The sequence below is a fragment of the Chryseobacterium sp. SIMBA_029 genome, from assembly GCF_046535275.1.
GTDB lineage: Bacteria > Bacteroidota > Bacteroidia > Flavobacteriales > Weeksellaceae > Chryseobacterium.
The window spans coordinates 1-57,671 of sequence record NZ_JAWRXA010000011.1 but is presented as its reverse complement, the minus strand read 5'-3'; the positions used below and the strand labels follow the sequence as shown (position 1 = coordinate 57,671).

Sequence of the window (57,671 nt, the reverse complement as noted above, 5' to 3'; positions counted from 1 at the left end):
TTTTGCAAAATTTCAGTTAATGTAGTTTTACCACTGCCGCTTTCTCCAAGAAGACAGGTAACGGTTCCTTTCTGCAGAGAGAAAGAAATCCCATTAAGAAGCTTGCTTCTTCCATTAAATCTGAAATCAATATTGGTGATGTCAATTGAATCAATAGCTAATATTTCCACTCCTTCTGTTTTCTCTGGCTCCAGCGAAGAATATTCGAACATTCTGTCGAAAGCGACTTTGGCTTCCTGTATGGGGATGGTTACCAGAGCCAAATTGGTAATCGAGGAAAGTAGAGAACCAGAAATTCCAAGAATGGCCATTAATTCACCAATTTTAATTTCATTATTTAAAACAGCATAAGATGAAAAACCTAGAATAAATAAAAGAAAGACCACTAACGCCAGTCCGGAATACAATGAAATGGTAAGATTAAGTTTTCCAAGTTCAAAAATTTTTGTTTGAAAGAAACTGAAAATATTTTCATTCTTTTTAATAAATAAATCTTGCTTAGAAAAACCTTTGATAACCTCTATTCCTCTGATACTGTCTATATAATTGGCTTCATTGCTGCTGTAAGACTGCATGACATTCCGTTGGGCTTCTATAATTTTTCTGTTGAAACTGAAAATAATATAAAAGATGGCAGGTGAGGTGGCAATGCATACCACTGCAAGTTTCCAGGAATAAAAGAAGAGGAAACCCAAAGAAATAAGAACACCCAAAATATCTACTGCGGTGTTGGTAATTAAATGCTTGATGACGGTTTGAATTCTTTGTGTGTCATTAAGCCTCGCCACAAAGTCTCCGGTTTTTCGGCTGTCGAAAAACATTTTCGGAAGATGAAGAAGTGAAGAATAAAACTTTTTGTTAATTCGTTCATTAAAGGATTTTGTCTGCTTAATAATGTAGAATTCCCGCAGTGCCTGGATAATCACTTTTGCAAAAAGTAAAAATCCAAGAAAGGAAATGCTGACTACAAGAAGAGATATTTTTTTCTTCGGTAAAATATCGTCTATTAACTTTTGCGAAAAAATAGACATCGACATTCCCAGTAAAGTAAAAACAAGCCCAAGAATAATAACCGTATAAATAGCTTCCTGATCTTCTATAACGAGATTCCTGAGCCATTGCTTTTTATCAGAATCTACCTCCGTTTTTTTCTGAAACTGGGCATTAGGCTTTAGGGTGAGACAGGTTTTCGACTGCCAGACTTCCTGAAGCTGATCTTTCGTCCAGTACTCTAGACCTTTGGCAGGATCTCCGATAAGAAATTGATCATTTCCAGAAAAATGATAAGAATAACATATAACATAATGTTCAAATTTTTGATCTATAATTGTGTGTAAAATAACGGGTTTGTTGTGTTCTTCTATATCAGCTTCACATCCATCTTAGAGTATTTGTTATAAATTTTGTAAAGTTCTTTTACCTCTGCTTGGTAGAAATAACAATCAGGGTTGAAGTAAACAAATACTTATTTTTCCCATTCGAATTTTTTTTCTATTCCTAATCTATTAGTGCTATATTGAATTTTAACTCCTTGAGGAAGATTATCCATTGTTTCTTTATTGTTTTTTAATAATAATTGATCTTTTAAATCAATAAATTTTTTCATTTCTATTTTTGAATATTGTTTAAATGAAGGTGTAAAATTTACAGAATACTTATAATCAATTTCTACCTTTTCAGCTTTCCAAATATCAAATGATTTATTGTCAACCCTTACATCTAGAATTAGCCCAGGCAACCCGAAAAATTTGAAAGGCCCGGCAGAATAAGGCAACTCTTTTGTAAAATAGGCGGTAATATTGGACCCCCTAAAAGTAGTAGTTGCTTTTATACAAGTATAACCTGCTACTTTCTTTGTGCTTTTGCTATCAATATTCCATGTAGGTTTGGTAATTTTATCATGTATAAAATAATTATCGTTTGGATTATTTCCATTAACAGCTGCCGTAAAGAAAAAATCCCTTTCATTAGGTTCTCTATCATTTAATGTTGAAATAAAATAGAATGCCCTGGTAGTCTTTCCCGGTTTGAATGCTGTAATTCCGTCAGAGTCATTTGAACTTTTAAAATGAATTATAGAATCCTGTTTTGATAACACTTTATTATTATCTATATATAAATCTTCGTAAAGCGTTGCAATATCAGATCGTACATACATATATTTCACATGGATTTTTTGGGAAAAGCATAAATTAGAGATTATAAGTATGCTTGATATTAAAATGTTTTTCATAATCTTGAAAATATAAATGGGAAATTAATTTAATTTCCCATAATAATTATTTAAATTTATAAAGGTGCAAGTACAAATCCTTTTACTTGCAGTCTATGTTTTACTAAACTTTGCCACATTTGACAATTTTCTAAGGAGGTTTGATCTGATGTAAACATATCCTGCCCAGTAACATTTCCATCTGCATCAAAATAGGTAACAGTTACTCCACAAAGCTGAAACATAGCATTGTTTTTTTTAGATTGTTCTATATCTCTCAAATCATACGTTTTAGACTGTTCTAATTCTATAACTTTATAAGATGCAGAATTATTGATTTGATTTTTTACGGTTTTAAATACTGTAGATTTAGCACTGACAATCCCAGCAACTCCTAAAGTTACTAATAAAATCACTTTTTTCATAATTGTTTTTAATTTTTAGAATTAATATTTTACGTGCCATATATTCCCTGGCTTGGGAAGGTGCTGATCAGCATTTCCTATTTATACTTTTGTACTGTACACATACAAAAAAATAAACATTTGTGTTTTTACCTGAAGCAAACATACGACAAGAAATTATTGTCAAAAAGTAAATGAATTCTAGATTTGTAAATCTATAGCTCTGAATTTATAAATTTAATGGATTTAAAGTGTTGTAAATGAGTTTGTTTGTGTTTTTATTTGAAGAGGTATAGCTCCTTCCCTTTTTGATACAGCCTTTTTACTTTAATAAGCATACCTTAATTGTCAAGATAAAATTGCAGTGAAATAAGATGATTTTATAGATATCTTACGCAGGCGTAGAATGTAGTTGCACCCACTTCAGTAAGAGCAAAATTGGATGTCACTAGACCTGCAACTGCTATCATCGAAGAAAAATAACAGCTTGCGCCAACTCCTCCTCCCTGAATTTTCTCTAAATCATTAAAATTTATTTTTTTTATTTAATAACATTACACAAAACATACCTAAAAATACAATTAGTGCTGCAGAGTATTTACTTTGAGTTTCATCTAAAAAGGGATAGAAATAGTTTGCGATTATCACTAATGAAACAATAGCCATTAAAATAAGAGTAATGTTTTTTAGTACTTTCTTTTTCATTTCATTTTGTTTTTTTATGTAGTAAATAATTTTTTGCTATACGGTTCCTGATATGGGAAATGTATTGATCAACATTTTTGCACTGTAAATATGAAAATAAACATTTATATTTTTACCTGAAGCAAACATACCTCAAGAAATTACCTCACTTTTGAAACGATTCTTTACTTCAATAAATTCTCTTATTTTAGTTTATGCCAGCTTGCTACCCGGAATATCCCCAAGCTTATTAAAACTTATTTTTTTGATTTTTGTTAAATAAAAAGATTAATGTCATTGATAAGAAAAGTGCAGATGTTGTAAAGAGCTTTCTATGGGTATCAGTTAAAAATGAATTGAAATTGTTAATTATTAGGATTATTGATGCAGTAGCTAGTAAACTAATAACAATAATTCTCAAAACCTTCTTACGCATATTTATATGATTTAAATTCTTATGAAAAACATTCCATTCCAATGGCAGTTATCACCCCAAGCTCCAGTAGACCTCATTTTTGAAATCTAAATTTATAAATTAAATTTAACACATTGTAAATAATTGATTTGTGTTTTTTTAAGTTCTGTTTTCTTGCTCGATTTCTTTAATGTAAATAGACAAAGTAATTCCTGTTTTTTTCTTAAAAGCTAAAGAAAAAGCCTGTTCATTATTGTATCCCAGCTCATTTGCAATGACTGATAATTTGTAAGAACGGAACTTTCTATCCTTTACCAGTCTGTTCAGTGCATAATTGATGCGTAAATCATTAAGATAGCTTGCAAAATTCTTTCCTTTCTGAGTGTTGATCACCTCTGATAGATAAGTGGTATTCGTTTTTATGCTTTTTGCAAGGCTGGCCGATGTAATTCCTTTCCTTAAAAAGAGTTCTTTTGATTCGAAGACTTCCAATTCTTGTAAAATGAACTGTGTTACCTCTTCAGGAGTAGTTTTATATGTTTTATCTTCTATATCAACCTGTTCAGTATTTTGAATCTGAATGGGATCCAAGTTTGCGGTTGAAAGTTCAGAATTTCTTTCCTCTATAGAATGTATTAAATCCTGAGCAATTTTCCGGTGTTTTTTCTCGGTTTTTTTAGATTTATAATATAAAAATGAAACCAGTAAAAGAATTATTGATAGAGAGCCAATGGAAATACTGAGAATTGTTTTTCTGTTTTCTAAATCATTGATAATATGCTCCTTTTCCTGTAAAAGATTGGGAGTGTCATATTTTCTGGGCAATTCTGCTGACAAATACTTGAATTGTTCATCCAACTTTTGATCGACTTTCAAAAATCTTTCAATATAATAGAGTTGCTTTTCTTTGTTATTTTTCTCTTTATAATAGTCTATAAGATAAGTATAGACTTCCCGAAGTTCTGGAAAAGTATTATTTGTTTTTTGTACAATTGAATCTATCTCAATAAAGCTTTGTGCTGCATGATCTTTTTCGTGTAGTCCTATATAAGCTTTACCTAGAACAAATAAAGTGTAATAGATATTCAAATTCGTAATATCTGCTGAAAAATATTTTTTGCAAATTAGTAGATCGTTTACTGCTTTTTTGTAATCTTCCAGCTTTACATTATAAAAGCCTGATAAAGATAAGTATTTATAATAATTATATTTATCCTTGTTCTCTAATGAATACTGAAAACCTTCATTAATGAGTATTTTTGCAGAGTCAAGTTTATTGATTTCAATATAGGCATCAGTCAAATTCTGATGTATTTGGTTACGTTCGGTGCCATATAATGAACTTGGATGGTTCAAATAATATCTAAAGGTTTTTGCTGCTTCTTTATGTTTTCCTATATAGTTTTGCAAATAAGCAATATTAACTTCGATAAAGGCAATTTGTCTTTCATTTTTATTTTCTTTAGCATACTTCAACCCTACAAGATAGTTTTCAAAGGCATTTTTTAAGTTGTCAAATTTAAAATAAGTATTTCCTCGCAGTAAATAAATTTTTGCAGGATATATTTTTTTATCTAAATCTTTTGAAATGGCTTGTATACTGTCAACGTACTTTAATGCATTAGGAAAATTTGCATTAAATTGCATAAGTACATATCCCTCTGCAATTTGACTTTGGTTTTTTTCTGCTTTGGCTTTTTGAAGGAAATACAGAGCTATTAAGTTAGACTCACGAGTTGCATCTCTATAATAATATTCGTCAAATTTAGTTTTAAGATCTAGGTAGCTGTATTCTTTTAAAGGATTGGGTTTTAATGTTTTTTGTGAATAAAAAATATTAAATCCAAGTATGTAGAAAAGAAGGAAAAATCTTACTTTCATCATTTTGTCTAGAATAAGATGCAAAAATATTATTTCTTTTTTTGAAAAATGTCTAAAATTGATAACGCTGCAATAATTAGAAATGCCCCAACTTTATACCATTTATCAATATTCAAATCAGTAAATAGTTCTAATGTAAGAACAGTAATTACTATTAATATTAAAATTAGTCTTATAAGTTTCATTAAAGATTGTCTAAAATTATCTCATACCGTTAATCGCACACCCAACTCCAATAACGCCTGCAACTACAGCCGAACCTTGTCCTACAGGATTCCATAAATTACTCATATACCTATTTGATATACAGTAGCGGCAACAGCAAAGCCTATGCAAAATCCATCCCCAGCATTGGCTCCGGAAATATTTTCAATTTGTGTTAATGTTGACTTTTTCATATTATTATTATTATTATTTAATCATCACATTTTATAACTGTGTAAACGCGTGCTGCATATCCTGTAACAAGACCTCCCCATCCCATGAAAATAGCACCTCCAATAGCTGCTCCAGCAACAAAAGCTAATCTATTTTCATTTGAGCAATCAAAGGAGCCGTTAATAATTTCCATTTGCGAAACATTTAATGTTTTCATTTGTTTAATTTTAAATTTAGTAAATAAGTTGTTTGTGTGTTTTTTAATTATGGTTGTCTTTCTCGATTTCTTTAATATAGATAGATAAAGTAATTCCTGTTTTTTTCTTAAAAGCTAAGGAAAAAGCCTGTTCATTATTGTATCCCAGCTCATCTGCAATGACCGATAATTTGTAAGAACGGAACTTTCTATCCTTTACCAGTCTGTTCAGTGCATAATTGATGCGTAAATCATTAAGATAGCTTACAAAATTCTTTCCTTTCTGAGTGTTGATCACCTCTGATAGATAAGTGGTATTCGTTTTTATGCTTTTTGCAAGGCTGGCTGATGTAATTCCTTTCCTTAAAAAGAGTTCTTTTGATTCGAAGACTTCCAATTCTTGTAAAATGAACTGGGTTACCTCTTCAGGAGTAGTTTTAGATGTTTTATCTTCGGTATCAGTCTGTTCAGGATTTTGAAGTTGAATGGCATCTAATTTTGTTGGAGTTTCAACATTTCCTTCCTCAATAGAATGAATTAAATCCTGAGCAATTTTCCGGTGCTTACGCTCTGTTTTTTTCGCTCTGTAAAAAAAGAAGGAAAGCAGTAAAACAGTTGTAAATAGAAAGCCTATAGAAACATATAAAACTATTTTTTTATTTTCTAAGGTATTGATGATATGTTCTTTTTCTTCTAATAGCTTTGGAGTGTCATATTTTTTCGGTAATTCAGTTGACAAATATTGAAACTGCTCATCGAGTTTTTTGTCAACTTTTAGAAATCTGTTAATATAATAAAGTTGTTTTTCTGTGTTATTTTTTTGTTTATAATAATCTATGAGATAAGTATATGCTTCCCGAAGTTCAGGAAAAGTAATATTGAATTTTTGTACATTAGAATCCAGTTTAATATAAGTTTCTTTAACTTTTTCTTCATTTCTATCTCCACGATAAGCTTTGCCTAAATTATAGAGAGCATAATTAGCATTGTTATTTTCATTGGTATGGATAAAATAAGCATAGGAATTTGATAGCTTTATAATCGCACTTTTATATTCCTTCATTTTAAGGTCATAAGTTCCGGCCAAATAAGAATATAGGTTAGGATCATATGCATTTTTACCTATAAAAGCAGACTTTTGTCCTTCTTTAATTAAAATATTGGCAGAATCTAATTTATTAATCTCTAAATAACAGCTTGTAAGAGCTATACGCATTTGATTGTGTTGATAGTCATCTGTTATGTTATTTTCGTTATACAGATAATATCTGAATATTTTTGAGGCTTCTGTATTTTTACCCATATAACTATTAATATAAGCAATATTCATATTGGCATAGGCAGTTTGCCTTTCATCATGTTGTTCCTTTGCATATTTTAGTCCCAAAATATAATTATCAAGCGCATCTTTTAAATTATCATATTTTTGATATAAAGTTCCTCTTACTAAATAGGTTCTGGCAGGATATAGATGTCCTTTTACATTTTTTGTAATAATAGCTACACTATCAATATACTTTAAGGCTGTTGGGAGATCTTCATAAAAATGCATCAGATTATAACCTTCCGCAATTTCGAGTGTGTTTTTTTCTTTTTTAGCTTTTTGTAAATAATACTTGGCTGTCTGTTTCGCCTGTTGAACTTTATTATGGTCATAATAGTCATAAAAATTAATTTTTAGTTCACTATATCTAAGAGGCTCTAAATTCTCAGCAAATTTATTTTGTGTATAGAATAAGTTACTAACTATTATGAGTAAAAGCAGGTGTAAATATTTCATCATTTTCTAACTAGATTACAAAAGTATTTATTTTTTTAGTAAATTTTAATTATAATAAAAAGAAATCAAATTGTGGTTTAATTTTCTGATATTTAGTACTTTATGTATTGTTTATGTTTCTGGATTTATAAATCTATACATATAGTTTTTTCAATCTAGAATTATTATAGTTGTTAGAACAAATCAAATGGATCAAATTTGAAATAATAATATTTATAACATGACAATTAATATTACGGCCAATAAATAATTAGTAATGATAAAATATAATTTTTTATAATGTGTTTCCTATTTATTATTATGATTTTTCCAATTTTATTTTTAAATGCTCAAAAAAACAATCCCGCTCCATCTATTCCCATAACAGATCAATATTTTGGAACTAAGATTACAGATGAATACAGAAATTTAGAAGATTTAGAGAGTTCTTCAACAAAAAACTGGATGAAATCTCAAACAGATTATACCAATTCTATTTTAAATCAGATTCCCAAAAGACATTATTATTTGGAGAAAAGATTAGAATTTGATAAAATGCAGGGATATTCTGTATCTGACTTGAAAATTACAAATAATGATAAATATTTTTACTTGAAAAAAAGTGGAAATGAAAAAGTAAGTAAGCTTTATTATCGGGAAGGATTTTTAGGAGAAGAGCAATTGCTTTATGATCCTTCTAAATTTAAAAATTCAGATATAAACCATGAATTTGTAATTAATTATATTAGCCCTAGTTTAATAGGTGACAAAGTAGCAATTGCCATGGCTGAAAAAGGAAAAGAATTAGCTGAGGTTATTATACTAGATGTAAAAAGTAAATATATTTATCCTGAAATTATTACCAATACATCGCCCGCGAATATAGGAGGAATAAAATGGTTTGGCGATAATTCACGATTCTTCTATACATACTTTCCTGTCAATGATCCGAAATCTCCGAATTTTTATAAAAACACACAAACTATTTTATATACAATTGGAACAAATCCTAAAGAATTAAACGATGTTTTTTCTGCTAAAAACAATCCTGAACTAAAGATTGATGAAAAAAAATCTCCTATTATCTTAGATGCAGATGATAAATATTTCGTTGGAATGTTACTTGATAATGATTATTACAGGCAAACATATATAATTTCTAAACAGGATTTATTAGAAGGTAAAAAAACATGGAAATCTTTTTATAGTAAAGAAGAAAAAGTAAGGTCTTTACAACTTATGAGTAAGGATGTGTTTTTTTTATCCCAATATAATTCTCAAAATTACACACTTTGTAAAACCAATTTGATAAAACCAGATTTTAGAAACCCGGAGATTCTCATTCCGGAAAAGAAGAACGAAGTAATTGGGCAATATAGGATAACCAAGGATGGTATCTATTACACGACAACTAAAAACGGAGTAGAAGCCCATTTGTATTTATATAAAGATGGTAAAGATATTCATATTAAGCTTCCTTATCCATCAGGAAATATAGATTTACAGACGAAAGGGAATAATTTTTCTGACATTTGGATAAGTTGCTCTGGATGGGCAAATGAAGAACAGCGTTTTAAATATAATCTAAAAACAAATTCTTTTTCTCCTGAAAACATTACTTCTGTTACAGAATATCCTGATTTTAAAGATATTGAAGTAAAAGAAGTCACTGTTAAAGCAAGAGATGGTGAAGAAATACCATTATCAATTATATATAATAAAAATAATAAAAGAAATAGTAAAACTCCTTTATTGATAGATGCTTATGGAGCATATGGAATCTCTAGAACTCCTTTTTTTGCGAGAATTTATTTGTTATGGGTAAAAGAAGGGGGAATTTTTGCAATTGCTCATGTGAGGGGAGGTGGAGAAAAAGGAAAGAAATGGCGTTTGGGGGGATATAAAGAAACTAAACCCAATTCCTGGAGAGATTTAATTGATTGTACAGAATATTTAATTAATGAAAAATACACCTCAAAAGATCATGTTGCGATCTGGGGGACAAGCGCAGGAGGTATTACCGTAGGAAGAGCTATAACAGAAAGACCGGACTTATTTAAAGCTGCAATTCTAGAAGTACCAACAACAAATACATTGCGAGATGTACTTACTATTGGTAGTAATACAGATGAATATGGGACATTAAAAGATCCCAAAGAATTCAAGGCTTTATTGGAAATGGATGCTTATCAACATATTAGAAAAGGAGTAAAATATCCTGCCACGTTTATTACTGCCGGAATAAATGACCCAAGAGTAATTGCGTGGGAACCTGTAAAATTTGCAGCTAAATTGCAGTCGAATAATGCATCTGAAAATCCTGTATTGCTTCAGGTAGATTATGAAGGAGGCCATGGAAATAATACGACTGCTTTTCATGGGCATTCAAATTTATCAGATATTTTCGCATTTGCATTCTGGCAACTAGGGCATCCTGATTATCAGCCAACAAAAAGCAAGAAGAAATAAATTATTCGATTTTTATCAATTTATGAAGAGTTTGCAGATTGTGCTTCTACATCCGGATGATCATTTTTATATTCAATAACAAATAAAAGGCTGTGAAAACTCACAGCCTTTTATTTGTATAATTGAGACTATTATTTCTTTATAAATTTCTGTGCAGTTACTTCATCTTTCGTAAATAATTTGACGATATAATTTCCTTTTGTCAGTTCGGAAACTGATAGAGCATTGTCTTTTACTGCGGAAGTCTTTATAATCCTTCCGGTTGCATCATATATTTCAGCTCTTGTCACTGCGTCTTTTGATTTGATATACAATACTTCCTGTGCAGGATTTGGATAAATACTTAACTCATTTTTATTCGTTTTGGTTTCTGATGTAGCCAATACCCCTCTTACTGCTGTGGTGTAAGTATTCGTGATGATTGGAGCATTATAATCAAAATAGATATTAGCCGTATTGCTGAAACTATCACCAGTGGTTAAGATAGATTTTGTTTTGATTTTGAAAGAAATATATCCGTCATTATGAGCATCATCAAATGGCAGCTGGATATTCTCAAAAATAAATTCTACCACATTATTGTTAGTCACCCTTGTTACAAAATTATGGCTGGCATCCAGCGGTCTTAAGGTAGATATATCAAATTTTGCAGCATCAATTACATCTTTTACTACTATATTTTGAGCGTTGGCGCTTCCTGTGTTCTCAAACCGGATAAGATAATGAACATAATCTCCGATCTGAGTCTGGCTGATGGTTGTTCCTTCCAGACATGTTTTATCATTAGGGTCAAAAGAATTAACCAATGTTTGATTCAAAACAAATGTATTGTCCGCAGGTGTTTCATCAGCTGCACCGGTAATCTGTGCAGTGTACTGCAAAATATCGCCTCCTTGTAAAGGGGGAACCTGTGTTGGGGTATTCAATGTAAAGGTTACGGTGATTTCTTTCGTTTCAAAAGGAAGGAGACTGATAAAATTCCAAGCTAAAGCTCCTGTAGCCTGTGAAGATGGAGCGGTGGTGGCATTAAGATAATCCATCACATTATCATCAAAATTCAGTACAATTGTTCCAGACTGTGTAGTCGTTCCTTTGTTTGTATAGATAATTTTGTATTTTGCATTGAAGCCCGGTGCGGCCTGATTAACGGGAATCGTTACAATTTCCAGATCATTATGCGTACCATTTGCTGTAAGACAAAAATTTTGGGTCATTGGACTTGCCTGTGCTGGGAAATTGGCTGTGAATCCTGCAGGTGAAATATTGAAATAAGTTGGGTTTTCAAGAATCGGAGTGATGATATGCGAACCAGTCTGCACAGGAATTGAGTATAATCCTGAAGCGTCAGCAATGATACTTCCTGTAGTTCCGGCCCCAACGATAGTGAATTTCTGAAACGCCTTACTGATATCATTAACATCACATCCGTTGTTATTGCTGTCATATTTTGTATTTCCCTGAACCGTATAAAAAGTCCCGCCAGGTGTGAATGAACAATAAGAATTAACGGTTACATTGTTGTAACCGTAACCGGTATTACTGCTGATGATCTGGCTCATTTCAGCATCATCGCAGCATATATAATGAATATTCGGGTTGTTTGCGTAGTTGAGACTTTGAACTTTATTGTTTTTCAAGAATAAAGTCTGCAGATTATTATTCTGAAAGTTAGGATAAACAAGCAATGGATTATTTGATATATCTACTGAAGTCAATAGGTTATCACTAATCATCAGGGTTTTCAATAAAGGAACTGCTGAAAAATTAATATTGGTTATTTGGTTATTAATAATTCTCAAATAATTTAATATCGGGCTCTGACTGATATCCAAAGTAGGCAGGTTGTTATAACTGGCCTCAATATATTCAAGTTTCGGCGTATTTTGAAGATTGATTGAAGTAAGCTGATTGGCCGAACATGAAAGTCTTTCAAGATGGGTACGGTTGCTTACATTTAAGCTGGTTAATGAATTTCCTATAATACTGAATCTGTAAAGATCTGGCAGTGAACTTACATCGATACTAGTCATCTCATTGTAATCACAAAACAGATACTTTATAGTGGTACTTCCGGAGTAATTAATAGTCTGTATTTTTCCGCTGCTACAATTTAAATTATTCATTTTTGGAAGATTGGAAATATCAAGATGAACAATATTGGCATTTCTTACACTGATATTTTCAAGGATCGGGCATCCCGTGAAATTAGCAGAAGACATGGTTACATTATTGTCGAAACTTACCAGAGCCAGTTTGGGCATTCCGCTGACATCTACGGAAGTAAGCAGCGGACAATCTGATACCGTAAGATATTTTAGATTGGGAAATGATTTCACTCCTTCAATAGACTGAATGTAATAGGTAGAAATACCGGGATTATAAATAGAGATGTCACTAATGTTAGCTGCCTCCGAAACCTGTATTTCCCCATCATTATTGGTGTCAATGGTAGTCCAGGCGCCGCTGAGGTTTTGGGCAACCTCGTTGGTAGGGCTAGCGGAAAGTAATTTAGCTTTAAAATGCGCGTCAGGAATGGTTATAGTCTGCGCATTTAATGCTAGATGTGCTAAGAATAGCACAAAAAAGTAAATGTTTTTCATGGTTTAGTGATATTTAGTTTTGCTAAATGTACAAAAAATAATTATTATTAAAAATATTTAATTTTAAGCTTGTATTTTGGGATTTAAGCATTGTATTGTTGTGATATGTTTAATTAATTTTTGATTTTGTATTGAATGTTGAAATTAATATTTGAAGATTCAAACAAAAAAAGACTGTGAAAATTCACAGCCCTTCATATATAATGATTAGATTTATTCCTGCCTTATTGCTTTTCCACCAGATCCAGAAACTGCTGCTCATCCAGGATTTCAATCGTTCCGATATCCTGTGCTTTTTTCAGTTTGCTTCCTGCTTTTTCACCTACCACAAGGAAATTAAGATTTTTAGAAACCGCAGAAATATTCTTTCCGCCATGTTTTTCCACCATTTCTTCCGCTGATTCTCGGGTAAACAGCGATAATTTTCCGGTGAAAAGGAACGTTTTTCCTTCCAGAACATTGGATAAAACTTCATTCGTGCTTTCTCCTTTTTCCAGCTGAACTCCGTAGGATTTCAGACGTTCAATCATTAAAATGTTTTCAGAATTTTTAAAGAATTCAACAATACTGAACGCAATTTTAGCCCCGATATCTTCCACCTGGCAGAGTTCTTCCACAGTGGCCTCTTTCAGCTCATCAATCGTTGCGAAATTTTTAACCAGTTTCTTCGCAACCGTTTCTCCTACATGCTTGATCCCGATTCCATACAGTACTTTTTCAAACGGAATTTCCTTGGATTTTTCAATTCCTGAAATAATATTCTGCACAGACTTTTCCGCCATTCTTTCCAGCGGAAGGATCTGTTCTTTGGTCAGCGTATAGAAATCTGCAGGGTTTTCAATCAGTTTTTCACGGTACAGCTGTTCGATTGTTTCGCTTCCCAGATTATCAATATTTAAAGCCTTTCTTGAAACATAATGAATCATTCTTCCTACGACCTGAGGCGGACAGTGCAATTCATTCGGGCAGAAATGGATGGCCTGATCTATAATTTTCACCAGCTCTGTTCCACATTCCGGGCAGTTTTTAATGTATTCAATTTCTTTACTGTCAGAAGTTCGTTTTTCCTTATTGACGTCAACTATTTTGGGAATAATTTCACCTCCTTTTTCCACAAACACAAAATCATGTTCATGTAAACCCAGTTTTTTGATGATATCTTCATTATGCAGGGAAGCCCTTTTTACAATCGTTCCGGCTAACAGAACAGGTTTCAGATTGGCGACAGGAGTGATGGCTCCCGTTCTTCCTACCTGGTAAGAAACACTTTTCAGCTCAGTTTCCACTTTTTCAGCTTTAAACTTATAAGCCATGGCCCAACGCGGTGATTTTGCCGTATATCCAAGCTGTCTTTGCTGTTGTAAAGAATTTACTTTCAGAACGATTCCGTCAATCTCGAAAGGGAGATTATGACGCTCCACATCCCAAAAACTGATGAATTCCTTTACCTCATCGAGTGTGCGGCAAAGTTTCGCCTGCTGAGAAGTCTTGAAACCCCATCCCTGAGCTTTCTGAAGGAGTTCCCAATGCGTTTCTGCCGGAACCTCATCTGAAATGTACTGATACAACACAGATGACAGGGAACGTTTTCTTACCTCCGCACTGTCCTGCATTTTTAAACTTCCGCTGGCTGTGTTTCTTGGATTCATGAACGGATCCAAACCTTCCTCCTCACGAAGTTTATTGAGTTTGTCGAAATTTTTTCTGGTCAGATAAATCTCACCACGCATGAAAAAATGAGACGGAAAATCTCCTTTTAGAGTTAAAGGAATATCTGAAATGGTGCGCACATTAGGCGTAATTTCATCACCCTGAAAACCATCCCCGCGAGTAACAGCCTGTACCAGTTTTCCGTTTTCATACAAGATAGAAATAGAAGCACCGTCATATTTCAGCTCAGCAACAAATTCTACAGGATCATCAATCGTTTTGATGATTCTTTTTTCCCAGTCTTCAAGATCCTCAAAGTCATAAGAATTATCCAGAGAATACATTCTGAACTTATGCTGAATGGTAGGGAAATTTTTGGTAACAGCACCTCCGACACGCAGCGTAGGAGAGTTGTCGTCATGAAATTCAGGATACTGTGCTTCAAGTTCCTGCAGCTCTTTCAGCAGCGTATCAAACTCGAAGTCTGAAATGCTGGGTTCGTCCAGGATATAATAATTGTAATTATGCTGATGGAGCTCTTCACGAAGCTTTTCTATCTTTTGTTGAATGTTTTCCGACATTGCTTTTCTATCTTTTTAGCAAAAATAGTTAAAGTAATTCCATTTAAAAAATAAGAGAATTAAATATTTCCGGAACATTAAAAACACGTAATACCCTTTAATGAATTGATTCAACAGTAGATAAAATTGATATTGATAATACGTTAACATAACGTTTGCATTTAATTCAATAATTGTTAAAATTCTCTTAAATAACAAATGCTCAATGTCTGGATACCTTTGCCAAGCTAATTTGAAGAAAATGAAAAAAGTAAAGATTGTATTGGGATTATTGTTTTTAGGACTTGGGACGATGGCTTATGCACAGACCACTCAGGCTTCCATTGTCGGAAAAGTGACCGGTTTGGGAAGCACAGCCCAGGAAAAAGTGAAAGTAACGATTGTGAATGAGTCTACAGGTTTCAAAACCGAGACTGAAACCAACTCAAAAGGAGAATATATTTTCAAGGAAATTCCTCTTGGCGGGCCTTACACGGTGATGGTAAATGATGAGAAAAAAGAAGGATACAATGTTAACTTTGGAGATCAGGTAACCGTAAACGTGAGCTTGGGAAATGAAGCAAAACTTATTGACGAAGTAGTGGTAACCGGAAATCTGAAAAATAAGATCGGAAACCTGGGAGCAGCAACCGCTATTTCTGCCAAAAACATCAGTATGCTTCCCGTGAACGGAAGAAATTTTGCCAACCTTACAGAATTGTCTCCTCTAAGTGGAAAAGGAGGTAATTTATCCGGGCAGTTAGGTTCTTCTACCAACTTTACGATTGACGGAATGACCGCGAAAAACCCAACATCAGCGGGTTCTACAACCAGCCGAAGCGGGGCTCCCTTTTCTATTTCCATTGAAGCAGTACGTGAATTTAAAATCACAACCAACCAATATGATGTAACGTTGGGAAGAAGTGGTGGAGGTACCGTAAGTGCGGTGACAAAGTCCGGAACGAATAAATTCTCAGGAAGCGCCTGGGAATATTTAAGAACCAACTGGCTTTCCAGTCCGTATGATATCAGAGGGAACAAAAGACAGAACGATTTCTCTACTTCACAGTTTGGATTTTCATTAGGAGGTCCGATCATTAAAAATAAATTACACTTCTTTGTAGCCTGGGACCACCAGCTGGATTCAAGACCGTTGATCATTGCAGATATCAAATCGACGGATGATGAGAAAAGATTCAATACAACTACCCAGACGCTTAATCAGTTTTTAGATATTGCAAGATCAAAATATGGAGTAGGAAATACTCCGCAGTTCGGAAGTTTTGATAAAGTAAGAAATTCAGATGCAGGATTCCTTCGTTTGGACTGGCAGATCAACGAAAAAAACTTATTGACGTTAAGAAATAATTTCACGTATGATCTGAATAAAAACGGATTGGGAGATAATACCGCGATCAATTTCTTCGAATCTTACGGGAATGATAAAAACCTGGATAACAGCTTACTCTTAACATTAAGAACCAATGTAAGGTCAAACATCACGAATGAATTAAAAGCACAATATTTATATACTTTCCAGGACAGTTACCAAAACAGTGAATTGGGTAAAACGGTTCCAAGAGCAGTAGTTGAAGGCGTTGTATCCAGTGTTGGCGCTACCAATATCCAGATCGGAGGCCATCGTTTTGGTCAGGAAGGTTTCCGAAATAATGTGTTCCAGGTGGTGGATAACTTATACTACAACACAGACAAAATTAAATATACGTTTGGGGCAGACCTGATGTATACCAGATCAAAATCGATCTACGGAAGTGAAGTGAACGGAAGATTCCAGTTTCAGGGGATGACGAATTTTGCCAATCTTACCCCTTACCGTTTTTACAGAGAAGTACCTTTGATGGATGATCCCTCTGTAAAATCCAGCATCTGGAATGCAGGAGTATATGGACAGCTTCAAGCTAAAATAGCAAAAGGTCTTGACTTTATGGCCGGATTAAGACTTGATTACGGAGGATACCCGAAAGCTGAATTCAATCAAAAGCTTTTTGACGAAATGGGGATCAGAACCGATAATCAGATCAAATCTTTTGTGATTCAGCCGAGATTTCAGTTTGACTGGAATATCAATGAAGGAAATAAAGATTTCTTAAAATTTGGTGCGGGAGTATTCTCTTCCGATATCAACAATTATATGGTGATTAATAACCTTGTTTTTGACGGGAAACATTTGGCAACAGTAGATGTGAACCCCGGTAAAATTGGACTGACTCCTGATTTCCCTGGGTACAGAAATGATTACGGAACGGTTCCTACCCTTTCACAATATCAGATTCCGACCATCAATTACACAGGAAAAGATGCAAAGATTCCAATCGTTTATAAAGCGAATATCTCGTATACTCACTTCTTTAATGAAAGATTCAGAGCCGGAATCGCAGGATATATGGCATTGGGAAGAAATAATTACTTCTACTATGACAGAAACATGGTGGCCAACCCGTATTTCACGTTGGCTAATGAAGGAGGAAGAGGGGTGTATATACCCGCATCTACGATCATCAATAATGATGCTAATAAAAGTGTGAATATCGATTGGAAAGAAGGCAGAATTAATAAAAACTTTGGAAGAGTACTGGAATTGGTGAGTGATGGTAAAGTGAATCAATATTCATTTGTAGTAGACACGAGTTACAGATACTGGAAAGATGGGGAAATCACAGCAAGTTATACGTGGTCTGATATCAAAGACAATACTTCATACAACGGAAACGTAGCAAACTCTGCAACCCTTTCTACTCCGGTTCAGAGTGATCCGAGAGATTTAAGAATGAGCTATTCTGACAGCCAGTTCAGAAATAAAGTAGTGCTTTACGGAAATTCACCTACGATTGCCGGATTTACTGTAGGACTTCGATATTCAGGGATTGGAGGAACACGTTTCTCTTTAACAACAGGAGGGAACATCAATGGAGATTTTGTGGATTCCAACGATTTAGCCTATATCTTCCCGAATCTTACACAGGCGCTGCTTAGCGATCCGGATGTAGGTAAAGCTTTAAAAGATTATATCACGGATTATAACAATAAAATTGCAGAACGTAACGGCGGCAAAAACGGATTCTACGGAGTTTGGGATGTACGTGTCGCGAAAAAAATCAAGTTTGATAAAATAGGAGCATTTGAACTTTCTGTAGATATCTTCAACGTGGCCAACCTTCTTAACAAAGAATGGGGGGTTAACAAATCATACGGTAACGTAGCGTTGTACAGAGTCACAAAATTCAATCAGGATACCAAACAGTTTGAATATGTGAAAAATGCCAATGGTTTAGCCCCTTTATCAGGAAATCCTTATCAGATTCAGATCGGAGCAAAGTATAGCTTTTAACAATTAAATAGTACCTTTATCAAACGGTCGCAAGACTTTTATATTTTAATTATCTAAATTATTATGAAAAATTTTATCTTAGGGTTAGCAGTTTTAAGTACAGTACTCATGAAGGCACAAACTCAGATTATCGCACACAGAGGCTATTGGCAAACACAGCCTCCTACAACGGAAAATTCGATTAAGTCATTGGAAAATGCCCAGAAATTAAAGATTTATGGATCAGAATTCGATGTAAGGATGACTAAAGATGGTGTTTTAGTAATCAATCACGATGAACACCACGGAGACATGGAAATCTCTGAAACCAATTTTAAAGACCTGGAAAAATTAAAACTATCAAACGGCGAGAACTTTCCTACACTAAAAGACTATTTAAAACAAGGCAAAAAAGATCCTTCTTTAAAACTTATTGTAGAGGTTAAGCCGATTAAATCTCAGGAGAAAGAAAGCGAGATCGTTCAGAAAACCATCAAAATGATCAAAGACATGAAGCTGGAATCTCAAAGTGAATTCATTTCATTCAGCTTACATATCTGCAAAGAGATTAAAAGAGTAGAGCCTAAATTTAAAGTTCAGTACCTGAACGGAGAATTGTCTCCGGCACAGATCAAAAGCGAAGGACTGGATGGATTAGACTACCACTACAGTATTTTTGAGAAAAATCCAACCTGGATCGCTGAAGCAAAAGCATTGGGACTGATCACCAATTCATGGACGGTAAATGATCTTCCGGTGTATGAAGAATTAAAAAAACAGGGAATAGGTTTTATCACGACCAATATTCCTGATCAGTTAAAAAATAAATAAAGGTTTATATTTTTTAATTTATAACCAATAAGATAAGTCTGCCTCTTTACAAAGAGGCAGACTTTGTTTTTACAGGAATCCATACTATTTCATGACTTTATTATACCCCGTCATTGCGAGGAAGGAAGCAATCTCCGTTTTCAATAAGCATCATGTGCAATCGGTTAACATATTCATCTGTGTACATCTGGAAAATCTGTGGTTATAAAAATTTGAACCACAAAGTCACAAAAGTTTTTGAACACTTTAGTTTTTAAGTTTAAATGATCGCGTATAATAAGTTCACATAAAGTAAAAAGCAAAGATTTTTATTCATCGTGTTGCAAAGATCTGCTTAATTAGCGTTATCTGCGAGAATATGAAAAATTACGTAATCTTAGGATTCATCTGTGTATATCTGGAAAATCTGTGATTATAAAAATGTAAACCACAAAAGTCATATTCACTCAATCATTAAAAAACTATTAAATCCGGAATTCCCACCCGCTATAAAAATGTTCTTTCGTAAATTTGTACCACGAAAAAAGAACAATTATTATGAATATAAACGGAAAAAATGCCATTGTAACAGGTGGTGGAAGAGGTCTTGGTAAAGCAGTAGCGTTGGCATTGGCAAATGAAGGAGTCCATATCGCGATAACAGGAAGAAACGAAGAAAATCTTAAAAATACGGTCGAAGAGATCAAAAACCTGGGTGTAAATGCAGTATATGCTGTATTTAACGTAGATGATGAAGCCGAAGTGAAAAAAGGAATTGAATCTCTTGCAGAACAATTGGGCGGCGTAGATATCCTGATCAATAATGCAGGAATCGGAAATTTTGGTAGCATTGAAGAAATGTCTTCTGAAACATGGGAGCAGGTAATCAAAACCAATCTTTTCGGAGTGTATTATGCCGCAAAAGCTGTATATCCTTTCATGAAAGCAAAAGGAGAAGGAGATATCGTGAATGTTTCCTCAACAGCAGGATTAAAAGGCGGCCCGAATATGTCCGCCTATGCAGCTTCAAAAGCGGCGGTGGTTTCCTTGTCACAGTCGATGATGGCAGAATGGAGAAAACAAAACATCCGTGTGATCACCTTAACACCAAGTACCATTGCTTCCGATATGAGTATTCAGGGAGGACTTACAGACGGAAATCCGGACAAAGTTCTTCAGCCGGAAGATTTTGCAGAATGGGTAAGAGATATCCTGAAAATGAACAGAAGGGCTTTAATAGCGAATGCTTCTATTTTCTCTACGAATCCGTAATATTTACACTAACTTTTACAAGAATGAAAGCGGGCTTTAGTCCGCTTTTCCTTATTTTTGCAACAAATTATTCACATGCAAAATTATTTAGAATTCAATTTTAAGGTTTCTCCGCAGCAACCTTGGAGCGATATATTAATGGCAGAGCTTATCGAAATCGGTTTTGACAGCTTTACAGAAGAAATTGAGGGGATTTTGGGATATATCCAGAAAGACTTATTCAAAGAAGATGAGCTTAAAGCCCTTTCGATTTTTGAAAATGAAAATGTGAAAATTGAATATTCCTTCAAGGAAATGCCTAATATCAACTGGAATGAAGAATGGGAAAAGAACTTCTCCCCAATCAATATTGATGATAAAGTACTGATCAGAGCAGAATTCCATGAATCCATTCCGGGAATGCACGAAATAGTAATTCAGCCTAAAATGTCTTTCGGGACAGGACATCATCCAACAACCCATTTGATGATCCAGCAGATGATGGACATTGATTTTAACGGTAAAAAAGTCCTGGATATGGGATGTGGAACATCCGTTCTTGCGATCTATGCAAAACAGCAGGGTGCAGGAGATGTTAAAGCTATTGACATTGATGAATGGTCTGTTGAAAACTCAAAAGAAAATGCAGTAAGAAATAATGTATCGTTAGATATTGAGCTTGGTACTGCTGAAAACTTAGGAAAAGAAAACTTTGATATTATTTTGGCCAATATCAACCGAAATATTTTAATCTCCGATATTCCAACGTATGTTTCTGTTTTAAATGCTGGTGGAAAATTGTTGCTTTCCGGATTATGTTTCTTTGATGTAGATGATATTCTGGAAGTATGCAAAGAAAGCGGCCTGGAGTTGAAAAAACAATTACAGCGTGAAGAGTGGGTAAGTCTGCTGCTGGAAAAATAATCATATAAAAATACAGATATGAGATCTTTGCTGACTGTTCTTTTTATATGCATGCTGCAGTTTTTTTCGGCTCAGGAAGAGGAAATGGCTTATTCTAACGGAGTTTTTAATTTTGAAGAAAATAAGACACAGAAGATTTTTACCGATTGGACCAGGGTAAGAAAGGAACCAAATGTGAATGCTCAAATCCTCGATTCTTTGCAGACCAATCAGCAGGTGCTGGTTCTACAGCGGGATGAAACTATTTTGAAGTTAGGAGAAAGACGGGCCAACTGGTACAAGATCTCTTACCAAAAAGGAGAAGTAGCTTCTGAAGGCTATGTGTGGGGTGGCAATCTTTGTGTGGGCTACCGGAATAAAAACGGATATGATTTCCTTTTCGGACTGACAAAAACCGTTGACCGGAAAGATAAAAAGTTCAATGAAAGTTTTCAACAGAATATCGCAGCGATAAAAGCGCTTGAAGGAAATACTCTGATTGATGAGGTTTCCTTTGATACCGGAAGAGGCGAGGAACTTAGCTTTGGAAGTTTTGTCATAGAAAGCAACCATAAGCTGCAGAATATCGAAATGAGCCTTAGAGCAACAGTTTCCGGTGAAGCCTGTGGTATTGCGGGGTATAGTCAATATGTCCTTTTCAAGGATAAAAAATTGATTGTACTTCCTCAATTGATGAATGTAGGCGATGCAGACATCTATTATCACAGTGAAGAATTCATATTTCCCAATGATAAAGGAGGAGTACCCAATGCTTTTATCTTTAAAATGGAGGAAATGGAAAAAGACGACCGTGACAGAGAAAAGAAGAAACGATCTTCCAAGACCTATCTCTGGAATGGAAATTCTTATCAACTGAAATAAAATTTTTAAAGTATAATTTGAAAACCGCTGTATATTTATAGCGGTTTTTTTATTTTTATAAGGTGTTTAAACAATAGCAACCAATATCTATGAAAAAAAGTTTGAAAATTGTCTTATTTATAGGAAGCTGCATGCTGTTGTGTTCATGCCCGGCGAGTTCATTCATGATGTATAAGTTAGTGGGTCGTGAGGATGATTCTTACCGTGAATATTATGATTTGATCGATGGGTCTGATACCATCCGTGCAAAGGTGGGCGTCCTGCACAGCTATATTGACAAAACAACACATCTGATCGTCAAATTAAACCATGTAAAAGAAAAGAAATATAAAGTGTTTTCCACTGCGTATGGTGAAATCTATATGACCTCAGAAGAACCTTATATATTTAATAAAGAATTAAAATCGACGAAGAAAAGAGATACCGTAATGATTGAAAATGCGGGCAAACGTTATTATTTTACCCGTTAACAGAAACCATTTATTCTCTTAGAAATGTTACTCCATACAATAATATGCTACGAAAGTGAATGATTAATAATTCCCTACAACCTCCACTTTACTTCTTCCGCTAGCCATTTTGCTTACTCTGATCTGCACCGGAATACGCTCGGTCATTTCCTGAACATGAGAAATTACTCCAACTTTCCGTCCCTGATTATGCAGCCTTTCAAGAGCGTCCATAGCGATGTTAAGCGTAGCAGGGTCTAAAGAACCAAAACCTTCATCGATAAATAAAGATTCTACCTTCATTCGGCTGGAAGAAAGAGAAGCAAGACCTAAAGCCAATGCCAGAGAGATCAGGAAAGACTCTCCGCCTGAAAGCGAATATACGGTTCGCACTTCACCGCCCATATCCTGATCCACAACCTGAAGTCCAAGCGTAGAAGGAATACGTTCAATGGTATATCGGTTGGTGAGTATTTCAAGATGGATATTCGCATAGCCTAATAACGCATCCAGCGTGTATTCCTGGGCGATTTGCCGGAATTTTTTGCCATCGGCGGAACCTATAATATCATTAAGCTTGCCCCAGTTTTCCGTAATCGATAACTGAACGGTGATACTCTTCAACAGGTCACCAATTTTCCCTTTATTAGCTTCATCCTGCTGAAGTTTAAAGTTGATTTCCCCTTTGATGCGTTTTCTTTCTTCAGTATCAGATTTTGTGGTACGGTGTAATTCCGTAAGATCGGGTAAAGGCCTTTCCGATATCACTTTTTGCTGGTGTGACGCTAAAAGCTGGGTTCTTTCCTTATGGATAGAAGCTGCTTTGGTTACTTCCTCATCAATGGTTTGTAACGCAGTCCGTTCCGTATCGATCCAGTCGGTGCTGAGCGAAAGTAATTGATAGAGCTCGTCCTGGGTTAAATGTTGATGATACTTTTGGTTGTAATCATCAAGCCATTTCTGTATTGTATTCACAGCAGCTAGTGCATCATTTTCTAATGTGGTTAATGCTGCCAGCAGTTCATCTTTTTGGGTATTTGCTTTGGTGCTGTCAATACTTAATTGCTGTTTTTCAGTTGTAAAGGCTTCAACTTTTTGCTGGGCTTCCGTAACTTCTTTTTTGAATTTCAGCTCAATATCTGTTGCTGCCTTTCCTTCAAAAATCATCTTTCGCTGATCCTGCAGTTCCTGATATGTTTTATTTTGAGAATTGTAGTGCTCTGCTTTTTCACCTGCTTCTTTCCGCATATTTTCAGCCTGAATCTCAAGTTCTTTCACCGTAGCAGAAATAATATCATACTGACGGTTATGACGCTCCAGTTCTTCAATACTTTCTTTCCATTTTTTAGAAAATGTACTGATACGTTCCAGGAATGGAGCAGGAGCGGCTTTCCATTTTTCCATCCAGTCCGGACTTATAAAATATGGACTAAGCATTTTTTCAATTTCATCAAGAGCTGATGACCCTCTTTCCTGTTCCTTTGTCGTGGCAGTTTGCTGCTCGAGGTATAAAGTCAGGGTATTCGTATTATCCTTTATTTGATTAGTAATACTGTCAATATATTCCTTTAATTCTTCCAGTTTTGTTTTATCTGCTTCAAGCTGTAATTTCTGTTTGGAATGCTCCTGTATTTTGTTTTGCAGATCATTTTGTTTGACGGTAAGCTCCTGAAGCTGTTTCTCCATCTTTTCTGCTTTCTCAGAATCCGGAATATTGCTGATGGTTTGGGCTATATCAAACTTTTCCCATTCCTGTCTCTTAAGATCAATACTTGCACGCTTACTGCTGAGGTCTTCCTGTTGTTTTTGTATGGTCTGCTGAAGGCTTTTACATTCCTGGTCTAAACTGCTGTGAAGTCGCAACGTCGTTACATGAGTATTTTCATTCGCTTGATGTGTAGCTTCCAGGGTAGACAGCACATTTTCAAGTTGCGGATTATGTAAGGCGTAAGGATGATTTTCACTTCCGCATACAGGGCAGGGTTCGTGATCAACAAGTCCTTCTCTGAGCATTTCTACATTCTCAGAAGCTGCCAGACGGGCCTGCTGCAATAGCTTTGCAGATGTTTCTTTTTGAGTATTTTCTATCGATAATCTTTCAGTGATTTGGTTAAAATTCTCCTGTTTAGATTGATAATCCGTCTGATCTTGTATCTGTTTTTGCTCTAAAGCCTTGAAATCCGTCAGAAGACTGTATAGCAACTGCCAGTGAGCCTGTGCCTGGATGGTACGATGTACTGCCTGATCAGTGTTGGATTTATCCAGCTGTAAAGTTTCTATTGGGAGTAAAAGAAGCTCTTTTAATTGAACATCATACTTGCTTTTTAAGGCTTCCCATTCTTTCTGATATGATTTCAGACTGACCTCTGAACCTGTTTTTTCAGCTTCCTTAGACTTGATTTTTTGCTGCAATTCTTCAGAAATTGTTGCAGATGACAGTAAAGAATCCAGCAGCTTTTGGGCATCCTGAAGCTTAGAGATGATCACATCCCTGTTTTCAGCAATAGCACTGCGGTCTGAATTGTCTTTTTTCCAGTCTTTAAGTGTTTTTATGGCTGCTGAAAGAGCAGATAATTTGTTTTTTTGATCCGTTAAAGTTTGCTGATGCAGGCTGTTTTTTGCAGAGGCACTTTCAAACTCTTCCTTAGCTTTTGTGAGCTGAACTGTTTTTTCAGAAAGAAGGGTGTCCAGCTTTTTAGCCTCCTCCAATAGAGGAAGAGCATCATTCAGCAGTTTGTTTTTGGCTAAAAGCTCTTCTTCTGAAGCAAGCAGTTGATTTGTAAGCGTTTCTTCTTGCTGATGAAGTTTCGAAATGCGTTCTTTTACTATTTCTAATGCTTTTATTTTCTCTGCCTGCTGTTTTTTTGTATACCGTAAAGCATCCGTCCAGGTTCTTGCTTTTTGCGCCTGTTCTGCCTGAAACAGTTTCTGTTTACGCTGGATTGCCTGTGTTTGTACTTCAGTGGCCTGTTGCAGGCTTATTTGGGCTTTATTCCGGCCGATCTGTAATTCAGCCAGCTGTTCATGCCAGTTGAGTTCTTTAGTAAGAATTTCGAGCTCTTTGTCCAGTGCTGTAATTTGAGCTTCCAGATGAGCCTGTTCCGTTTGCAGAACGATTATTTCTTCTTCATTAAGAGTAATGATTCCTTCCTTACGGATATTGAGATCGCGCAGCTGCTGTTCCTCATGTTTATATTTTTCAAAAATCTTTTTCGAAATTTCAGAATAGATATGAGTACCTGTCAGTTTTTCAAGCAGCGAAGATTTTTCATCTTTATTTGCTTTCATAAAAGCAGTGAAATCGCCTTGCGCTAATAGAACCGAACGGGTAAACTGTTCAAAATTCAATCCTACCAGCCGCTCTATTTCTTTATAAGTTTCCGCCTTCCTTCCCGGAATATCAAGATTGGAAGTCATATTTTTTAATAGAACCGAATCAGATTGTATACTGCCCTCCGCTTTATTTCTGGCACGTCTTACACTCCAGGTGGCGCGGTATTGTTGACCATCGATCCCTATAAACTCTACTTCGGCAAGGCCTTCCGCAGTTCCGTCACGAAGAATACCACGAACATCTCCCTGACTGATGGTGCTTCCCTGAACATCATGGATTTCTATCCCCATTTCTTTAGCCTGCAGATATCGGGGTGTTTTACCATACAATGCAAGGCAAAGAGCATCCAGTAAAGTTGATTTTCCAGCGCCTGTAGCTCCTGTAATGGCAAAAATCCCGGCAGAGCATAAAGGTTCTGCAGTAAAGTCAATTACTGTATTTCCTTCCAGAGAGGCCAGATTCTTCGTGCGTATCACTATGATCTTCATCTTATTTTTCTTTTTGATTTACTTCCTGGGTAGCCTGCTGAAACAAACGCAGGATCTCTTCAGGAACTTCAGTGTTGTATCTGGATTGGTAAATGTTGGAAAATACATCCAGAGGTTGCAGTTCGTTCAGTTTCTCTTGGGTAATAAATTCACTGGCTTTTTCTTTTGAAACAGGATATTTGGGATCAATTTTGGCTAACCTGACTTTTTTACCGGTTAATGCGGTTTCTATCTTGTGGCGTAAACCCGGTTCCGGGCTTTCGAGCAGCACATTGACTTTAAGGTAAGGAGTTGTTTTTAAATCGTTATCTGCTGCAGGCAACTGTTCTAATAAAGCGAGTACTTCATGCAGCGTCTGATGGGCTGCCGGAATTCTTTGAAGAGGAACAAATACCGGGATTTCTATTGATTTCAGGTTACTGATCTCCTCATTCAGTTCAAAAACAATAACCTGATGTTTATAGGCTAGCTCTGAAAAGGACATGGGCAACGGACTTCCGGAATACCGGATGTGCTCTTTGCCGCCGATTCGCTGTGCCTTGTGAATGTGTCCCAAAGCGACATATTTAATATCCTCATGAAATGCTGAAGCAGAAACACATTCCACACCGCCCATGATAGGTCGTTCCGAATCATCCATATCTGTTTTTTCTGCATTACTGGTATGGAGATGTCCCATGGCAATAATGGGCTGCCCTTTTTGTCTTTTTTGGTGAGCATATTCAAATGCTTCTTTGTATAATGCAGCCACTCCTTCGGTATAAGGATTCGTACAGTCCGGTATAGAAGGATAATCTCCCATTCGTAGAAAAGGAATGGCAAGACACCAGGCTTTAGCCTCTCCGGAAATGTTCACTATAGGGATTGTTAATTTTTCGTAGTTTACACGGCCTTCAGTATTTTTTTCTATCAATCCTATGATATGAACTTTGGATGATTCCAGCAAAGGCTTGGGAGCTTCCAGTCGAGAGGCGGAGTCATGATTGCCAGCCGTAATAATGATCTGCAGATTGGGATTAGCCTTGGTCGCCTGGTTCAGAAATGTGTAAAACATCTTTATAGAAGCTGCCGCCGGATTAGAAATGTCGAAAATATCTCCGCTCACGAGCAAAACATCTATTTCCTCTGTCTGCAAAACCTGTATCATCCAGTCCAGAAACTGCTGGTGTTCATAAGTGCGGTCGTATTCGTGAAAGAGCTGACCAATATGCCAGTCTGCGGTGTGGAGGATTTTCATAAACTTTGCTTATTTTCCAATCAGGGAAATTACTAAGGAATGTATCTTTTTCCTTTTTTTATCAAAAATAAATCAATTCTTTGAATAGTGCCTGCGGAAAACCGTATTTCATGATTTAATTTAATTCAGGCTCGTTGTATGATGGGATAAGATATAAAAAACTCACAAGAAATTGTGAGTTTTTGGTGAGATTGAAAGGATTATTTTCGAACTCTTGAGTGAATTTTGATGAACTCCTATGATGATACTAAATCATCTGTATGTTAAGGAGTAGTTTTCACCGCATCATACATCATTGAGTCTTTCTTTTGTTCGGTATAATCGTATTTATAGTTATAGAATGAGGATTCCCAGTCTCCGTAACCAAGATTCGGAATGATGATGAATTTTTTACCAAAATCTTTTGCCGAATTTTTCACTGCCGCAGACCGTTCCGTTTCTGATTTTTTGTCAAACAGGTCAGAAAAATCAGCAAGATTATCACCTAACAGCAAAACAATATCATAATTTTTAGCAATATCTTTTCGTCGGTTTTCCTTACTGCTTTCTTTTGATCGAAGGATAAGGTTCGTGTCATTTTGAAGAGGGAAATTGAATTGTTTTAAGTTTTTCAGCGTTCCTGCACGCTCCTGCTCCATACGGTTAGTCACATAGAAAACCTGTATGCCCTTGCTTGCAGCATACTGATAGAATTCCTGAGAACCGGTAAGTGGTTTTGCAATACCTTTGGCAGTCCATTCTTCCCACGTTTTTTGATCATAATCCTTACCCGCTTTTGCACGCTCAACTGCATAATAGGAATTATCCAGGAAAGTTTCGTCAATATCTGAAATAATGGCTAAAGGTTTCCCCGATTTTTGTGCTAAAGCTTCATCCAAACGGAGTTTTGCAATATTGTACGCCTGCAGGCAAAGTGCTTCATATTCTGCTGCCCTTTGCTGATAAAACGCCGCATATATTTTTCCATTACGCCCAAGATTTTGATAGGGGGCATCCTGAACGGAAATCTTTGAAGCCGGAGCTGCTGTTTTACACGATACGATAAAAACGAGAAGACAGCTTGCAATAATGTGATTGAAATTTTTCATTGAATTTAGAATAGAGGAAACAAAATTATAACAATTTGCTTTTTATTGCAACAAAGTCGAAAGATACTTCTTCTTAGGTTTTCCAGCGTGCTTCCAATAGTAGGATTAACCTCGTCATTTTATCTGAATTAAATGATATATTTGAGTTTGAGAAAAAGATTACTATTTTTATGAAAGAAATCAAAAAAAATGACGTCATTTGGAACAAATTGTCCTAATGACGTCATTAAGTGAGCGCGTCAGGATTCGAACCTGAGACCGTCTGCTTAGAAGGCAGATGCTCTATCCAGCTGAGCTACGCACCCATTCCATAATTTTTGCGAAAACTATTAAAAAGTCGGGGCGGCAGGATTCGAACCTGCGACCTCCTGGTCCCAAACCAGGCGCGATGACCGGACTACGCTACGCCCCGATGGTGGTCATTTGTAACGAATTTTACTTCGTTTTAGCGGGTGCAAAGATAGAATGTTTTTTCGAATAAAAAAACAAAACATGAAAATAATTTGGATAGATTTTAATAGTAGCCTGTTTTTCAGGTGGATTAATTTTTTCTCAGATGCTGAATGAAAGGACCTGTTTGGAAAATCTCATAAAATATATTGGTGCAGCAGATTTTAATATTTTCTCTGTTATGATTTACTATTTCGTAAAATATTTTTAAATAGTAAAACCAGTAAGTAGGTAGGTTGTATTGGAAAAGTATACACGATACTTTATTTTCGTCTGACAACCGACAACACTATGTATCAGCAATACCACCCACTTTTTCTATCCGCCCATTTACAAATTTAAATTCAATTCCGTGTTCCGTATCCAGCTTATAACGGATACTTATGGTGATGGTGCCGCCTTTTGAAATTCTTAGGTGCAGCAATTCTTTAATGTATTCATTGTGTTTTTCTACGGTGTCAATATGAAGTGCCGGTTCGCCTGATTTTTCAGGGTCTTCAAAGTAATGGGCATAGTGTTTTTTATAATAATCAAACGCCTGATGCTGAATGGCACTCAGATTAGCTTCAATAGCCGCTAAAAAATCCTGATAGGTCTTTGCAAAATCTGCCAGTTGATTTTCAGTAGGAGGTTCATCAATTTCTTCCCCTTCATCGTCAAACTCTTCTCCTAAAAAAACAGAAATATTCTGTTCTTCAAAAAACGGATGAGAAAATGATATGTCAGATGAAAAACCTGCCCAGTCTTGTTCTACTTCTCCCCAATATTCGTGTACTGCCATTATTTATTCTTTAATTATTTTTTGTAAAATCAAGATGAGAATTATGCTAATGCCAAAGCTTGTGTGTAGGATTAACAATCCTAAATATACAAAAACCCCGATTATAATGAACTCCGATTATTTTTCAGACATTCTTTTTAGCCACCCTTCTTTTTCGCGAACAAATAAAAACTCAATCCCATAAAAACGAATATCATGGCAATATTAGAATAATCCAGTCTTTCAAAAAGAATATTCTCGGTCATCAGATTCGAGTACGATTTAAAGCCTCCAGTGTAAGGAATAAAGTCAGAAAATTTCTTTTCATTCACCACTATTGAGAAGATAATCATGAATACACTGAAACCGATAGGGTAGATGAAGTTTCTGAATACCAGACTTAATGCTAATTGAATCATAGCAATTGAAGACAGCGTGATATACAGTTTTAGAAAAGTGTAGAAAATAACTTCCCGGAAATCATAGTTCTGAAAGCCGATGGCAGGAAAAACAACGCTAAAAAAATAACCGCTCAGTAAAAATACAAGGTATGATAAAACGGTAGAAAATAAGATCGTAATCAAGATAAACAATGCCTTGGAAAAAAATATTTTCGATTTTGAAATAGGGATGGTGAAGAGAATTTTATAATTGTTGTTTTTATATTCAACATCACAACATGCATACACGAAAATCGAGATAAGAATAGGGTAGAGCATGTAAAAAAACAGAAATACAGTGTTTCCAAGCATGTTTTTCCACGGGTTCATCGTTCCGCCACCGGGTTCATTTCCGGAAGTTAAAATACCATAGATAAAGTAAATATCAACTGCAAAAATAATGAGGGCGGGAAGCAGCAGTACGCCAAAAAGCTCTTTATTTTTGGAAAGTTTATATTGCTCGGAAGAAAAGGCTTTATAGAAAGTATTAGTCATGGCTGTTGGAAATTAAGTTAATGAAGATCTGTTCGAGGTTTGCATTTTGAGATTCAATTTCATAGATCTCGAGATCATGTTGAATAAGGATTTTTAATAAAGAATTAAACGCCTGATCATCATTGATCGTTACTGAAATTTTATTTCCATCACTTGGTGCAACCTGGAAATGTATTTCCTGTAGAACGGAAATTGCTTTTGCAGTATTATTTACCCTTACCGCAACTGTTTTTTCTACGCGGCTCAACAGTTCATTTTTTGTGCCTTGGAAGATCATTTTTCCCCCTTCAATAATGCCGATATGAGTCGCTGTTTTTTCCAATTCACTTAAAATATGGCTCGAAAGAAAAATAGTCTTCCCTTGAGCATTAAGATGCTGAAAAAGTTTTCGCATTTCAAAAATACCCTGAGGATCCAATCCATTCAACGGCTCGTCCAGTATTAGCAGCTGAGGGTCATGGAAGATGGCCATAGCAATTCCTAAGCGCTGTTTCATTCCCATTGATAGGGCACTGGTCTTTTTCTTTTTTTCTCTGTGTAAATCCACCAATTCCAGTACTTCATCAATTCTTTTGGTCCCTTTGCCGTAAATGATATCCAGATACTTTAAATTCTCAAAAACGGTCAGTTTCGTATAAAAACACGGGGATTCAATGAGATTTCCCGTTGCAGAAAGAATCTCCGTCCGGTCTTTCTGCAAGCTTTTTCCCTGAATTAAAATATTGTCATTCTGTTGTTCTAAAAGTCCTAACAGCAGTTTTATTGTGGTTGATTTTCCGGCTCCGTTTCTTCCCAAATACCCGTAAATACTGCTATTCGGTACATGAAGGCTGATATCCTTTAAAATGGTTTTAGAGCCTATCGTATAGTTTAAATTTGTAGTCGTGATGCTTTCCATTATTTCTTTGGATACGTTGGGTTTTTATTAATGTCGATATAGAAAATTCCGTCAAAAAGACTGCTCCATTGTTTTTTTTCATCCATTCCCTGATTGATGGTGGATACAAATTCTTTTTTGAGGAAAGAAGTTGAAGGAACTGCTCTTAGGTTGATGAAAAAGTAAGGTACTTTCGTGTCATGAAATACATTTTCCACGGCGAGTTTGCCCGGTTTTTCAATAGTATTGCCATTGACTGGGTTTTGTCTTGCGTAAGAGGAGAAATCGATCATATAAGAGGCTTTTCCGTACTTGTTTTTAAGGTAAGCGCCCAATGGAAGGTAATCCTTGCTGTATCGTTGGGCAAACGTATGGATATTGGCACACCAGACGATCACCTTCTGATCTTTGTATACCGAGTCGATCTGATGTATTACATTCGCGGCCATTAAAGAATCTCTGAACTGCATACTTGGCATAGAGCCCACTTTAAAATTCCAGGCTTTATAGTAGTTATTCCGCATATCATTGAAATACCTTGCATAAATGGTGTTTTCTTCATTTTTCTTCAATTGTAAAACCCTATTTTCAATCTTTTTTATCTCTTCGAGAAACTGTTTTTTCTGCTTTTCATTAAACCTCTTATTAACATAGTAATCATATATAAAATAGAATAGGTGATCAATATTTTTAGAAAAAAGAGGATATTTCTTAAGATCAATCTTATTCCGGGTTAAAAAATCTTTAATCAGCCCTGCACGCTTATCAAACAGGACTCCTCCTGACATCTGAATGTCAAAACCTCCAACAGTAATAGGATTTTTCGTTGCTTTCGTACGCTGGAAATAACTGATCAGAGGCTTGGTTTCATAGTTGGCCCACCAGAAATCAAAAAGCCCAAGCCCGCCGATAGAATCAGCTGAAACCTTCATTTTGTGAGTATTCATTTCCTGATTCATGATCCAGGAATCATATTGGCCGGCTTCATACAGCACTACGTTATATCCAAGATGCTCATGAAGATACCGGATCAGCCTGCTTTTGGCTTTAAAAGTCTGACCATCTTTGTGGGTATTTTCTCCCAGCATCAATACCCTGTTTCCGGTAAGGATTGAATCAAAGATTTTTAAATCATTAAAATCTGTATCGTTGAACGAAATACTTTTAACAGGATGTTGATACCGTTTTACTTCTGAAATCATCGGCTTTCTTACTGCTTCGGGAACTTCTTTGTAAACAATTCTATTGAGTATAAAAATGACCACAACAGAAGCCAGAAAAGCATACAATATTTTCTTCATTCATTAAAAATTATACCGTTGCTAAATATATAAACATTCCTTTTTAAATCAATAGTTCCCATACAATATATTAGTTTTTTATATAGATTTTTAGTGTTGGTTCTGAAAATAATGCCAGGGAAGGAAAAGTGACGAATTGACATTTCGTATTTTTTAAAGTCTGAAAAAAGATTGAGCAGCATCTAATATCTCTTAATTCCTATCTTTGCCGGATGAAACGATTGATATTAATGTATGTGCTTTTTCCGATGCTTATACTATCGCAAACAAAGGGAAAAGTGATAAAAATTTCAGATGGGGACACCATTACCATACTGTTAAGAGGGAAAGAACAAAAAAAGCTCAGACTTGCCGAAGTGGATTGTCCTGAAAAAGGACAGGCCTTTGGGAAAAATGCCAGACAGTTTACCTTCGATAAAGTCTTTGGAAAAACCATTACTTTTATTGAAACAGATACAGACCGTTATGGACGTGCCATTGCGAAAGTATACTATGACAATGGGAAATACCTGTCGGAAGAGTTGATAAGAGCAGGAATGGGCTGGTGGTATTATTCTTTTTCTAAAAACAGTTCGTTAGGGGAGCTGCAGGATAAAGCTCAATATAAAAAGATAGGCCTTTGGCAGGATGTTCACGCGATAGCTCCCTGGGAATACAGAAAAATAAAACGCGATCTTAATAAAAATAAAAAGGCTCTACAAGAGTATAAGAATTAATTATTTGTCTTCAACATATTCTAAAATGTCTCCCGGTTGGCATTCCAAAACACTACAAATTATTTCTAAAGTGCTAAATCTTATTGCCTTTGCTTTACCTGTTTTCAATATTGAGAGGTTCGATAATGTCAAACCAACTTTGTCAGAAAGTTCATTAAGTGACATTTTTCGTTTAGCCATTACAACGTCTAAATTTACTACAATTGCCATACCTTAAACAGTTAAATCGTTTTCGTTTTGAATCTCTATTCCTTTTTTAAAAATAGTCGCAATAATATAGATTACGGCTCCCATTAAAATGAATGCTTGACTGTCTGCCCAAAATTGGTTCAAGTTGTCGGTAACAAAACCATGATGCATTAAATTTTCAGCTAGCTGCCTGGCAGTGTAACTTAACAATCCAATTGAAAGGGTATAATAGCTAATTTGTAAAATTCGTTTCGCAACAAACGTGTTGAACGGTTTTGATAAATCCATTTTGTGCATTAATCTGATAACTATGTAAAATAGGGAGGCTTTTAAAATTGAAATGGCTAGAATAAAGCTGTAGATACCAAAAAAAGCTAATCTACTGTCTTTATACATTTCAGTTAAGTCTAACTTTTGATAGAGATTTTGAATAAATTCAGGTTTATACAGAGTGAAACAGAAATTAACTATTAAGCCTCCTGCTTCAATGCACAAGCCGACAAAAATGACCCAAGCCACAATATACAAGCCCTTAAATACGAAGTTGTTTGTTTTTGACATGATTGTTGAAATTAAATATGATGGGTCAAAAGTAATTAAATTTTATTGATAAACAATAAAAATAGGTTTTTATTCAAAAAATATTTACCGAATATAAAAAGTGCTTCATAATAAGGGGCATTTAATGAAATGGCTAAGGGCATACTCCAGCAGATCATGTTAGGGTGATGAATCAGGGAGAAGATAGAGGGGGTGGCTAGAAACTTTAGTACTATGAGAAATATGGTGTCAGGATGTATTGGATGGTAATAAAGGGGAAAGACCTGGTAGAAAGGTTCTGTGCAATGCGCATTTTCATTTTAGGGACTTTGATATTCAAACCCGGCATGATAATGAACTAAATGATTGAAGCAAAAAGCATGATTACAGTTCGGTATTTATCCTAGAAAACTGGAATTTGATGAAACAGTGTTTAGAACTGCTGAAATGAATATAATCACAAGGTATCTGCTTGACTAGTAGCAAATTAATAAATAAAAAAAACCGACATCAAATTGTTGAAAATTTTGATGTCGGTTTTGTGAGCGCGTCAGGATTCGAACCTGAGACCGTCTGCTTAGAAGGCAGATGCTCTATCCAGCTGAGCTACGCACCCATTGTATAATTTTTGCGAAAATTATCAAAAAAAGTCGGGGCGGCAGGATTCGAACCTGCGACCTCCTGGTCCCAAACCAGGCGCGATGACCGGACTACGCTACGCCCCGAAGTATATAAAAAAGCGGAGGGTAAGGGATTCGAACCCTTGCGACACTTTCGCGTCGACAGTTTAGCAAACTGCTCCATTAACCACTCTGGCAACCCTCCTTTACGTTTATTTTTTAATGATCGTTGTTCCGTTATTGCGAGTGCAAATATAGAACAGATTTCTTTATTTACCAAATAAAATTCAAGAAAAATTTGTGTATTTTTGAGCTAATAAATGATTAAAAAAGTAAACCAATGCGTAAAACATTATATATCATCGGATTAAGCGTTTTTGTTTTTTCTTGTACTCCGCAACAAAATGTAAAAAAAAATACTTACAAACCGAAAAACCCCGTGGCACAGCCTAAACCCGCGGTAAAACCACAAACTCCGGAAACTCCAAAACCGCAAATTACCAATGATCATGGAGTGGAGTTTTTTACAACAAATATTGCCGATGCAACCAAAAATGATAACACCGCAAGTTATGGTTCCATTGTTTCCGCAAAACCGATTGGATATAAAGTGGTAAAAACATATTTTCCTGCCATCGCACAGAATTTTAGACAGAAATATTTAATACTTCATTATACAGCACTTCCGGATGATAAATCGATTACTGTACTTTCCCAACAGGCGGTAAGCGCACATTATCTGGTGAATAATACCGGAGATAACGAGATTTATCAGCTTGTAGACGAAAACAAACGTTCATACCATGCAGGAGTAAGCTCATGGAGAAGTGATAAAAACCTTAATGATACCTCTATTGGAATCGAGATTGTCAATACAGGGTACACTTCAGATTCTACAGGGAAAAAAATATTTGCCCCTTTTAGTGACGATCAGGTGAAAAAAGTGGCAGCTTTGGCTAAAGATATCATTATAAGATATCAGATTCCGGCAACCAACGTTCTTGCGCATTCAGATATTGCTCCTACAAGAAAGCAGGATCCGGGACCGATGTTCCCTTGGAAGAAACTCTATGACCAGTACCAGATAGGAATGTGGTATGATGAAACCTCAAAACAGAATTTCTTCAATATAGCACAAACCGATTTTGCCGTGAGATACAGTGATGCATCATTCATCTTTTTGATCCAGACTGCTTTCCAGAAATTCGGATACGGACTGGAACTCAGCGGGAAATGGGATGATGCGACAAAGAAAACCATAGAAGCCTTCCAGTACCATTTCCGTCCTCAGAATTATGACGGAATAATGGATGCTGAAACGTGGGCAATCCTTCAGTCTTTAAATCAAAAATATCCAGCAAAATAATCAATATAAAACGCATCGTTTAGATGCGTTTTTGCTATCTTTAGACGATAAAAAAAGTTAAAATATCTGTAATGGAAAATTTCAGAAAAGAGAGCGACTTACTGGGAGAACTGAACGTTCCCATTGACGCTTATTACGGGGTTCAGACGCAAAGAGCGATTGATAATTTTAAAATTTCAGGACAGCTTTTGTCTTCATATCCGTACTTTATCAAAGGGCTTGCCTTTGTAAAAAAAGCTGCGGCCAAAACCAATTATGAATTAGGACTGCTTGACGAAAGTCTGTATTTTACAATAGCTGAAGCATGTGACAATATTATTGCAGGAAAGTTCCACGAGCAGTTCCCTGTTGATATGATTCAGGGTGGGGCCGGAACTTCAATCAATATGAATGCGAATGAAGTGATTGCCAACATCGTTTTAGAAAAACTGGGAAAAAATAAAGGAGAATATGAATTCTGCTCACCCAATGACCATATTAACCTTTCCCAATCGACGAATGATGCCTATCCTACTGCCATAAAAATGGGACTTCTTCAGATGAATGAAGGGCTGGCAGATAAACTTCAGAAAATTGTATCCGCTTTCCGTGCAAAAGGAGAAGAGTTTCAGGATGTGATTAAGATGGGACGTACGCAGCTTCAGGATGCCGTTCCTATGACGTTGGGGCAGGAATTTGAAGCCTACGCCGCTAATCTTGAAGAAGATATTTCTAAATTGAATAATAACGCCGATCTTTTTGTAGAAGTCAATATGGGAGCTACAGCGATCGGAACAGGATTAAATGCTCCTGTTGGCTACGCAGATCTTTGTGCGAAGAATTTGGCCCGTATCACAGGTTTCCCGATTGTTTCCGCTCCGAATTTAGTGGAAGCAACCCCGGACACAGGGTCTTATGTCATTTATTCCTCAGCGATGAAGCGCCTTGCCGTAAAGCTGTCGAAAATATGCAATGACCTTAGACTCCTTTCATCAGGACCAAGAGCAGGACTTTTCGAAATAAATCTTCCACCAATGCAGCCCGGATCATCAATTATGCCCGGAAAGGTAAATCCTGTTATTCCAGAAGTAGTTAATCAGGTGTGCTTTAAGGTGATTGGGAATGACCTTACCGTAACTTTTGCCGCAGAAGCCGGACAGTTACAGCTTAATGTCATGGAACCGGTACTTTCCCATGCGATCATGGAAAACATCAACTTCCTATCCAATGCGTTGGATACCCTGCGTGAAAAATGTATCGTTGGAATCACTGCCAATAAAGAGGTTTGCCTGAACATGGTAAAACATAGCATAGGCATTGTAACAGCTCTTAATCCATATATCGGATACAAACAGTCTACGCAGATTGCAAAAGAAGCTTTAGAATCGGGAAACAGCGTGTATAATCTGGTATTACAGAAAGGTATTCTTTCTCAGGAGAAGCTAGACGAAATCCTGGATCCTAAAAATATGCTGAAGCCGCATAACAAATAATATTAATGATAATTGATAAATAATGATTGATTTTTCAAACCCATTATTTATCAATTATTTCTCATACTTATCCATTCAATCGTGAGGTTTTTAATAATAATCCCTGCCCATAACGAAGAAGATCACCTTTCATTTACCCTGGATTCCTTACAGCAGCAAAGCTGTAAAGACTTTAAAGTCGTTGTGGTAAATGACGGTTCCACAGACGGAACAGCAGAAGTAATCCAGAAATATACGGACCATGATCCGCGTTTTGAAACGGTTAATCTTCAAAAATCAGCTCATCAACCGGGATCAAAAGTTGTTAATGCCTTTAAAAACGGCTTACAAACACAAAATCTTGATGATTTCAATGTGATTTGTAAGTTTGATGCCGATATTATTCTTCCCGAAAACTATCTTAAAGCCATTGAAAAAGCCTTTCAGGATAACTTTGAGTATGGGTTAGTTGGTGGTCTTTTATATGTAGAAAAAGAAGGAAATTGGGTGTACGAAGGAAATTCAAATAAACATCATGTGAGAGGCCCTATGAAAGCCTACCGGAAAGAATGTTTCATTCAGATGGGTGGTTTGAGGGAAACCTTAGGGTGGGACAATATTGATTCGATACTGCTTGAAAATTTAGGCTGGAAAGAAATCGTTTTGCCCGGACTGCAGGTAAAATTGATCAAAGTAAAAGGAGCGGATTATACGGTAAGAGAATCAGAGTATTATGGGAGGTATTTTTACTTTTTAGGATTAAACAGATTCTTAGCATATATCGCCTCCTCAAAAGAAGCCATGAAGAGCAAATCGGTCTCTTTTTTCTTTCAGATCGTCAAATCATACGAATCCTGCCGTACCAAAAAAATGGAGTTGAAAATCTCCAAAGACGAACAAAAAATAATTAACAATCAACGTTGGAAAGCGTTGAAAAGTAAGTGGTTGCGAATGTAATTTATTCTTAGAAATATCCATTCAATACAAACGGGTTTTGACCTGTTTTACTAAATTGGATTTTAAAATCCATTTAAAATGTAAACGTGAAGAAAATAGCCTACATAGAGATAGATACCCACGCAGAAATTGCACAGGCTTTCATGGAAATCACCCGTGAATCGAGAGAATTTGACGTGGATTACTATTTTTCCAAAAAGATCAGAGATCAGATCAGCGAATCGGGAGAAACGGTTTTCTTATCAGACAGTTCTATGATTACGGATCAGTTAAAGTTGAAAAAATATGATCTGGTAGTCATTGGAACCCTTCACCGCTATTTCAATACATTCATGGCGATTGCCGGAAAATATAATACGGCAGTAATTGTTCATAATATCAATTTTACAAAAGCATCAAAACTGAATTTGCTGAAAAGTATTTTCAAAGGAGATGTAATATACAGACTGAAGCTATGGTGGAAAGAAGGTTTGTTTTATTCCTCAAAAGCCTACCGGAAAGCAAAAAATCTTTTAGTGCTGGACAAGCAATTGTCTTCAAAACTGTATAAATTTCTTCCGCTTTTTTATACCAAAAATTTTACGGAAACTCAAAACGAAAACATCACTATCGTAATTCCGGGTGGGGTTTCACAAAAAAGACGGGATTATCACCGCATTTTTGAAATCATTCGAAATATACAATCATCCGGCAAATTTAGTTTTGTATTTCTTGGGAAAGCTATGGATGAGGAATTAAAACAACTTAAAAAACTCTCTGGGAATCTTTCAGAAGGCATTTCCATTACGTATTTCACAGAGCGGGTGTCATCAGCTGATTTTGAAAAATGGATGCAGAAAGCAGATGTGTTGTGGTGTCCTATTCAGCCGGAAACCGAGTTTTTCAGCAGAAAAGAAAAATATGGAAGTACCAAAATGACCGGAAACCTGGGCGATGCCATCCAATATGGAAAATATGCCGTTTTTCCGGCGGACTATTCTTCGCAATTAGCATTTATTATTCCGGAGCAGGAAAATGTAATTGAACAGTTTAAAAACCTTACAACCCATCATTTCGATTTTCAGGAAAACTATAACAGAGACAAAGTACAACAAGAAATTGAGCAGGTAATAAAAGGTTTGATTTCTACTTAAATTTGAATACACTTTTAATAAATCTCATATTCAGATAATCTTCAAGAGGGAATATTTTCGTAAAATAATTTCCAATATAGATCAATACCAGAACGACAGTCGGTTTGTATATTAAGTTGATCAGATTGTTGTTGAAAGTAGGTAGTACAATCGCTACAGTGATCGCCAGCGTACAGATAATGGAAACAAAGATCATTTCAATCGTAAGCGGCGAAACCTTAAATACAATATAATTGAAAATGATTTTAATAACATTGTAGGTCGTTAATGAAATAGCGGTGGATAAGGCAATTCCAATTAATTTTAAGTCGGTATTTTTAATGAAATAGTAGTTCAGACCGATCGTAAGTCCGGCCAGTAAAAGCATCACTAAAATGTTAAAACGGTAGTATTTGGAAAGAGAAATAATATTTCCGTTAAATCCTGTCGCCAGATCCACTAAAACTGCAGAGCCCCAGATCCAGACTACAGGTTCATATTCTCTCAGCATCGTTCCATTTTTAGGCATAAACTGCGTCAGGAAAGGAAATCCTACCATGATGCATGAAAATAAAACTGCCCCTAAAAAATATAAGGACAAAGACGTTTTCTTATGAAATCGGTCCAGTTCCTCCATATCTCCGTCAGCAAGTGTTTTGTTGATAATCGGAGCCGAAATATTGAAAAGTCCCAACTGCGGAATAGAAATCAATGAAATAAGCGCATACAGGACGGAATAGATTCCAACTTCCTCCATTCCCATAAACTCACCGATCATAAAACTGTTGATCGCTAAATAATTTCCGAAGGTTCCTAAAAATCCAAAAAAGCTATAATTGAAAAATTCTTTCCAGAAATTATTTTCTCTGAAATAATCCGTATTGAAATCCAGCTGTATTTTTTCTAATTTGTTAGTGTAATAAACATAGCCTAAAAGCATTAAGGTGAAAATCCCGAAGAAGAATGCAAAGGCGATTTTCTGTGACAACGCAAAATAGAAAAACAGGCAGAAAGCTCCTAAATTGGCTATTTTGGGTAAAAGATTATCGAAAATATTGGAAACAACAATTCTTTTATAATTGGAAGTATATTTATTGAAAATCGCACAAAAAGAAAGAATCAAAATCAAAGGAAGAATCATTTCTTTAGTCTTCCAAGCTTCCGAGTGCCTGAATTTTGGGTAAAAATAAGGAAGAAGGAAGAACACAGCAGTAAAAATCACAAAATTGATCAGTACCGTAAGCAGAGAAAGAGAAAGCATATTCTGCTTTTTGCCGTCTTTTTCTACCGTATGAAAAAATTTAACGTTAGAGTAGGAAATTCCAAGAACCACAAAAGGAACCAGCATTTCAGCGGTAGGAAGGATGTAGCGGAGCTTTCCGTAAAATTCAAAATCATTCGGAAAGATAAATATTGCTGAAATTGTTCCCAGCAAAAAACCAATATAACCGATAATGGAATATTTGAAGCCTTGTCTCGCTACTACACTCATAACGTTGTTTTAATGGTTTTTAGGTATAAAAATAATGTTGTTGATATAATTCGTTTTGTTTTTCTCGTCGTCTGTATTATGCAGGATGATTTCTTCGGTAAGTCTCTCAAGATCAAAAGTTTTCCGGTTAAGATACCGTGCTTCATATCCCCAGCTTTCAACCTCTGAAATTTCATTCCAGATTGGATTGTCGTGATGTCTTTGCTCCATTTCAACCATTAACGTCGGAAGAAATTGTTTAATGATTGCTCTCGCTCCGAAAAGCGTTTTCATTTCATTTCCTTCAACGTCGATTTTAATGAAATCCAGCTTGCTGAAGTGTTCTATGGCAGCCCATTCATCCAGTTTGATAACCTTTACCTTTTCCGTATAACTTTTTTCCTCGCCTTTTTCTTTGTAGGCAGTGTTCAAGGTTCCACGCGATGCGATCATTTTTCCGTTGATGATAGGAACCTTAAAGGTAGCTGTCGTATTTTCATCGGAAAGTGCAAGGGGAAGAACCCTCATGGAAGGAAACAGTCTTTTCAGACGGTTGTACAATCTTTTATTAGGTTCAAAAGCATACACATTTTCATGATTCAGCTTGTTTTCCAGTTGGTAAAGAAAAGTTCCTACATTGGCGCCTATGTCCAGGATAACTGCATTTTTAGGCAAATAGTCTTTTATCCAGACCAATTCCGGTTCTACATTCCGTGCCGAAAAATTGTCTTTAGTAAGATTATTTAAATTTTTAAAATATCTTTTTTTGTAAAAATTCGGACTGATGTATTGTAGCTTTTCTGCAATTGTTTGGTATAAAGACATCCCTGGTTTTTTGACGAACAGCAAAGATAAACAAAAATGTTAAACTGATGTTAAAATACTTTGATTCTAATGAATTGATTATCAGTAATTAAATTTATTATTTTTTGTGAAATTGAATGAGAGTGTTGCTCCTAAAGGCTTGATTTAACTGAAAATATCTATTATTAATACATTTAAATAAAGAGATGCTCTTATAAAAATGGGGCGTTCAGGAAATCATTAAGCGGCTTCATGAGCTGGAAAATTTTGCTGAAGTTTTTTACAGCATTTTTATCCAGAACTCCATCATCCTTCACGTTGTAGACTACAATAAAGTTTTTAAGTTTTAAATATTCTCCCATCGGATCTTCTTTTTCAAAGCCTTGGGGTATTTTCTTCAGTTTGTCAGCCTGATCCAGTTCCGGGAAATGTTTTTTGAAATCTTTTTGCTCAATGATTTTAATAAAGTCGTTCCCGTATAAAGAAATTTCCTTTCGAAGTTCTTTTAATACAGCAGGTTCCGGCATGTAAATTCCACCCGCTAAGAAAGATTTTCCAGGTTCTATATGAAGGTAATATCCTCCTTTCTGGCTCCCTTTCCCCATTCCTAAAGAGGCTCCGAAATTCGTTTTGTATGGAATTTTATCCTTTGAAAACCGGGTATCCCGGTAAATTCTGAACAGTGATTTTTTAGCATCAATTTTTCCTAACTCTTCATCGAATTTACTCATTTCGGTGATCAGATCTTCCAGAAAAGCAATGGTATTTTGCTGAGCTTCTGTGTACAGCGTTTTATTTTCATTAAACCATTCGCGGTTATTATTCTTCGTTAATTTTTTAATAAATTCAAAAGTGCTGGGAGCAATGGTAGCCGACATAATTTTGTTTTTTTTCTGTTTAAATTCAATTGTGATATATCGGTTAACAGTTTATTTTTAGAATAAAAAAAGATGATTAAATTCCTTTCAGCGGGAAACTATCAATTCAAAACCAACAACTGTCAACCTACAACGGTTAATCAAAAGTAAAAAAAACTATTCATATCTCAATGCTTCGATCGGATCAAGTTTGGAGGCTTTTAAAGCTGGATAATATCCAAAGAAGACGCCTGTAATAGCACATACGATGAATGAAACAATGATAGACGATTCTGTAATAAAAGTCGGCCATGAAAGAAATACTGTGACGAGTTTTGAGGTTACGATTCCTAAAACAACTCCGATAATTCCGCCTGTAATGCTGATCATGGTAGCTTCAATAAGAAACTGGTATAAAATATCTTTCCCTCTGGCGCCAATGGACATTCTGAGACCGATTTCTTTTGTTCTTTCCGTCACAGAAACATACATGATATTCATGATTCCTATGCCGCCTACAATCAGGGAAATTCCTGCAATAGCAGATAAAAGAACCGTCAAAAGCTGGCTGGTGGAACTCATGGTAGAGATCAGCTCCGCTTGTGTTCTGACGGAGAAATCATCATTATTGCCATCGGGAGAAAGTTTATGCTGTTTTCTTAAAATTTCTGAAATTTCATCCGTCGCCTGTTGAGAAGTGTTTTCATTCGTTGAAGATGCATAAATAGTCTGCACATAGGTGATGCCTAAAAATCTTCGCTGAACCGTATTGAAAGGAGCGATAATTACATCATCCTGGTCCTGCCCGAAAGCGTTTGAACCTTTTGAAGCCAATACACCGATGACTTTCATCGGAACTTTATTAAATCTGATAATACTTCCGATAGGCTCTGCACCATTAGGGAACAGATTGGAAACAACCGTTTGACCAAGCACACATACCTTGTTGGAGGTAGTAACATCTTTTAATGTGAAAAGAGTTCCGCTTGATACATTCCAGTCGCGGATGCTGAAATAATCCGAATTTACCCCCTGAAGCTGGGTAGGCCAGTTGTTGGGACCGTTAATGGACTGTCCGTTGGTCTGAACTGCCGGTGAAACATAAGAAACATCGGGAGCACCTTTTGCAATCGCATCAGCATCCTGAGGTTTCAGCGTTTGAAGTCCTGAAGCACCAATTCTTGCTCCTCCGGAAACATTAATGTTACTCGACGGACGTATCGTAACCATGTTGGAACCCATAGACGAAAGCTGATCACTGATACTTTTTTTAGAGCCCTCACCAATGGCGGTCATAGCGATCACAGAGGCAACACCGATGATAATCCCGAGCATGGTAAGGAAGGCCCGGAGCTTATTCCGGAAAATGGCTTTCCATGCGATTCTGAAGAGGTTTGAAAGATTCATTGTGCTTAGGGTTTTAATTCATGACTGTTGTAATCGTCGTTTACCGGGAGGTTATCCAGTGCTTCTTTGGCGGATTTTATATTATCATTGGTAACATCTTTTATAACGACACCATCTCTTAACGTCACAGTACGGCTGCTGAAGGTTGCGATATCCGGTTCGTGGGTCACAAAAACAATAGTTCTTCCCTGTTTGTTCAATTCCTGCATAAGCGCCATAATTTCGTAAGAGGTTCTTGTGTCCAGATTTCCTGTAGCCTCATCAGCTAAAATCATCACAGGTTCGTTTACCAATGCCCTGGCAATGGCAACTCTTTGCTGCTGTCCGCCGGACATTTGGTTCGGAAGGTGATCGACTCTGCTTTCCAGTTTTACGGCTGCTAATGCTTTTAAAGCCCTGCTATGGCGTTCTTCTGTAGATATTTTTGAATTATATAACAACGGAAGCTCCACATTTTCTTTAGCAGAAGTTCTTGCCAGCAGATTGTAAGACTGAAAAACGAAACCTATTTTTTTATTCCTTAAAACAGCTAGTTCATCCCGGTTAAGATCTTTTATATTAACGCCATCCAGAATATAATCTCCACTTGAAGGCTGATCCAGACATCCTAGGATATTGAGCAGGGTAGATTTCCCGGAACCGCTGCTCCCCATGATGGTTACAAACTCACCCCGTTCTACAGAAAATGTAACTCCTTTCAAAGCGTGTACAATCTCTTCGCCCATCCTGAATTCTCTTTTTAAGTCTTTTATTTCAAGAATTTTTCCTGTCATGACATTGTTTTTTTCTGTGAAAATTATCTTGGACCGCCACCACCGCCGCCGCTGTTTCTATTACCGCCACCACCTCTTTGAGGAAGGAATGGGCTTTTTGCAGCGCTGCCGCCTGATTTTTTAGATAAGGTTTTATATCCTGTAATGATATTGTCGGAGGTCGTTAATCCTGAAATCACCTGGATTTCCGTATCATTATCCATTCCTGTTTTTATTTTTTTACGGGAGATGGTACTGTCTTTTGCAATAACCCACACTCCGGTACTATTTTTATGGGTATCGTTTTGCCCTGTTTTTTTCGTCTTACCGCCTTTTTTCTTGCCTTTCAAGAAAGGGGAATTAATCTTGTATTTTTCAGCAACTAGGCTGTCCGGCATAAAGCTGGTTGCTGCGACAGGAATCTTCATTACATTTTCCAGTACATTGGTATAGATGGTGATGTTGGCCGTCATTCCCGGTTTTAATTTTAACCCTGAATTATCTGCGTTAATAATCGTTGTATAATTCACCACATTGGAGGAAACCGTTGGATGGAGGCGTACCTCAGAGACCTGTCCTTTAAAAACTTCATCAGGAAAGGCATCAACAGTAAAGGTTGCTTTCTGTCCCACTTTTACATTTCCAATATCTGCTTCATCCACAGACGCCCGGACCTGCATTTTGGTAAGGTCTTTGGCAATACTGAAAAGAGTAGGAGTGCTGAAGCTTGAGGCAACCGTTTGTCCTTCACTTACATTCCTGTTCAGAACTGTCCCGTCAATAGGAGAGTAGATGTAGGTAAGTGACAGATTTTTATTTGCCGTAGAAAGCTGAGCATTTACAGCATTTACCTGTGCTTTAGATGCATTATATTGGTTGGTTGCATTATCATAATCTGCTTTGCTGATGGCGCCTACTTTATAAAGCTGTGACTGTCTGTTGATATTAATCTCGTTGTAGGCCAGGTTGCTTTTCGCATTTTGGAGATTGGCTTTGATCTGTTCTGTCTGAAATTGAAGCAGATCAGGATCTACTGTAGCGAGAAGCTGCCCTTTTTTCACCTGGGAATTAAAATCAACATATAGGTTTTTAATAATTCCTGAAACCTGAGTACCTACAGCCACGGTATCTACAGGCTGTACAGTTCCTGTTGCCGTAATGGAATTTGAAATTTCACCCATTGAAGGATGCACGGTTTCAAGCTGGATTTTTACTTCTTCTTTTTTGATAAAGAAATACCAGATGGCTCCGATAGCAATTATTCCTCCGATAAGCCAGATCAGCCATTTTTTATTTTTTGCTTTCATAATTATTTAAGCGTTATAGAGTTACCTGCGTAGAATTCATAAATTTTTCTATTGAGAACTGCAGAGTATTTGGCCTGCAGGTAATTCTGGATTGCTTGTATATAGAGCAGTCTCTGCTGCTGAAGCTGCACATAATCAATACTTCCGAGTTTCATCTGTGCATTGACGATATCATAGCTTTCTTTATTAATGTTCATCTGTTTTAAAGCAGAATCATATTGGGAAAGTGAATTCTGCAGACTGATGTAAGACTGTTCAATCTGTTGATTGAGAACTGTTTTGGTGTTTTGAAGGTCTAAATTGGCCTGTTGAATGGCAATTTTAGATTTTTCAATTTCAGTTTTATAAATTCTGTTGTTATAGATGGGGATTCCAATGCTTAATCCGATGGGAGTATAAAAATTATTTCCCAGCTGGTTAAAGTAATTACCGTTTCCGTTGGTATAATTGGTAGAAATATTTCCTACCAGGTTCAGGGTGGGCTGTATGGAAGCTTTTGCCATTTTAAAATTGGTGTTGGAACTTTCTATATTCAGCTCTCCATATTTTACCTCAGGACGTTGGTTTTGTGCGGTATCCTGAACATCCTGCAACGATTTTATGTTGTCATCAACGATAATAGAGTCTGGCTGTGCGATCTGAAAATTATACGGAGAAGGTAGCTGGAGAATCTGTTTAAGGTTAACAATATTGGTTTTTAATCCGTTTTGAGCAGAAACCAGATTGTATTCATCCTGAGCGACCTGCGCCTGAATCTGAAGATAATTTAATTTTGAAATACTTCCGGCGCTGTAAAGCTGTCCGCCCTGTTTTAACTGAGTTTGGGTAGTTTTCAGAACATTTTCAAGGGATACGATGTTTTCCTGAGACATCAGAATATTCAGGAAAGCCTGTGCAATAGTCAGTGTGATATTATTTTCGGATTCCTGAACAGATAAATCGGCCATTTGAACTTCCAGATTCTTGGAATCTTCATTATTTTTAATATAACCGGCATGATAGAGTGTCATGGAAGAACTGGCTCCGATGCTTTGAGATTGTGCACCGTTGAGATGCAGGCCGTTGCTGCCGTTCACAGCAAAAAGTCCCTGGGAAACAGTAGCGCTGACATTGGGATATTTGGCTTCTTTTGCCTGTAAAAGATCCTGTTCTGCCGAATTTTTCGATAACCGTAAAGAATTAATGGAAATATTATTTTCTCTTGCGTATTGAATACAGTTTTCCAGGGTCCAATTTTCAGGATAATGACTGGTCTGGGCGAATATATCAAGAGTTTTGAGCAGGAATACCAAAAAGAAAAATTTCCGTTCCATAATTTTATTTTTGAAAATTCATTAATAAGACAGAAAAAATCAATCCAATTTAATAAAAAAAAACAATATTTAACGAGTTTTTAACAGAGACGGCCTTTTTTTGGTTATAATTTTTTAAAAATTAAAAAAATATTAAAGGATTCTGAAATTAAGTTTAGTTATTTAACACTTTGTTCAAAAAAAAGTCAAAAATTTATTGTATATTTGCAGAAATTTTATAATATTTAATGAATTTATTTACGGAGTCCAATTTAAGTCCTGACATTCTTAAGGCAGTTGGCGAACTGGGTTATGAAAGCCCAACAGAAATCCAAAAACAGACTATCCCTTTTATTCTTTCAGATATTCGCGATTTGATCGCACTTGCGCAAACAGGGACAGGCAAAACAGCAGCGTTTTCGCTTCCGATTTTGGATATGATTGACGATACGAGTCGCAAAATCCAATTTTTGGTGCTTTGTCCGACACGAGAATTATGTCTTCAGATTTCTAAAGACATAAAGAATTATTCTAAGTACATGAAAGACATCAAAACTACAGCAGTTTATGGTGGAAGCAGTATTGTGGATCAGATTCGTTCTTTAAAGGATAAGCCACAGATTATTGTAGGTACTCCAGGAAGAGTTATCGACCTTATCAACAGAAAAGCACTTGACTTTTCTGCTATTCATTGGTTAGTTTTAGACGAAGCTGATGAAATGCTTTCAATGGGTTTCAAAGACGAATTGGAAACCATTTTAAGAGAAACTCCTGAAACAAAACAAACTTTCTTATTCTCTGCAACGATGAATAAAGAAGTGGAGAGAATTTCTAAAAATTATCTTACAAAACCACACCGTATTTCTGTGGGTTCTATTAACGAAGTTAAAAAGAACATTAAGCATGAATACTATGTTGTAGGATATCGTAACAAAAAAGAAGCTCTTAAGAGATTAATTGATGCCAACCCTAACCAGTATTCTATTCTTTTCTGTAGAACAAGAATGGAAACTCAGGAAGTTGCAGATTTCTTAATGCAGAACGGATATGCAGCTGATGCCCTTCATGGAGATCTTTCTCAAGCGCAGAGAGATACGGTAATGAAGAAATTCAGATTGAAAAACATTGATATTTTGGTAGCAACAGACGTTGCAGCCAGAGGACTGGATGTAGATTCATTAACTCACGTTATCCATTACTCTTTACCTGATGATCCTGAAGTATTCGTTCACAGAAGCGGAAGAACAGGTAGAGCAGGAAAAGACGGTATTTCAATCTCTTTGATTAAGCCTGAAGAAAGCAGAAAATTAAAGCAGATAAAATCTACAACGAAAATTGATATCGTTGAAAAATTCATACCGACAGGAGAAGATGTAATCAAAGCTCAGGTTGGAGGTGTTTTCGAAAAATTATTTACGGAGCACCAGGATATATTTGAATTTGACGACAGTTTAATCCCGGATCTAAGCGCTTTCACTAAAGAAGAACTGGTACATAAGTTATTACAGTTCCAATTGAAAGATCTTGCCCTGTACTACAAAGATAAACATGATCTTGTTGACCAGAAATTCAACAGCAGTAGAGATGATGACTATCCTAGAAGAGACAGAGATAGAGGTCGTGACAGAGACAGAGATAGAGGAAGAGACCGCGACAACAGAAGTGGAGGAGATAGAGACAGAGGAAGAGAACGTGGCGGAAAACCAAGGAAAAAGAATGAAGATATGGTAAGATTCTTCTTTAACCTGGGTAAAAAAGATCAATTGAAAAAACTGGATGTTTTGGACATTATCAATAAAGCAACGACTCCTGCTGGAGGAAGTAAAAAAAGAGCTGAAATTGGTGATATTGAAATTTTAGAGAAATTCTCTTTCTTTGAAATCGAAAAATCATTTAAAGGAGAGCTTTTAGATAACATTTCTTCAATGAAGTTTAAAGGAAAAGATATGAGAGCTGAAGAGGCGAATTAAAACTCATTCTTAATCATATAAACCGGCTATACAGCCGGTTTTTTTATTTGATAATCAGGAGATAACAGTATGTTAACAAAACTTAATGTCAGATAGTTTCAGGTAAGAAGCTTTTTTAGGAAATTTGCACTCAAAATTATAAATACTTAAAAATGGGAATTGGTAATATTTTCCACGCTTTTCAACCAAAAGATAAAATCTTTTTTGTCCTTTTTGAAAAAGTAACTGAAAACCTGGTAGCAATGTCTGAGGAATTCAACAACGGAATTAAAGATTTTGATCTTAACGATGATTCAATGTTGAAAAAAATGAGCGACTACGAACATAAAAATGATGAGCTTACTCATGAAATTTTTATAGAACTGGGTAAAAATTTCATCACCCCTTTTGACCGTGAAGATATTCACACACTGGCAACTGGACTAGACGATATTGCTGATTATATCTACGCTTCAACGAAGTATATCTTCTTATACAAATCACCTTTGATGAAGGCCTACGCAGATTTCTCCCTATTGATCCACAAAGCTTGTCTGGAAATCCAGAATGCAATGAAGAATCTTAAAGGATTTAAGAATATGGAGCAGGTAAAAGAAGCTTGTATCAAAGTAAACTCTATCGAAAATATTGCAGATGATTTGCTTTCAAACTCAATGGTAGAGCTATTTGAAACCAATGATGCTATCAATATCATCAAAATTTCATCGGTACTTAATTATCTTGAAATCGTAACAGACAAGGCAGAAGATGTTGCCAATACGATTGAGAACATCATGATTAAATACGCCTAAACAAAATAACAAAAATGGAATTTCCGATTTTACTTACGGTTATTATTGCTTTGGCTTTAATCTTCGATTATATTAATGGTTTTCATGACGCGGCCAACTCAATTGCGACTATTGTTTCTACAAAGGTTTTAACCCCTTTCCAGGCTGTACTTTGGGCCGCTCTTTGGAACTTTGCAGCATTCTTTTTAGCAGCCTATGTAATAGGTGAATTCAGAATTGGTAATACCATCGCTAAAACGGTTAATGAAAATTTCATCACACTTGAAGTTATATTTTCAGGTCTGATGGCTGCCATTGCCTGGAATCTTTTAACATGGTGGTTTGGTATTCCTTCTTCATCTTCACACACCTTAATTGGTGGGTTTTTAGGAGCCGCATTAATGCATGCTTTTATGATGGATTATAACGATGTGGTTTCTGCACATCCTGATCTGGGGATATTTGAAACATTAAAACAGGCTTTTCATCAGTTAACAACACAAAATGTTGTGAAATTTGATAAAGTAATTCCTATTTTCCTGTTCATTTTTATGGCACCCATCATAGGAATGGTCATCTCAATCATCATTACATTAATTATTGTTCACATTTATAAAAGATCAAACCCATATAAAGCAGACAAATCTTTCAAAAGATTGCAGTTGGTTTCTTCAGCTTTGTTCAGTGTAGGACACGGTTTGAATGATGCACAGAAGGTAATGGGTATTATTGGGGCAGCCCTGATATATTATCACGTGGAGATGCTTCATGATCCTGTTTATCTTAATATCCCTTCTGCAGGCCGTTTTGATTATTTTGCACAGCACTATCTTTGGGTTCCTTTGGTATCGTTTCTTGCGATCGGTTTAGGAACAATGAGTGGGGGTTGGAAGATCATCAAAACCATGGGAACGAAAATCACAAAAGTTACTCCGTTAGAAGGAGTAAGTGCTGAAACAGCAGGGGCAATTACCCTTTTCATTACAGACCAGTTGAGTATTCCTGTATCTACAACACATACGATTACAGGTTCTATCATCGGGGTAGGATTAACGAAAAGAGTTTCTGCAGTACGTTGGGGAATCACCGTAAGCTTACTTTGGGCTTGGGTATTAACAATTCCTATTTCAGCTATTGTTGCCGGAGTTACTTATCTTCTGGTTACATTTTTATCTTAGAAATCACTTTTAATTATATAAACATAAAAACTTTGCCTGATCAAGCAAAGTTTTTTGTTTTATAAAGCCTTTAAAAATCGTATTTTTGCTTAAACTATAAAAATAATTTATGGAATTTTTAGACAGATACCAACAGATTGTTGCGGACGCTATTAATAAGTATACTTTTAAAGATAAGCCTGCAGAATTATATGATCCGATGAATTACATCATTTCCCATGGTGGAAAGCGTCTTCGTCCTATTATGGTTTTGATGGCCTGCGACTTATTTGGAGGTGATCTGAAAGAGGCGATCAAGCCTGCTTTAGCAATAGAGTTTTTCCATAATTTCACACTGATTCATGATGATATCATGGATGAAGCGCCGTTGCGAAGAAATAAGCCTACCATTCATACCCTGCACGGGATTAACGTAGGAATTCTTTCCGGAGACGGATTAATGCTGAAAGCTTATAAGTTTTTTGAAGATTTGGAACCTGAAATTTTCAAAGCCTGTATCAGGATATTTACCCATACCGGACTTCTTTTATGCGAAGGCCAGCAGTATGATATTAATTTTGAGACCCAGGAAAATGTAACTTTTGATGATTACATCAGAATGATTACTTATAAAACCGGAGTTTTAAGTGCTTCTTCTTTTGAAATCGGAGCATTGATTGCCAAGGCTAATTTTAAAGATGCAAAAGCAATCTTCAACTTCGGAAAACACATCGGTATTGCATTCCAGATTATGGATGATTATCTTGATGTATTCGGAGATCAGGCGCAGTTTGGTAAAAAACATGCAGGAGATATCTATGAAAATAAGAAAACAGTTCTTTATCTGATGGCAAGAGAACACGCCACAGAAGAAGAAAGAAAAGAACTGGATTACTGGTACTCTAAAAAGACCGATAATATTGATAAAGTATATAACGTAGAAAAGATCTTCAGAAGAACTAAAGTAGATGAAAAAGCATTACGTCTGATCGAGAAACACAACGAAATCGGTCAAAGTTATCTGGAGAAAATCAATATCCCTGAAGAAAAGAAAAAACCATTTATAGAACTGGCTAATTATCTTTTAAGAAGAGAAAGCTAAAAAATAATTTAAAAATGAGATAATAGATATAATGCATTATCTCATTTTTCAATTTTGAAATTAATGTAATGAAATTCCGTACTGAAGTTGACATCCAGAAATCAGAAAAGAAGATTGAAGTTGAAGACAGCCTGTTTTCAATAGGATCCTGCTTTGCTGCTGAAATGTCTGATCTATTGATGCAGGGTCAGCTCCAGTCTTTCAATAATCCTTTTGGAACGATTTTCAACCCCTTTTCGATCAATAATGCTGTGAAAAGGCTTCATGATGCAGATTCCTATGAAGAGGATGATTTGATTGCGTTTAACGATGAATTTATCTCTTTGGATCATCATTCGGGTTTTGATACCCGATATGTGCATCAGACATTAAATAAAATTAATGCCGAATTAGAAAAAGGAAACTCTTTCCTTCAGACTACGAACTGGGTAATCATCACCTATGGAACATCATTCATCTATGAATTTCTTCCGAAGGGAAAACTGGTGGCCAATTGTCATAAAATTCCGCAGAAATTCTTTGAAAAGAGATTGTTGACCCATCAGGAGCTTACCGATTCTATTTATAACACCATTTTGAATCTAAAAGATATCTGTAAAGATAATGTTCAGATTTTATTCACGGTTTCACCAGTCCGCCATACAAAAGATGGAATGATTGAGAATCAGTTAAGCAAATCCAAGCTGATTATGGCCGTTCACGAGGTAATATCGGATATAGAAAACTGTCATTATCTTCCCATTTATGAAATGATGATGGATGATCTCAGGGATTACCGGTTCTACAAAGAAGACATGATCCATCCTAATACTCAGGCTATCAATTATATATTCGAAAAATTCGGAGAAGCTTATTTTTCAACGGAAACCAAAGATTTTATCAAAGAAAACTTTAAAATTTATAAAGCGCTGGAGCATCGTACAACTGATAAAAAAAGTCCCAAATATATTGAGTTTAGGGAAAAATTAAATCAGAAGATTGAAGCACAACAGAAAAAAGTGAAACACAGAATATTCACCACAGATGATTGATTTTACAACAATTGCATATCTTAAAAATGGAAATAAAAGGCAGCAATACGCTTTTGAGATCCTCAAAAAATATGAAATTTTTGAAAAACTGAATGCCTATTTTCCTGTATTAGCCGGAACCATTCCTATTGAAATTGATATTGAAGGGAGTGATCTGGATATCATTTGTGAAGTTGATCTTCAGTTTCAGGAAGTATTTATTGAAACCGTAAAAAATTGTATTCCAGATCATACTGAAGTACATATTGAAAATATGGCAGTGAATGGAGAACAATGTATTGTCATCAACTATAAATTAAAGGGATTCCTCATAGAAATCTTTGGCCAGAATAAGCCGCCACTTCAGCAGAATGCTTATCGCCACATGATTTCCGAACACAAAATATTACAAGAAAAAGGAGAAAATTTTAAACAAAAAATAATAGAATTAAAGAAAGAAGGAATGAAAACCGAGCCCGCATTTGGACTTTTACTCGGTTTGGAAAATCCTTATGAAGAGCTGTTAAAATTTTAGAAATAATGATTGATACACATACCCATTTATATGCTGAGGAATTTGATGAAGACAGAAAAGAAGCAATTAAGAGAGCTGTAGATAAAGGCATCAAAGAATTTTATCTTCCGGCTATTGATTCGGAATCTCACGAGAAAATGCTGGCTTTGGAAGCAGAATACCCCAACCGAATTTTTTCAATGATGGGACTTCATCCATGCTATGTAAAACCCGAAACCTGGGAAAAAGAACTGGAGATTGTTAAAAATTACCTGGAACAGAGAAGTTTTCCTGCCATAGGAGAGATCGGAATTGACCTGTATTGGGACAAAACAACCCTTGATATTCAGGTAAAAGCTTTTGACCAGCAGATTGACTGGGCGATAGAAAAAGATCTTCCTATTGTAATCCATACCAGAGAGAGCTTTGATGAAACATTCGAAGTGCTGGAAAGAAAAAAACACCCGAAACTTCGTGGAATTTTTCACTGTTTTTCAGGGGATCTTGAACAGGCAAAACATGCAATTGATTTAAACTTTATATTAGGAATCGGTGGAGTAGTGACTTTTAAAAATGGTAAGATTGATCAGTTTTTAAATGAAATTCCGTTAGATAAAATTGTTCTGGAAACAGATTCTCCTTATCTGGCTCCGGTTCCACACAGAGGAAAGAGAAATGAAAGTTCTTACCTTGATTTAGTTGCCGGTAAACTGGTTAATATCTATGATACAGATTTTACGGAGATCGATAGAATTACAACAGAAAATGCCAATAGAATGTTTAAAAAGAATAGCTTTTAGACTATCTTGAATAAAAATGTCATTTGATACTAAAAAAATAAGCCTTCTCAATTTGAGAAGGCTTTAGTTTTATTTCTTTCTGAAAAAGCTTTTATTTTTGGGCTTTTTAAGGCCTCCGTCATTCCTTGGTGAAGATGGTTTAGGTCTTCCTGCTCCACCTGACATAGGCTTGTTGTTGGAATCCCTTTTTTGGGCAACAAGATTGTCTGTATGGTACGGATGATCTTTGATAATAGGAATTTTCATTCCGATTAGTTTTTCAGTACTTTTCAGGTTAATTAAATCCAATCCGTCTACAAAAGAAATAGAATTTCCTTCTGCACCAGCTCTTCCCGTTCTTCCGATTCTGTGTACATACGTTTCAGAAACGTCAGAAAGTTCATAATTGATCACGTATTTCAATTCGTCAATATCAATTCCTCTTGCGGCAATATCAGTCGCAACCAATACTCTGGTTTTACCGGATTTGAAGTTCGTTAATGCATTTTGACGGGCATTCTGTGATTTATTTCCGTGGATCGCTTCTGCTACAACCCCGTTTTTATGTAGAGTTCTTGCAATTTTATCAGCACCATGTTTTGTTCTTGAAAAAACAAGTACAGAATCTGAAATACGTTCTTTTAAAATATGAGAAAGCAGGTCCAGTTTATCTTCTTTCTGTACAAAATAAACCGACTGATTAATCGTTTCTGCGGTTGAAGAAACTGGTGTTACTTCTACCTGTACAGGATTTTGAAGAATAGAACTTGCTAATTTCTGAATTTCTGAAGGCATGGTTGCCGAGAAAAACAACGTTTGTCTTTTTTGCGGAAGAAGCTTAATGATTCTTTTCACATCATGCACAAAACCCATATCCAACATTCTGTCAGCTTCATCAAGGACGAAGATTTCAAGGTTTTTAAGGCTTACAATTCCCTGTGCGATAAAGTCAAGAAGTCTTCCCGGTGTTGCTACCAGGATATCTACACCTTTTCTTAAAGCATTTTCCTGGCTTCCCTGCTTTACACCACCGAAGATTACCAACTGTCTTAACGAAAGATTTCTTCCGTAAGAATTGATGTTTTCTTCAATCTGAATGGCAAGCTCTCTGGTCGGAGTAAGGATTAAAGCTTTAATATGATTGTTTTTTGGCCCCTGGCGCTCAGTAAGGTTTTGAAGGATAGGAATCGCAAAAGCTGCTGTTTTCCCTGTTCCCGTTTGTGCCGTTCCTAGTAAATCTCTTCTTTCTAAAATAGAAGGGATAGCTTTTTGCTGTATAGGTGTCGGTGTTTCATAACCCTCCTGTTGAAGCGCATCTAAAATGGGCTTGATAATTTTTAAGTCTGTAAATAACAAAATATATTGCGTATTAAAATAATGCGGTCGAAGTAGTATACTTCATCATTTTTAGCATATCTGCTAAAAAAGATTAACAGAATTTTAAGTAATATAGATTACCATATGGCTGAGAATGCCGCGAAATATAATGCAAATATAGACTAAAATAATTTAATCGTATTATTTTACCTTTGTCCACTGCTGATTATGCTTTAAAGCCTCAAAAAACTGATAGACTTTTGTAAGCTTTTCACTTCCTCTTTTCCCATAATCCTCTACATTCTTAGACGCACCGTCTTCAAATTTAATTCTTAAATATGCTGTGGAAAGGTCCGTAATATTATGACTGCCATATTTGTCCTGCAAACTTTTTACATTGAGGTCATTCAGTAAAGCAACAAGCTTCTTATAATCAGCTTCTTTAATAGTCGTGGTGAAAGTTCCTTCACGTTCTTTTGAAACTTCATCTTTTGATGTCGATTTGCTGAAATTATAATGTTCAGCTTCCAAAACGGCAGTTCTGTCAGAATTAATAGTCATTTTAAAAATAGGACAGAATCCGAAACACGCGCCGGCCTGATATTCGATCGTTGAATACGGTGATTTAACGCTGCTATTCTGAGAAGTACAAGAAAATAGCAATACAAAAGCGAAAAGACTCAATAAATATTTCATAGTTTTTATTTGACTGTTTTCTCTCAATAACTGTTCCAAAACGAAGTAGATCTATTGTCAGTGATATCTTTTAAAGTGCGATCAATACTATATTTCATTAGAATGGAGCAGATTGGGATAAAAGAATATTTTCCTTCATGACTAGTCCTGAAACTCCGATACAGATTAAAGGACAAAAATAAATAATTAAACCAGAGCAAATTTGTTTTTGCTT

At 35.9% G+C, this 57,671-nt stretch carries 46 protein-coding genes and 5 tRNA genes (1 of these 51 running past the window's edge); 19 read left to right on the top strand and 32 right to left on the bottom strand.

Going from position 1 to position 57,671, the window contains the following annotated elements; genetic code table 11:
- From SB679_RS18920 to SB679_RS18890, 7 genes are all read right to left on the bottom strand, one after another.
- Positions 1 to 1,364, bottom strand: partial view of a peptidase domain-containing ABC transporter gene (locus SB679_RS18920; RefSeq protein WP_410704018.1) — the 5' portion only. 490 nt of this gene lie to the left of the window's left edge; 1,364 of the gene's 1,854 nt are visible here — the first part of the coding sequence; its start codon is at positions 1,362 to 1,364; its stop codon lies off the left edge, out of view.
- Between the two features lie 101 nt (positions 1,365 to 1,465).
- A complete protein-coding gene (locus tag SB679_RS18915; protein ID WP_410703866.1) occupies positions 1,466 to 2,233 on the bottom strand; it encodes a GLPGLI family protein in 768 nt (255 codons plus the stop codon).
- Positions 2,234 to 2,289: 56 nt separating this feature from the next.
- On the bottom strand, positions 2,290 to 2,637 hold the full coding sequence (locus tag SB679_RS18910) for a hypothetical protein (RefSeq protein WP_410703864.1): 348 nt from the start codon (positions 2,635 to 2,637) through the stop codon (positions 2,290 to 2,292).
- A gap of 504 nt (positions 2,638 to 3,141) precedes the next feature.
- Positions 3,142 to 3,321 (bottom strand): hypothetical protein, encoded by a 180-nt coding sequence (locus SB679_RS18905; RefSeq protein WP_410703863.1) that lies wholly within the window; start codon positions 3,319 to 3,321, stop codon positions 3,142 to 3,144.
- 553 nt (positions 3,322 to 3,874) lie between these two features.
- A complete protein-coding gene (locus SB679_RS18900) occupies positions 3,875 to 5,599 on the bottom strand; it encodes a helix-turn-helix domain-containing protein (RefSeq protein ID WP_410703861.1) in 1,725 nt (574 codons plus the stop codon).
- A 412-nt stretch (positions 5,600 to 6,011) separates the two neighbouring features.
- A complete protein-coding gene (locus SB679_RS18895) occupies positions 6,012 to 6,191 on the bottom strand; it encodes a hypothetical protein (protein ID WP_410703860.1) in 180 nt (59 codons plus the stop codon).
- 43 nt (positions 6,192 to 6,234) lie between these two features.
- Complete coding sequence (locus tag SB679_RS18890; protein WP_410703858.1) at positions 6,235 to 7,953, bottom strand: helix-turn-helix domain-containing protein; 1,719 nt, start codon at positions 7,951 to 7,953, stop codon at positions 6,235 to 6,237.
- Between the two features lie 297 nt (positions 7,954 to 8,250).
- On the opposite strand from SB679_RS18890, the gene SB679_RS18885 reads away from it, so the two are divergent.
- On the top strand, positions 8,251 to 10,398 hold the full coding sequence (locus tag SB679_RS18885; protein ID WP_410703857.1) for a prolyl oligopeptidase family serine peptidase: 2,148 nt from the start codon (positions 8,251 to 8,253) through the stop codon (positions 10,396 to 10,398).
- A 131-nt stretch (positions 10,399 to 10,529) separates the two neighbouring features.
- Here SB679_RS18885 and SB679_RS18880 read toward each other — a convergent pair whose 3' ends face one another.
- Positions 10,530 to 12,998: a T9SS type A sorting domain-containing protein gene (locus tag SB679_RS18880; protein ID WP_410703856.1), complete on the bottom strand. Its 2,469-nt coding sequence runs from the start codon at positions 12,996 to 12,998 to the stop codon at positions 10,530 to 10,532.
- A gap of 224 nt (positions 12,999 to 13,222) precedes the next feature.
- A complete protein-coding gene (ligA, locus tag SB679_RS18875) occupies positions 13,223 to 15,229 on the bottom strand; it encodes an NAD-dependent DNA ligase LigA (RefSeq protein ID WP_410703855.1) in 2,007 nt (668 codons plus the stop codon).
- Positions 15,230 to 15,470: 241 nt separating this feature from the next.
- On the opposite strand from ligA, the gene SB679_RS18870 reads away from it, so the two are divergent.
- From SB679_RS18870 to SB679_RS18845, 6 genes are all read left to right on the top strand, one after another.
- The gene (locus SB679_RS18870) at positions 15,471 to 18,557 is read left to right on the top strand and encodes a carboxypeptidase regulatory-like domain-containing protein (protein WP_410703854.1); all 3,087 of its coding nucleotides are present in this window, start codon (positions 15,471 to 15,473) and stop codon (positions 18,555 to 18,557) included.
- 63 nt (positions 18,558 to 18,620) lie between these two features.
- Complete coding sequence (locus tag SB679_RS18865; protein WP_410703853.1) at positions 18,621 to 19,367, top strand: glycerophosphodiester phosphodiesterase family protein; 747 nt, start codon at positions 18,621 to 18,623, stop codon at positions 19,365 to 19,367.
- Positions 19,368 to 19,904: 537 nt separating this feature from the next.
- Positions 19,905 to 20,618: a 3-ketoacyl-ACP reductase gene (locus tag SB679_RS18860; protein ID WP_410703852.1), complete on the top strand. Its 714-nt coding sequence runs from the start codon at positions 19,905 to 19,907 to the stop codon at positions 20,616 to 20,618.
- A 75-nt stretch (positions 20,619 to 20,693) separates the two neighbouring features.
- A complete protein-coding gene (prmA, locus tag SB679_RS18855) occupies positions 20,694 to 21,521 on the top strand; it encodes a 50S ribosomal protein L11 methyltransferase (RefSeq protein ID WP_410703851.1) in 828 nt (275 codons plus the stop codon).
- Between the two features lie 18 nt (positions 21,522 to 21,539).
- Positions 21,540 to 22,382, top strand: coding sequence for an SH3 domain-containing protein (locus SB679_RS18850; protein WP_410703850.1), 843 nt, complete (start codon positions 21,540 to 21,542; stop codon positions 22,380 to 22,382).
- 89 nt (positions 22,383 to 22,471) lie between these two features.
- Positions 22,472 to 22,852, top strand: coding sequence for a hypothetical protein (locus SB679_RS18845; RefSeq protein ID WP_410703849.1), 381 nt, complete (start codon positions 22,472 to 22,474; stop codon positions 22,850 to 22,852).
- A 63-nt stretch (positions 22,853 to 22,915) separates the two neighbouring features.
- Here SB679_RS18845 and SB679_RS18840 read toward each other — a convergent pair whose 3' ends face one another.
- From SB679_RS18840 to SB679_RS18800, 9 genes are all read right to left on the bottom strand, one after another.
- Positions 22,916 to 26,653, bottom strand: a complete 3,738-nt coding sequence (locus tag SB679_RS18840; RefSeq protein ID WP_410703848.1) for an AAA family ATPase — start codon at positions 26,651 to 26,653, stop codon at positions 22,916 to 22,918.
- Between the two features lies 1 nt (position 26,654).
- The gene (locus SB679_RS18835; RefSeq protein ID WP_410703847.1) at positions 26,655 to 27,890 is read right to left on the bottom strand and encodes an exonuclease SbcCD subunit D; all 1,236 of its coding nucleotides are present in this window, start codon (positions 27,888 to 27,890) and stop codon (positions 26,655 to 26,657) included.
- 263 nt (positions 27,891 to 28,153) lie between these two features.
- Positions 28,154 to 28,978 (bottom strand): 5'-nucleotidase, lipoprotein e(P4) family, encoded by an 825-nt coding sequence (locus tag SB679_RS18830; RefSeq protein WP_410703846.1) that lies wholly within the window; start codon positions 28,976 to 28,978, stop codon positions 28,154 to 28,156.
- Between the two features lie 231 nt (positions 28,979 to 29,209).
- Positions 29,210 to 29,283, bottom strand: a tRNA-Arg gene (locus SB679_RS18825).
- 32 nt (positions 29,284 to 29,315) lie between these two features.
- A tRNA-Pro gene (locus SB679_RS18820) sits at positions 29,316 to 29,390 on the bottom strand.
- A gap of 327 nt (positions 29,391 to 29,717) precedes the next feature.
- Positions 29,718 to 30,209 carry a DUF6985 domain-containing protein gene (locus tag SB679_RS18815; protein ID WP_410703845.1) on the bottom strand — a complete coding sequence of 164 codons (492 nt, stop codon included), beginning with the start codon at positions 30,207 to 30,209 and terminating at the stop codon, positions 29,718 to 29,720.
- 137 nt (positions 30,210 to 30,346) lie between these two features.
- Complete coding sequence (locus tag SB679_RS18810) at positions 30,347 to 31,123, bottom strand: ABC transporter permease (protein WP_410703844.1); 777 nt, start codon at positions 31,121 to 31,123, stop codon at positions 30,347 to 30,349.
- The gene (locus SB679_RS18805; RefSeq protein WP_410703843.1) at positions 31,116 to 32,021 is read right to left on the bottom strand and encodes an ABC transporter ATP-binding protein; all 906 of its coding nucleotides are present in this window, start codon (positions 32,019 to 32,021) and stop codon (positions 31,116 to 31,118) included. Before SB679_RS18805 ends, SB679_RS18810 begins: the two co-directional genes overlap by 8 nt.
- Positions 32,021 to 33,301 (bottom strand): erythromycin esterase family protein, encoded by a 1,281-nt coding sequence (locus SB679_RS18800; protein WP_410703842.1) that lies wholly within the window; start codon positions 33,299 to 33,301, stop codon positions 32,021 to 32,023. The genes SB679_RS18805 and SB679_RS18800 overlap by 1 nt, the downstream gene beginning before the upstream one ends.
- Positions 33,302 to 33,579: 278 nt before the next feature.
- On the opposite strand from SB679_RS18800, the gene SB679_RS18795 reads away from it, so the two are divergent.
- Positions 33,580 to 34,017, top strand: a complete 438-nt coding sequence (locus SB679_RS18795) for a thermonuclease family protein (RefSeq protein ID WP_410703841.1) — start codon at positions 33,580 to 33,582, stop codon at positions 34,015 to 34,017.
- Here SB679_RS18795 and SB679_RS18790 read toward each other — a convergent pair whose 3' ends face one another.
- The 5 genes from SB679_RS18790 to SB679_RS18770 form a co-directional block, all read right to left on the bottom strand.
- Positions 34,018 to 34,227 (bottom strand): helix-turn-helix domain-containing protein, encoded by a 210-nt coding sequence (locus SB679_RS18790; protein WP_034710642.1) that lies wholly within the window; start codon positions 34,225 to 34,227, stop codon positions 34,018 to 34,020.
- Positions 34,228 to 34,230: 3 nt separating this feature from the next.
- Positions 34,231 to 34,767: a DUF2975 domain-containing protein gene (locus SB679_RS18785; protein ID WP_410703840.1), complete on the bottom strand. Its 537-nt coding sequence runs from the start codon at positions 34,765 to 34,767 to the stop codon at positions 34,231 to 34,233.
- 521 nt (positions 34,768 to 35,288) lie between these two features.
- A tRNA-Arg gene (locus SB679_RS18780) sits at positions 35,289 to 35,362 on the bottom strand.
- A gap of 34 nt (positions 35,363 to 35,396) precedes the next feature.
- Positions 35,397 to 35,471: transfer RNA gene (locus tag SB679_RS18775), tRNA-Pro, on the bottom strand.
- Positions 35,472 to 35,486: 15 nt separating this feature from the next.
- Positions 35,487 to 35,571: transfer RNA gene (locus SB679_RS18770), tRNA-Ser, on the bottom strand.
- A 135-nt stretch (positions 35,572 to 35,706) separates the two neighbouring features.
- On the opposite strand from SB679_RS18770, the gene SB679_RS18765 reads away from it, so the two are divergent.
- The 4 genes from SB679_RS18765 to SB679_RS18750 all read left to right on the top strand — a co-directional run bounded on the left by SB679_RS18765 (position 35,707) and on the right by SB679_RS18750 (position 40,273).
- Positions 35,707 to 36,732 (top strand): N-acetylmuramoyl-L-alanine amidase, encoded by a 1,026-nt coding sequence (locus SB679_RS18765; protein WP_410703839.1) that lies wholly within the window; start codon positions 35,707 to 35,709, stop codon positions 36,730 to 36,732.
- 71 nt (positions 36,733 to 36,803) lie between these two features.
- The gene (gene aspA / locus SB679_RS18760) at positions 36,804 to 38,204 is read left to right on the top strand and encodes an aspartate ammonia-lyase (protein WP_410703838.1); all 1,401 of its coding nucleotides are present in this window, start codon (positions 36,804 to 36,806) and stop codon (positions 38,202 to 38,204) included.
- Between the two features lie 81 nt (positions 38,205 to 38,285).
- Positions 38,286 to 39,140 carry a glycosyltransferase family 2 protein gene (locus tag SB679_RS18755; protein ID WP_410703837.1) on the top strand — a complete coding sequence of 285 codons (855 nt, stop codon included), beginning with the start codon at positions 38,286 to 38,288 and terminating at the stop codon, positions 39,138 to 39,140.
- An 86-nt stretch (positions 39,141 to 39,226) separates the two neighbouring features.
- Positions 39,227 to 40,273, top strand: coding sequence for a hypothetical protein (locus SB679_RS18750; protein WP_410703836.1), 1,047 nt, complete (start codon positions 39,227 to 39,229; stop codon positions 40,271 to 40,273).
- On the opposite strand, the gene SB679_RS18745 is transcribed toward SB679_RS18750, so the two are convergent.
- The 7 genes from SB679_RS18745 to SB679_RS18715 form a co-directional block, all read right to left on the bottom strand.
- Positions 40,266 to 41,744, bottom strand: coding sequence for a lipopolysaccharide biosynthesis protein (locus SB679_RS18745; RefSeq protein WP_410703835.1), 1,479 nt, complete (start codon positions 41,742 to 41,744; stop codon positions 40,266 to 40,268). The genes SB679_RS18750 and SB679_RS18745 overlap by 8 nt on opposite strands.
- Before the next feature lie 9 nt (positions 41,745 to 41,753).
- Complete coding sequence (locus tag SB679_RS18740) at positions 41,754 to 42,548, bottom strand: FkbM family methyltransferase (RefSeq protein WP_410703834.1); 795 nt, start codon at positions 42,546 to 42,548, stop codon at positions 41,754 to 41,756.
- Positions 42,549 to 42,739: 191 nt separating this feature from the next.
- Positions 42,740 to 43,405, bottom strand: a complete 666-nt coding sequence (locus SB679_RS18735; RefSeq protein WP_410703833.1) for a DUF2461 domain-containing protein — start codon at positions 43,403 to 43,405, stop codon at positions 42,740 to 42,742.
- A gap of 156 nt (positions 43,406 to 43,561) precedes the next feature.
- Positions 43,562 to 44,791 carry an ABC transporter permease gene (locus tag SB679_RS18730; protein WP_410703832.1) on the bottom strand — a complete coding sequence of 410 codons (1,230 nt, stop codon included), beginning with the start codon at positions 44,789 to 44,791 and terminating at the stop codon, positions 43,562 to 43,564.
- A gap of 5 nt (positions 44,792 to 44,796) precedes the next feature.
- Positions 44,797 to 45,564: an ABC transporter ATP-binding protein gene (locus tag SB679_RS18725; RefSeq protein WP_410703831.1), complete on the bottom strand. Its 768-nt coding sequence runs from the start codon at positions 45,562 to 45,564 to the stop codon at positions 44,797 to 44,799.
- A gap of 23 nt (positions 45,565 to 45,587) precedes the next feature.
- Positions 45,588 to 46,850, bottom strand: a complete 1,263-nt coding sequence (locus SB679_RS18720) for an efflux RND transporter periplasmic adaptor subunit (protein ID WP_410703830.1) — start codon at positions 46,848 to 46,850, stop codon at positions 45,588 to 45,590.
- 2 nt (positions 46,851 to 46,852) lie between these two features.
- Positions 46,853 to 48,163 (bottom strand): TolC family protein, encoded by a 1,311-nt coding sequence (locus SB679_RS18715; protein ID WP_410703829.1) that lies wholly within the window; start codon positions 48,161 to 48,163, stop codon positions 46,853 to 46,855.
- A 227-nt stretch (positions 48,164 to 48,390) separates the two neighbouring features.
- Between SB679_RS18715 and SB679_RS18710 the strand changes: the two genes are divergently transcribed.
- The 7 genes from SB679_RS18710 to SB679_RS18680 all read left to right on the top strand — a co-directional run bounded on the left by SB679_RS18710 (position 48,391) and on the right by SB679_RS18680 (position 55,465).
- Entirely contained in the window at positions 48,391 to 50,112 is a 1,722-nt protein-coding gene (locus SB679_RS18710) for a DEAD/DEAH box helicase (RefSeq protein ID WP_410703828.1), read from the top strand.
- A 152-nt stretch (positions 50,113 to 50,264) separates the two neighbouring features.
- A complete protein-coding gene (locus tag SB679_RS18705; protein WP_034710657.1) occupies positions 50,265 to 50,903 on the top strand; it encodes a DUF47 domain-containing protein in 639 nt (212 codons plus the stop codon).
- 14 nt (positions 50,904 to 50,917) lie between these two features.
- Entirely contained in the window at positions 50,918 to 52,060 is a 1,143-nt protein-coding gene (locus tag SB679_RS18700; protein WP_410703827.1) for an anion permease, read from the top strand.
- 109 nt (positions 52,061 to 52,169) lie between these two features.
- Positions 52,170 to 53,141, top strand: a complete 972-nt coding sequence (locus SB679_RS18695) for a polyprenyl synthetase family protein (protein ID WP_410703826.1) — start codon at positions 52,170 to 52,172, stop codon at positions 53,139 to 53,141.
- Between the two features lie 68 nt (positions 53,142 to 53,209).
- Positions 53,210 to 54,172 (top strand): GSCFA domain-containing protein, encoded by a 963-nt coding sequence (locus tag SB679_RS18690; RefSeq protein ID WP_410703825.1) that lies wholly within the window; start codon positions 53,210 to 53,212, stop codon positions 54,170 to 54,172.
- Positions 54,165 to 54,686 (top strand): DUF4269 domain-containing protein, encoded by a 522-nt coding sequence (locus tag SB679_RS18685; RefSeq protein ID WP_410703824.1) that lies wholly within the window; start codon positions 54,165 to 54,167, stop codon positions 54,684 to 54,686. Before SB679_RS18690 ends, SB679_RS18685 begins: the two co-directional genes overlap by 8 nt.
- Before the next feature lie 5 nt (positions 54,687 to 54,691).
- Complete coding sequence (locus tag SB679_RS18680) at positions 54,692 to 55,465, top strand: TatD family hydrolase (RefSeq protein WP_410703823.1); 774 nt, start codon at positions 54,692 to 54,694, stop codon at positions 55,463 to 55,465.
- A 69-nt stretch (positions 55,466 to 55,534) separates the two neighbouring features.
- On the opposite strand, the gene SB679_RS18675 is transcribed toward SB679_RS18680, so the two are convergent.
- The gene (locus SB679_RS18675; protein ID WP_410703822.1) at positions 55,535 to 56,800 is read right to left on the bottom strand and encodes a DEAD/DEAH box helicase; all 1,266 of its coding nucleotides are present in this window, start codon (positions 56,798 to 56,800) and stop codon (positions 55,535 to 55,537) included.
- 162 nt (positions 56,801 to 56,962) lie between these two features.
- Positions 56,963 to 57,457: a DUF6438 domain-containing protein gene (locus SB679_RS18670; RefSeq protein ID WP_410703821.1), complete on the bottom strand. Its 495-nt coding sequence runs from the start codon at positions 57,455 to 57,457 to the stop codon at positions 56,963 to 56,965.
- Positions 57,458 to 57,671: the final 214 nt, after the last annotated feature.

Bases quoted from the DNA above. Each gene is read 5' to 3' on its own strand.
- SB679_RS18915 (WP_410703866.1), bottom strand. From the start codon at position 2,233: ATGAAAAACATTTTAATATCAAGCATACTTATAATCTCTAATTTATGC.
- SB679_RS18910 (WP_410703864.1), bottom strand. From the start codon at position 2,637: ATGAAAAAAGTGATTTTATTAGTAACTTTAGGAGTTGCTGGGATTGTC.
- SB679_RS18905 (WP_410703863.1), bottom strand. From the start codon at position 3,321: ATGAAAAAGAAAGTACTAAAAAACATTACTCTTATTTTAATGGCTATT.
- SB679_RS18900 (WP_410703861.1), bottom strand. From the start codon at position 5,599: ATGATGAAAGTAAGATTTTTCCTTCTTTTCTACATACTTGGATTTAAT.
- SB679_RS18895 (WP_410703860.1), bottom strand. From the start codon at position 6,191: ATGAAAACATTAAATGTTTCGCAAATGGAAATTATTAACGGCTCCTTT.
- SB679_RS18890 (WP_410703858.1), bottom strand. From the start codon at position 7,953: ATGATGAAATATTTACACCTGCTTTTACTCATAATAGTTAGTAACTTA.
- SB679_RS18885 (WP_410703857.1), top strand. From the start codon at position 8,251: ATGATTTTTCCAATTTTATTTTTAAATGCTCAAAAAAACAATCCCGCT.
- SB679_RS18880 (WP_410703856.1), bottom strand. From the start codon at position 12,998: ATGAAAAACATTTACTTTTTTGTGCTATTCTTAGCACATCTAGCATTA.
- ligA (WP_410703855.1), bottom strand. From the start codon at position 15,229: ATGTCGGAAAACATTCAACAAAAGATAGAAAAGCTTCGTGAAGAGCTC.
- SB679_RS18870 (WP_410703854.1), top strand. From the start codon at position 15,471: ATGAAAAAAGTAAAGATTGTATTGGGATTATTGTTTTTAGGACTTGGG.
- SB679_RS18865 (WP_410703853.1), top strand. From the start codon at position 18,621: ATGAAAAATTTTATCTTAGGGTTAGCAGTTTTAAGTACAGTACTCATG.
- SB679_RS18860 (WP_410703852.1), top strand. From the start codon at position 19,905: ATGAATATAAACGGAAAAAATGCCATTGTAACAGGTGGTGGAAGAGGT.
- prmA (WP_410703851.1), top strand. From the start codon at position 20,694: ATGCAAAATTATTTAGAATTCAATTTTAAGGTTTCTCCGCAGCAACCT.
- SB679_RS18850 (WP_410703850.1), top strand. From the start codon at position 21,540: ATGAGATCTTTGCTGACTGTTCTTTTTATATGCATGCTGCAGTTTTTT.
- SB679_RS18845 (WP_410703849.1), top strand. From the start codon at position 22,472: ATGAAAAAAAGTTTGAAAATTGTCTTATTTATAGGAAGCTGCATGCTG.
- SB679_RS18840 (WP_410703848.1), bottom strand. From the start codon at position 26,653: ATGAAGATCATAGTGATACGCACGAAGAATCTGGCCTCTCTGGAAGGA.
- SB679_RS18835 (WP_410703847.1), bottom strand. From the start codon at position 27,890: ATGAAAATCCTCCACACCGCAGACTGGCATATTGGTCAGCTCTTTCAC.
- SB679_RS18830 (WP_410703846.1), bottom strand. From the start codon at position 28,978: ATGAAAAATTTCAATCACATTATTGCAAGCTGTCTTCTCGTTTTTATC.
- SB679_RS18815 (WP_410703845.1), bottom strand. From the start codon at position 30,209: ATGGCAGTACACGAATATTGGGGAGAAGTAGAACAAGACTGGGCAGGT.
- SB679_RS18810 (WP_410703844.1), bottom strand. From the start codon at position 31,123: ATGACTAATACTTTCTATAAAGCCTTTTCTTCCGAGCAATATAAACTT.
- SB679_RS18805 (WP_410703843.1), bottom strand. From the start codon at position 32,021: ATGGAAAGCATCACGACTACAAATTTAAACTATACGATAGGCTCTAAA.
- SB679_RS18800 (WP_410703842.1), bottom strand. From the start codon at position 33,301: ATGAAGAAAATATTGTATGCTTTTCTGGCTTCTGTTGTGGTCATTTTT.
- SB679_RS18790 (WP_034710642.1), bottom strand. From the start codon at position 34,227: ATGGCAATTGTAGTAAATTTAGACGTTGTAATGGCTAAACGAAAAATG.
- SB679_RS18785 (WP_410703840.1), bottom strand. From the start codon at position 34,767: ATGTCAAAAACAAACAACTTCGTATTTAAGGGCTTGTATATTGTGGCT.
- SB679_RS18765 (WP_410703839.1), top strand. From the start codon at position 35,707: ATGCGTAAAACATTATATATCATCGGATTAAGCGTTTTTGTTTTTTCT.
- aspA (WP_410703838.1), top strand. From the start codon at position 36,804: ATGGAAAATTTCAGAAAAGAGAGCGACTTACTGGGAGAACTGAACGTT.
- SB679_RS18745 (WP_410703835.1), bottom strand. From the start codon at position 41,744: ATGAGTGTAGTAGCGAGACAAGGCTTCAAATATTCCATTATCGGTTAT.
- SB679_RS18740 (WP_410703834.1), bottom strand. From the start codon at position 42,548: ATGTCTTTATACCAAACAATTGCAGAAAAGCTACAATACATCAGTCCG.
- SB679_RS18735 (WP_410703833.1), bottom strand. From the start codon at position 43,405: ATGTCGGCTACCATTGCTCCCAGCACTTTTGAATTTATTAAAAAATTA.
- SB679_RS18730 (WP_410703832.1), bottom strand. From the start codon at position 44,791: ATGAATCTTTCAAACCTCTTCAGAATCGCATGGAAAGCCATTTTCCGG.
- SB679_RS18725 (WP_410703831.1), bottom strand. From the start codon at position 45,564: ATGACAGGAAAAATTCTTGAAATAAAAGACTTAAAAAGAGAATTCAGG.
- SB679_RS18720 (WP_410703830.1), bottom strand. From the start codon at position 46,850: ATGAAAGCAAAAAATAAAAAATGGCTGATCTGGCTTATCGGAGGAATA.
- SB679_RS18715 (WP_410703829.1), bottom strand. From the start codon at position 48,163: ATGGAACGGAAATTTTTCTTTTTGGTATTCCTGCTCAAAACTCTTGAT.
- SB679_RS18710 (WP_410703828.1), top strand. From the start codon at position 48,391: ATGAATTTATTTACGGAGTCCAATTTAAGTCCTGACATTCTTAAGGCA.
- SB679_RS18705 (WP_034710657.1), top strand. From the start codon at position 50,265: ATGGGAATTGGTAATATTTTCCACGCTTTTCAACCAAAAGATAAAATC.
- SB679_RS18700 (WP_410703827.1), top strand. From the start codon at position 50,918: ATGGAATTTCCGATTTTACTTACGGTTATTATTGCTTTGGCTTTAATC.
- SB679_RS18695 (WP_410703826.1), top strand. From the start codon at position 52,170: ATGGAATTTTTAGACAGATACCAACAGATTGTTGCGGACGCTATTAAT.
- SB679_RS18690 (WP_410703825.1), top strand. From the start codon at position 53,210: ATGAAATTCCGTACTGAAGTTGACATCCAGAAATCAGAAAAGAAGATT.
- SB679_RS18685 (WP_410703824.1), top strand. From the start codon at position 54,165: ATGATTGATTTTACAACAATTGCATATCTTAAAAATGGAAATAAAAGG.
- SB679_RS18680 (WP_410703823.1), top strand. From the start codon at position 54,692: ATGATTGATACACATACCCATTTATATGCTGAGGAATTTGATGAAGAC.
- SB679_RS18670 (WP_410703821.1), bottom strand. From the start codon at position 57,457: ATGAAATATTTATTGAGTCTTTTCGCTTTTGTATTGCTATTTTCTTGT.